This window comes from Spirillospora sp. NPDC127506 (genome assembly GCF_040302145.1).
In the GTDB taxonomy this organism is placed as follows: Bacteria; Actinomycetota; Actinomycetes; order Streptosporangiales; family Streptosporangiaceae; genus Spirillospora.
Genome location: NZ_JBEORG010000015.1, coordinates 109,304 through 154,397, shown reverse-complemented (window position 1 = coordinate 154,397; position 45,094 = coordinate 109,304). Strand labels below are relative to the sequence as shown.

Annotated in this window: 26 protein-coding genes (1 of these 26 only partly in view); 17 read left to right on the top strand and 9 right to left on the bottom strand. The window is 74.9% G+C overall.

What is annotated here, in order from left to right; all coding sequences use genetic code 11:
- From ABTW95_RS17050 to ABTW95_RS17035, 4 genes are all read right to left on the bottom strand, one after another.
- The coding region (locus ABTW95_RS17050) for a type I polyketide synthase (RefSeq protein WP_500226729.1) at positions 1-1,913 on the bottom strand (1,913 nt) is incomplete at its 3' end.
- Positions 1,910-14,218: an SDR family NAD(P)-dependent oxidoreductase gene (locus tag ABTW95_RS17045; RefSeq protein WP_500226728.1), complete on the bottom strand. Its 12,309-nt coding sequence runs from the start codon at positions 14,216-14,218 to the stop codon at positions 1,910-1,912. The genes ABTW95_RS17050 and ABTW95_RS17045, both read right to left, overlap by 4 nt.
- A 243-nt stretch (positions 14,219-14,461) precedes the next feature.
- Positions 14,462-15,316, bottom strand: coding sequence for a metallophosphoesterase family protein (locus ABTW95_RS17040; RefSeq protein WP_396448208.1), 855 nt, complete (start codon positions 15,314-15,316; stop codon positions 14,462-14,464).
- Positions 15,316-18,132 carry an ATP-binding protein gene (locus ABTW95_RS17035; protein ID WP_396448207.1) on the bottom strand — a complete coding sequence of 939 codons (2,817 nt, stop codon included), beginning with the start codon at positions 18,130-18,132 and terminating at the stop codon, positions 15,316-15,318. Before ABTW95_RS17035 ends, ABTW95_RS17040 begins: the two co-directional genes overlap by 1 nt.
- Positions 18,133-19,202: 1,070 nt before the next feature.
- Between ABTW95_RS17035 and ABTW95_RS17030 the strand changes: the two genes are divergently transcribed.
- The 10 genes from ABTW95_RS17030 (at position 19,203) to dpgD (ending at position 31,168) form a co-directional block, all read left to right on the top strand.
- Complete coding sequence (locus tag ABTW95_RS17030) at positions 19,203-19,985, top strand: thioesterase II family protein (RefSeq protein WP_396448206.1); 783 nt, start codon at positions 19,203-19,205, stop codon at positions 19,983-19,985.
- Positions 19,986-20,233: 248 nt separating this feature from the next.
- A complete protein-coding gene (dpgA, locus tag ABTW95_RS17025) occupies positions 20,234-21,445 on the top strand; it encodes a 3,5-dihydroxyphenylacetyl-CoA synthase DpgA (protein ID WP_396453988.1) in 1,212 nt (403 codons plus the stop codon).
- Positions 21,446-21,519: 74 nt separating this feature from the next.
- Positions 21,520-22,212: an enoyl-CoA-hydratase DpgB gene (gene dpgB / locus ABTW95_RS17020; protein WP_396448204.1), complete on the top strand. Its 693-nt coding sequence runs from the start codon at positions 21,520-21,522 to the stop codon at positions 22,210-22,212.
- Positions 22,209-23,531 (top strand): (3,5-dihydroxyphenyl)acetyl-CoA 1,2-dioxygenase DpgC, encoded by a 1,323-nt coding sequence (dpgC, locus tag ABTW95_RS17015; protein WP_396448203.1) that lies wholly within the window; start codon positions 22,209-22,211, stop codon positions 23,529-23,531. Before dpgB ends, dpgC begins: the two co-directional genes overlap by 4 nt.
- Positions 23,528-25,189 carry a thiamine pyrophosphate-binding protein gene (locus ABTW95_RS17010; protein ID WP_396448202.1) on the top strand — a complete coding sequence of 554 codons (1,662 nt, stop codon included), beginning with the start codon at positions 23,528-23,530 and terminating at the stop codon, positions 25,187-25,189. The genes dpgC and ABTW95_RS17010 overlap by 4 nt, the downstream gene beginning before the upstream one ends.
- 2 nt (positions 25,190-25,191) lie before the next feature.
- On the top strand, positions 25,192-26,652 hold the full coding sequence (locus ABTW95_RS17005) for an aldehyde dehydrogenase family protein (RefSeq protein WP_500226727.1): 1,461 nt from the start codon (positions 25,192-25,194) through the stop codon (positions 26,650-26,652).
- A gap of 30 nt (positions 26,653-26,682) precedes the next feature.
- Positions 26,683-28,308: an acyl-CoA carboxylase subunit beta gene (locus ABTW95_RS17000; protein ID WP_396453989.1), complete on the top strand. Its 1,626-nt coding sequence runs from the start codon at positions 26,683-26,685 to the stop codon at positions 28,306-28,308.
- Positions 28,305-28,523: an acyl-CoA carboxylase epsilon subunit gene (locus tag ABTW95_RS16995; RefSeq protein ID WP_396448199.1), complete on the top strand. Its 219-nt coding sequence runs from the start codon at positions 28,305-28,307 to the stop codon at positions 28,521-28,523. The genes ABTW95_RS17000 and ABTW95_RS16995 overlap by 4 nt, the downstream gene beginning before the upstream one ends.
- Positions 28,524-28,590: 67 nt before the next feature.
- Positions 28,591-30,393, top strand: a complete 1,803-nt coding sequence (locus tag ABTW95_RS16990) for an acetyl-CoA carboxylase biotin carboxylase subunit (RefSeq protein ID WP_500226733.1) — start codon at positions 28,591-28,593, stop codon at positions 30,391-30,393.
- Positions 30,383-31,168, top strand: coding sequence for an enoyl-CoA-hydratase DpgD (gene dpgD / locus ABTW95_RS16985; protein WP_396454009.1), 786 nt, complete (start codon positions 30,383-30,385; stop codon positions 31,166-31,168). Before ABTW95_RS16990 ends, dpgD begins: the two co-directional genes overlap by 11 nt.
- Before the next feature lie 9 nt (positions 31,169-31,177).
- Here dpgD and ABTW95_RS16980 read toward each other — a convergent pair whose 3' ends face one another.
- Positions 31,178-32,767 carry an MFS transporter gene (locus ABTW95_RS16980; protein WP_396448198.1) on the bottom strand — a complete coding sequence of 530 codons (1,590 nt, stop codon included), beginning with the start codon at positions 32,765-32,767 and terminating at the stop codon, positions 31,178-31,180.
- Between the two features lie 191 nt (positions 32,768-32,958).
- Here ABTW95_RS16980 and ABTW95_RS16975 point away from each other — a divergent pair, with 191 nt between their 5' ends.
- The gene (locus tag ABTW95_RS16975; RefSeq protein ID WP_396448197.1) at positions 32,959-33,927 is read left to right on the top strand and encodes a quinone oxidoreductase family protein; all 969 of its coding nucleotides are present in this window, start codon (positions 32,959-32,961) and stop codon (positions 33,925-33,927) included.
- Positions 33,928-34,020: 93 nt separating this feature from the next.
- On the opposite strand, the gene ABTW95_RS16970 is transcribed toward ABTW95_RS16975, so the two are convergent.
- Together ABTW95_RS16970 and ABTW95_RS16965 are read right to left on the bottom strand one after the other, a co-directional pair.
- Positions 34,021-35,223, bottom strand: coding sequence for an FAD-dependent oxidoreductase (locus tag ABTW95_RS16970; RefSeq protein ID WP_396448196.1), 1,203 nt, complete (start codon positions 35,221-35,223; stop codon positions 34,021-34,023).
- Between the two features lie 43 nt (positions 35,224-35,266).
- Positions 35,267-36,853 carry a class I SAM-dependent methyltransferase gene (locus tag ABTW95_RS16965; protein WP_500226726.1) on the bottom strand — a complete coding sequence of 529 codons (1,587 nt, stop codon included), beginning with the start codon at positions 36,851-36,853 and terminating at the stop codon, positions 35,267-35,269.
- 378 nt (positions 36,854-37,231) lie between these two features.
- Here ABTW95_RS16965 and ABTW95_RS16960 point away from each other — a divergent pair, with 378 nt between their 5' ends.
- Together ABTW95_RS16960 and ABTW95_RS16955 are read left to right on the top strand one after the other, a co-directional pair.
- Positions 37,232-37,681 (top strand): SRPBCC family protein, encoded by a 450-nt coding sequence (locus tag ABTW95_RS16960; protein ID WP_500226725.1) that lies wholly within the window; start codon positions 37,232-37,234, stop codon positions 37,679-37,681.
- A 28-nt stretch (positions 37,682-37,709) separates the two neighbouring features.
- Entirely contained in the window at positions 37,710-38,210 is a 501-nt protein-coding gene (locus ABTW95_RS16955; protein ID WP_500226724.1) for an SRPBCC family protein, read from the top strand.
- 49 nt (positions 38,211-38,259) lie between these two features.
- On the opposite strand, the gene ABTW95_RS16950 is transcribed toward ABTW95_RS16955, so the two are convergent.
- Positions 38,260-39,729 carry an aldehyde dehydrogenase family protein gene (locus tag ABTW95_RS16950; RefSeq protein WP_500226723.1) on the bottom strand — a complete coding sequence of 490 codons (1,470 nt, stop codon included), beginning with the start codon at positions 39,727-39,729 and terminating at the stop codon, positions 38,260-38,262.
- Between the two features lie 115 nt (positions 39,730-39,844).
- Between ABTW95_RS16950 and ABTW95_RS16945 the strand changes: the two genes are divergently transcribed.
- The 3 genes from ABTW95_RS16945 to ABTW95_RS16935 all read left to right on the top strand — a co-directional run bounded on the left by ABTW95_RS16945 (position 39,845) and on the right by ABTW95_RS16935 (position 42,940).
- On the top strand, positions 39,845-40,693 hold the full coding sequence (locus ABTW95_RS16945) for an IclR family transcriptional regulator (protein ID WP_396448191.1): 849 nt from the start codon (positions 39,845-39,847) through the stop codon (positions 40,691-40,693).
- Between the two features lie 104 nt (positions 40,694-40,797).
- Positions 40,798-41,010 carry a hypothetical protein gene (locus ABTW95_RS16940; RefSeq protein ID WP_500226722.1) on the top strand — a complete coding sequence of 71 codons (213 nt, stop codon included), beginning with the start codon at positions 40,798-40,800 and terminating at the stop codon, positions 41,008-41,010.
- A gap of 466 nt (positions 41,011-41,476) precedes the next feature.
- Positions 41,477-42,940 (top strand): benzaldehyde dehydrogenase, encoded by a 1,464-nt coding sequence (locus ABTW95_RS16935; RefSeq protein WP_500226721.1) that lies wholly within the window; start codon positions 41,477-41,479, stop codon positions 42,938-42,940.
- Between the two features lie 51 nt (positions 42,941-42,991).
- Here ABTW95_RS16935 and ABTW95_RS16930 read toward each other — a convergent pair whose 3' ends face one another.
- On the bottom strand, positions 42,992-44,080 hold the full coding sequence (locus ABTW95_RS16930; RefSeq protein WP_500226720.1) for a winged helix DNA-binding domain-containing protein: 1,089 nt from the start codon (positions 44,078-44,080) through the stop codon (positions 42,992-42,994).
- A 169-nt stretch (positions 44,081-44,249) separates the two neighbouring features.
- Here ABTW95_RS16930 and ABTW95_RS16925 point away from each other — a divergent pair, with 169 nt between their 5' ends.
- Positions 44,250-45,094, top strand: the 5' portion of a protein-coding gene (locus ABTW95_RS16925; RefSeq protein WP_500226719.1) for a helix-turn-helix domain-containing protein. Its footprint extends 145 nt past the window's final position; the window shows 845 of its 990 coding nt (coding positions 1-845); the start codon lies at positions 44,250-44,252; its stop codon lies beyond the right edge, outside the window.

Sequence of the window (45,094 nt, the reverse complement as noted above, 5' to 3'; positions counted from 1 at the left end):
GCCACCAACCCCACCGAATGCCCGGCCACCGCATCCGGCCGCACACCCAGCCACTCCACCAACCGCCACAACGCCACCTCGACCGCGAAAATCGCGACCTGGGCGACACCGGTCTGATCCAGCGAGCCGTCCGGGGTGTCGGTGAACACCAGCTCCCGCAGCGGCAGACCCGTCAGCTCCTCCACCTCATCGAACGCCGCGGCGAACACCGGGAAGGTCTCATACAGCTCCCGGCCCATCCCCACACGCTGACTGCCCTGACCCGTGAACAGCAGTCCGAGCCGCCCGGACGACACGCTGCCGCGCACGACGGTGTCCCCAAGGAGCACCGCGCGGTGGTCGAGGGCGGCGCGCGTCGCCAGCGTCATCGCGACGTCGGCGGCCGGGGCGCCGCGGTAGTCCCGCACCGCCTCGATCAGCGCGTCCACGGCGGCGGCGGACCGGCCGGAGAAGACCAGGGGCGGCGCCGGACGGTCGTCGTCCGCGGCGGGCGCGGCGGGCGCGTCCTCGCGGGGGGCCTCCTCCAGGATCACGTGCGCGTTGGTGCCGCTGAACCCGAACGAGGACACCGCCGCCCGGCGCGGCCGGTCCACCCGCGGCCACGGCCGGGTCTCGGTCACCGGCTCGACCGCGCCCGCCGACCAGTCCACGTGCGGCGACGGCTCGTCCACGTGCAGGGTCGCCGGGACGACGCCGCGGCGCAGCGACTCCACCATCTTGATCACGCCGGCGAGGCCGGCCGCCGCCTGCGTGTGGCCGATGTTCGACTTGACCGACCCGAGGAGCACGGGCTCGGCGCCCCCGCGGTCGCGGCCGTAGGTGGCGAGCAGCGCCTGCGCCTCGATCGGGTCGCCGAGCCTGGTGCCCGTCCCGTGCGCCTCCACCACGTCGACGTCGCGGCCGGTCAGCCCCGCCGAGGCGAGCGCCGCCCGGATCACCCGCTGCTGCGACGGGCCGTTCGGCGCGGTCAGCCCGCTGCTCGCGCCGTCCTGGTTGACGGCGCAGCCGCGGACGACGGCGAGCACCCGGTGGCCGAGCCGCTGAGCGTCCGACAGCCGCTCGACCAGCAGCACCCCCGCGCCCTCGGCCCAGTTCGTGCCGTCGGCGGACGCCGCGAACGCCTTGCACCGCCCGTCCGCCGCCAGGCCCCGCTGCCTGCTGAAGTCGACGAAGGCGCGCGGGGTGGCCATCACGGTCGCGCCGCCGACCAGCGCCAGCTCGCACTCGCGGTCGCGCAGCGCCCGGGACGCCAGGTGCAGGGCGACCAGCGACGACGAGCACGCCGTGTCCACCGTCACCGAGGGGCCCTCGAACCCGTACACGTAGGACAGCCGGCCGGACAGCACGCTGCCCGCGCTGCCGGTGCCCGAGTATCCGGCGGTCCGGTGCTCGGCGCCGTGGATCAGGTCGCCGTAGTCCTGGCCGTTCGTCCCCATGAAGACGCCGACCGGGCGGCCGCGCAGGCCGGTCGGCGGCACGCCGGCGTGCTCGAACGCCTCCCACGCCGTCTCCAGCAGCAGCCGCTGCTGCGGGTCCATCGCCAGCGCCTCGCGCCGGGAGATGCCGAAGAAGTCGGAGTCGAAGTCGGCGGCGTCCTCGATGAACCCGCCGACCGCCACCGACGACGAGCCGAGGTCGCCCGGATCGCCGGAGAGCCTGCGCAGGTCCCATCCCCGGTCGGCCGGGAAGTCGCCGATCGCGTCGCCGCCGCCGGCCGCCAGCCGCCACAGGTCCGCGCCGGACCGCACCCCGCCGGGGAACCGGCAGCCGATGCCGATGACGGCGATGGGCTCGCTGGACGACCCCGACAGCTCGGCGACGCGCCGGCGGAGGCGCTGGATCTCCTTGAGCGAGTCCCGCAGGGCGCCGACGACCTGGCCGCCGGCCTCGCCCGTCGTCTCGTTCGGCGTCATCGAGCGAGTCCTTCCGTGTTGCGCGCGAGTTCCAGCAGGCCCTGGAGGTCCAGGGCGTCGATCTCGTCGTCCGCGACGTCCCGGGCGCCGTCCGCGGGAGCCGCCGCGGAATCCGTGTCGGGGTCCTCGCCGGAGAGCTCGCGCATGACGTGCTCGGCCAGGGCCTCCGGTGTCGGGTGGTCGAAGAGCACGGTGGCCGGGAGCCGCAGGCCGGTGAGGACGATGAGGCGGTTCCGCAGGTTCACGGCGGCCAGCGAGTCGAAGCCCAGCTCCTGGAACCCACGGTCGCCGATGACGCGGTCGGTGGACGCGTGGCCGAGCACCGCCGCCGCCTCCGCCCACACGGTCTCCCGGACGAGGTCGAGCCGGTCCTGCGCGCCCGCCGCCTCCGCGAAGCGCTTCGCCAGGGACGGGCCGTCCGGCCGTCCGTCCGGTGCCGCGACCGGCCCGTCGGCGAGCCCGCTCAGCAGCGGGCTCGGGCGGATCGCGGTGAAGTGGGGGGCGAAGGCCGGCCAGTCCACGTCGGCCACGGCCACGGTGCCGCGGCGGCCGTCGCCGAGCAGCCCGCCGAGCGCGTCGAGCGCGCCGTCCGGGTCCAGCGCGGTCAGGCCGCCGGCCGGCCGGTGACCGTCCCCGGCCCCGGCCAGGCCCGCCCCGGACCACGGCCCCCACGCGACCGACAGGCCGGGGAGGCCGTCGGCGCGGCGGCGCTCGGCGAGCGCGTCCAGGTAGGCGTTGGCGGCGGCGTAGCCGGCCTGCCCGGCATTGCCGAGGAAACCCGCGAGGGAGGAGAACAGGACGAAGTCCGCGAGTTCGCCGCAGCGCTCCCTGGTCAGCTCGTCGAGGTGGCGGGCGCCGTCCGCCTTGGCGGCGAGCACCCGCGCGAGGCGCTCCGGGGTCAGCTTGTCCAGCACCCCGTCGTCGGTGATCCCCGCGAGGTGGACGACCGTGCGGAGCGGTCGGCCGGCGGGGATCTCGTCGATGACGCGCGCCAGCGCCTCCCGGTCGGCGACGTCGCAGGCGACCAAGCTCACCTCGGCGCCGAGATCGCGGAGTTCCCCCGCCAGCCCGGCAGCGCCGGGGGCGTCGGCACCGCGGCGCGACAGCAGCAGCAGATGCTCCGCGCCCTCGGCGGCCAGCGCGCGGGCGACCCGTGCGCCGAGCCCGCCCGTGCCGCCGGTGATCAGGACGGTGCCCGGGGCCGGGCGCCAGGGCCGCGGCGCGGGCGCGGCGGCCCGCGCCATCCGCCTGGCGAACAGGCCCGCGGCGCGGACAGCCACCTGGTCCTCGGCACCGGCCAGCGCCGCGCACAGGCGGGTCGAGGACCGGTCGTCCGGCTCGGCGGGGAGGTCGACGAGGCCGCCCCACCGGCTCCCCAGTTCCAGTGCGGCGACCCGGCCCAGCCCCCACGTCTGCGCGGCGAGCGGCGAGCCGATCCGATCGGCCGCCGTGACGGCGACGGCCTCAGACGTGGCGCACCACAGCGGTGCGTCCGTGTTCTGGAGTGCCTGCGCGAGGCGCAGATTGGCGGCGAGCCCGGCCGGGACTCCGCCTCCGGGCGGCTGCTCCCGGTCGCGCAGCGCGGCGAGGGACAGCACGCCCGCCAACCGGCCCGTGTCCGGCAGGGCGACTGGCCCATCGTCGTCCGGGACCACCAGTTCGTGGACGGTCGCCCCGTTCTCGGTCATGGCCCGGACGATCCGCTCCGTCCATGCGCGCTCGCGGTCGTCACCGCCATCGGCGACCGCCACCAGCCAGGTGCCGGAGAGCGCCGCGGCAGTGTCGGGGACGCTGCGCCAGCTCGCGGTGTAGCAGCCGGCCCGGTCGGCGGGCGCGGCCTCGGCTTCCGCGGGCCAGAACCGTTCGCGCTGGAAGGGGTAAGTGGGGACGTCGGGGTCGGGCTGGGCGTTCCAGGCGGTGAACAGGGTGGGCCAGTGGACGTCGGTGCCGTTGGTCCAGAGCGTGGCGAGCGCGGTCAGGAAGGTTTCGGTCTGGGGGCGGCCTCGGCGCATGGCGGGGGCGAAGACCTGGCCGTCCTCGTCGGTGATCTGCTGGGCGAGGGCGGTCAGGACGGCGTCGGGTCCCAGTTCCAGCCAGCGGGTGGCGCCCTGGGCGTGCAGGCCGGTGACCATGTCGGCGAACCGGACGGGTTCGCGGACGTGCGCGACCCAGTAGGCGGGGTCGGTGACCTGGGCGGGCAGCCCGGCGATGGCGGGCTCGTGGAAGGTCAGGCCGGCCACGACCTGGCCGAACTCCTCCAGCATCGGGTCCATCAGCGGCGAATGGAACGCGTGACTGACGGTCAGGGCCTTCACGCGCACGCCGTCGCCGCGCCACTGCTCGGCCAGTTGCTCCACGGCCTCGGCGTCGCCGGAGACCACGACCGAGGTCGGGCCGTTCACTGCCGCGATCGCCACCCCCTTAGGCAGCGACCCAGTGACCTCTTCTTCGGGAAGCTCGACCGCCAGCATCGCCCCACCCTCCGGGAGCGCCTGCATCAGCCGCGCCCGCGCGGTGATCAGCGTGCAAGCGTCCTCCAGGGACAGGACTCCGGCGGCGTGGGCTGCGGCGATCTGCCCGACCGAGTGGCCGTTGACGTAGGCGGGACGCACGCCCAGCCACTCGACCAGCCGGTAGAGGGCGACCTCGATGGCGAAGATCGCGACCTGGGCGACGCCGGTCTGGTCCAGCGAGCCGTCGGGGGTGTCGGTGAACACCGTGTCCCGCAGCGGCAGGCCGGTCAGCTCCTCCACCTCGTCGAAGGCTTCGGCGAACACCGGGAAGGTCTCATGCAGTTCCCGGCCCATGCCCGCCCACTGGCTGCCCTGGCCGGTGAACAGCACCGCCAGCTCACCTTGGCTGGCGCTCCCTTCCACGACCTGGTCGGCGAGCAGGACCGCGCGGTGGGGGAACACCGCCCGGCGGGCAAGCGTCGCCCCGACGTCGGCCACCGCCACGTCCTTCGCCGCAGACAGGAAGGCCCGCACGCCCGCGATCGCCTCGGTGACCGCGCCGGGGGTCTTGCCGGACACCACCAGCGGCACCACGTCCGCTGTATCCGCCGGGCGGGGTGGCGCCTGCTCCTGCGGCTGTTCCAGGACGACGTGGGCGTTGGTGCCGCTGATCCCGAACGACGACACACCCGCCCGCCGCGGCCGATCCGCATCCGGCCAGGCGACCGGCTCGGTCACCAGCTCCACCGCACCCGCCGACCAGTCCACATGCGGGGACGGCTCGTCCACGTGCAGCGTCGCCGGAACCACGCCATGCCGCATGGCCTGCACCATCTTGATCACACCCGCGACACCCGACGCCGCCTGAGCATGACCGATATTCGACTTCAACGACCCCAACAACAGCGGCCTGTCCCGATCACGCCCCCGCCCATACGTCGCGAGCAGCGCCTGCGCCTCGATCGGGTCGCCCAGCGGCGTCCCCGTCCCATGCGCCTCCACCACATCGACGTCCCGCTCGGTCAGCCCCGCCGACGCCAGCGCCGCCCGGATCACCCGCTGCTGCGACGGACCGTTCGGCGCCGTCAACCCGTTGCTGGCACCGTCCTGGTTGACCGCCGAACCGGCCACCACCGCCAGCACCCGGTGGCCGTGCCGGCGGGCGTCCGACAGCCGCTCCACCAGCAGCATCCCGACACCCTCGGACCAGCCCGTCCCATCCGCCGACGCCGCAAACGCCTTACACCGCCCATCCGGCGCCAGACCACGCTGACGGCTGAACTCGATGAACGTGCCCGGCGTGGCCATCACCGTCACCCCACCGGCCAACGCCAGATCACACTCACCCGACCGCAGCGCCTGAGCCGCCAGATGCAACGCCACCAACGACGACGAACACGCCGTGTCCATCGTCACCGCCGGACCCTCCAGACCCAGCGCGTACGCCACCCGACCCGACGCCACACTGCCCGCGGTCCCGACCAGCTGGTAGCCCTCCGTCAGCTGCGAGCCGCGCAGCAGGTCGTGGTAGTCGTGGCTGATCACGCCGGTGAACACGCCGGTCCGGGAGCCGCCGAGCGCGGTCGGGTCGATGCCCGCCCGCTCGATCGCCTCCCACGACACCTCCAGCAGCAGCCGCTGCTGCGGGTCCATCGCCAGCGCCTCACGCGGCGAGATCCCGAAGAACTCCGCGTCGAAGTCGGCGGCGTCGTGGAGGAACCCGCCCTCGCGGGCGTAGCTGTGTCCCAGCCGGTCCGGATCGGGGTCGTACAGCCCCTCGTCCCAGCCCCGGTCGAGCGGCAGCCCGGCGACGGCGTCGCCGCCGGCGGCGACCAGCTCCCACAGGTCCCGCGGCGACCGGACGCCGCCCGGGTACCGGCAGGCCATCCCGACGATCGCGATGGGGTCGCCGTCGGAGGCCGGCCGCGGCCGCGCGTGCGGCGCACCGGGGGCGTGCGCCGCGCGCGGCGGGTCGCCGGCGGCCTCCGACAGCAGTTCCCGCAGGCGGGGGGCGAGGCCCGCGGGGGTGGGATAGTCGAACACCAGGGTCGCGGGCAGCCGCAGGCCGGTCGCGGCGGCGAGCGCGTTGCGGAAGTCGATCGCGGTGAGCGAGTCGAAGCCGAGTTCCTTGAACGTGCTGCTCCGCAGGCGCGCGGGGTCCAGTTCGGTGAACCCGAGGACGTCCATGACCCGCCGCCGGATCAGGTCCAGCAGCAGCTCGTCGCGTTCCGGGTCGCCGAGGCCCGCGAGCGTCCGGGCGAGGCCCCCGGCCGGGTGGGCGGCCGCGCTCCGCCGCACGGTCCTCCCGCGGTGGAGCGCGGCCAGCATCGGCGGGGGCGCGGCGGCGGACGGCGCGGCGGTGTCGAAGCGGGCCGCGACGGGCGCCGGGCGCGCCGGGTCGGCGACGGCGGCGTCCATGAGCGGGAGCGCCGCCGCCGGGTCCAGCGCGACCATGGCGTCCCGTTCGGTGCGGCGCGCGTGGGCGGCGCCCAGGTCCCGGGTCATGGCGCTGTCGGCCGCCCACAGGCCCCAGGCGATCGACGTGGCGGGCAGGCCGGCCGCGCGGCGCCGCCGGGCCAGCGCGTCGAGGAACGCGTTCGCGGCGGCGTAGTTGCCCTGCCCCGGGTTGCCGAGCACGCCGGCGGCGGAGGAGAACAGCACGAACGCCGCCAGGTCCGTCCCGGCCGTCAGCTCGTGCAGGTGCCAGGCGGCGTCGGCCTTCGAGCGCGCGACGGCGTCGAAGCGGTCCGGCGTCTGCGCGGTGATCACGCCGTCGTCGACCGCGCCGGCGACGTGCACGACGGCCGACAGCGCGCGGCCGGCCAGCAGCCGCGCGAGGGCCGCGCGGTCCCCGGCGTCGCACGCCGCGAACTCGGCGCGCGCTCCCCGCCCGGCCAGTTCGGCGGCCAGTTCGGCCGCGCCCGGCGCGTCCGGGCCGCGCCGGGACACCAGCAGGAAGTCCCGGACGCCGTGGGCGTCCGCGAGATGCCGGACGACCAGCGAGCCGAGCGCCCCGGTCGCCCCGGTGACCAGGACGGCGCCGGCGCCGTACGGGCGGTCCGCGGGGACGGTGAGCACGACCTTCCCGACGTGCCGGCCGGCGGACACGAACCGGAACGCCTCCGGCGCGCTCCGCACGTCCCAGGCGCGGACGGGCGGCGGCGCGAGGACGCCGTCGCGGAACAGCCGGAGCAGCTCGCCGAGCATCGCGCCGATCCGCTCGGGGCCGGCCTCGGCGAGGTCGAACGCCCGGTACCGCACGCCGGGGTGCCTCGCCGCGACCGCGGCCGGGTCCCGGACGTCGGTCTTCCCCAGTTCGACGAAGCGGCCGCCGCGCGGCAGCAGCCGCAGCGAGGCGTCCGTGTGCTCGTGCGCCAGCGCGTTGAGCACCACGTCGACGCCCTCGCCGCCGGTCGCGTCGAGGAACCGGTCCGCGAACCCGAGCGTGCGGGAGTCCGCGACGCGGCCGGGCGGCACGCCGAGCGCGGCGACCGCGCCGTGCTTGCCGGTGGACGCGGTCGCGTACACCTCCGCGCCGAGGTGCCGGGCGAGCTGCACGGCGGCCGTCCCGACGCCGCCGGCGGCCGCGTGGACGAGCAGCCGCTCGCCGGCGCGCAGCCCGGCCAGGTCGGTGAGGGCGTAGTAGGCGGTGAGGAAGACGACCGGCACGGACGCGCCCTGCGCGAACGTCCAGCCGTCCGGGAGCGGGGCGAGCATCCGGGCGTCCGCCACGGCCACCGGCCCGAACCCGCCTTCGACGAGGCCCATCACCCGGTCGCCCGGCGCGAAGCCGGTGACCCCCGGACCGGTTTCGAGGACGACCCCGGCCCCCTCGCCGCCCAGGGTGATCTCGCCCGGGTACATGCCGAGCGCGTGCAGCGCGTCGCGGAAGTTCACGCCCGCCGCCCGGATCCCGATCCTGACCTGGCCCGGCTCCAGGTCGGCCTGCGGCGCGGGGACGAGCGCGAGCCTGTCCTCCAGCGCCCCGTCGCCCGTCACCTCCAGGCGCCACGGGCCGCCGTCCGCGGGCGGGACGAGGGCCGGGCCGCCGGCGGCCGTGCGGGTCAGGCGCGGCACGAGGGCCTCGCCGCCGCGGATCGCCAGCTGCGGCTCACCCGCCCGCAGCGCCGCCGCGACGGCGGCGCCGACCGCGGCGTCGGAGGCCGGGTCGCCGTCCACGTCGACCAGGACGAACCGGCCGGGGTTCTCCGACTGCGCGGACCGGGCCAGGCCGAGGACGGCGGCCATGGCGGGGTCGGCGTCGTCGCCGGGCGCGGCGGCCGCGGCCCCGCGGGTGACGATCGCGAGCGGCCGGTCGGCGTCCCCGGCGAGTTCGCGCTGGATCTCGGCGAGCGCCCAGGCGACGGCGGTGCGCGCGGCGGCGGCCGGGTCGGCCGCCGCCGCGTCCGGGCAGCGGACGACCTCGGCGCCTCCCCCTTCCGGGGCGGGGCTCCCGTCCGGGACGAGCGGGAGCGGCTCCCAGGAAACGTCGAACAGGTCGCCGTCGCCGGGGCCGCGGAGCCGGCCTGGCTCCAGCGGCCGGAGGGTCAGGCCGCCGATGGCCGCGACCGGCTGCCCGGTGTCGTCCGCGACGGTGAGCCGGACCGGGCCGTCGCCGGTCAGCCGCACCCGCAAGGCGGTGGCGCCGGAGGCGAGCAGCCGGACCCCGGTCCAGGCGTAGGGCAGCGCGAGGCCGCCGGCGCCGTCGGCGTCCAGGAACCGCAGCGGGTGCAGGGCGGCGTCCAGCAGCGCCGGGTGCAGCCCGTACCGCCGCGCCTCGGCCTCATCACCGGGGAAGGCGATCTCGGCGTACACGGCGTCGCCCGCCCGCCATGCCGCGCGCAGCCCCTGGAAGAGCGGCCCGTAGGCGAGGCCGGCGGCGGCCCGCTCCTCGGCGAACCCGCCGATGTCGATGGGTTCGGCCGAGGGCGGCGGCCACTGCGTCAGCGGCTCGGCGTCCGGCCCGTCCGCGTCGCCCACCGCGTTTCCCATCGCATCGCCCACCGTGCCGGTCGCGTGCCGGGTCCAGGGCGCGGCGTCATCGGCGGCAGGCCGGGAGTGCACGGTCACCGACCGGCGGCCCGCGTCGTCCGGAGCGGTCACGCCGACCTGGACGCTGACCGCGCCGGACTCCGGGATCACCAGCGGGGTGTGCACGGTCAGCTCCTCGACCGCGGAGCATCCGGCGGCGTCGGCGGCCCGGACGGCCAGCTCCACGAAGGCGGTGCCGGGGAGGAGCAAGTGCCCGTCGACGACGTGGTCGGCGAGCCACGGGTGGGTCGCGAGCGACAGCCGGCCGGTCAGCAGGTGCCCGCCGGTCCCGGCCAGGTCCGCCGCCGTGTCCAGCAGCGGGTGGCCGGCGGAGCCGTCCGGCGCCGCGCCGCCCGCCGGCAGCCAGTACCGGCGCCGCTGGAACGGGTACGTGGGCAGCGCGGGGGTGACGCGGCCGCCCCAGGCGGCGAGGAGCGTGCGCCAGTCCACTGTGGTGCCGGCGGTCCACAGCGTCGCCAGCGCGGTGAGCAGGGCCTCCGTCTCGGCGCGCCCGGCGCGCATCGCGGCGGCGAACACGTGGCCGTCCTCGTCGACGATCCGCTGGGCCAGCGCGGTGAGCACGCCGTCGGGGCCGAGCTCCAGCCACCGGTTCGCGCCCCGGGACCGGAGGTCCCGGACGGTGTCGAGGAACCGCACGGGTTCGCGGACGTGCGCCACCCAGTACGCCGGGTCCGCCACCTCGGCGGGCAGGCCCTCGATCGTGGGCGCGTGGAAGGACAGGCCGGCCACGACCCGGCCGAACTCCTCCAGCATCGGGTCCATCAGCGGCGAGTGGAACGCGTGGCTCACCGCGAGCCGCTTCACCCGGACCCCCGCGGCGCGCCACCGGGCGGCCAGCGCGGAGATCTCGGCATCCGGTCCGGAGACCACGACGTCGGCGGGGCCGTTCACCGCCGCGACGCCGACGGTCCCGGGCAGGTCGTGGACGACCCGGTCCTCGGGCAGCTCCACCGCCAGCATCGCCCCGCCGTGCGGGAGCGCCTGCATCAGCCGCGCCCGCGCGGCGACCAGCGTGCAGGCGTCCTCCAGGGAGAGCACCCCGGCCGCGTGCGCCGCCGCGATCTGGCCGACCGAGTGGCCGCTGACGTAGGCGGGACGCACGCCCAGCCACTCCACCAGCCGCCACAACGCCACCTCGACCGCGAAGATCGCCACCTGCGCGACACCGGTCTGATCCAACAAGCCGTCGGGGCTGTCGGAGAACACCGACTCCCGCAGCGGCAGACCGGTCAGGTCTTCGACCTCGTCGAAGGCTCGGGCGAACACCGGGAAGGTCTCGTACAGCTCGCGGCCCATCCCCGGGCGCTGGCTGCCCTGCCCGGTGAACAGGACCGCCGGCTCGCCGGGTCCGGCCGTCCCGCCGATCCGCCGCTCCCCGAGCAGGACGGCGCGGTGCCCGAACACCGTCCGCGACGCCAGGGTCATCCCGATGTCCACGCCCGGCACGTCCGGCGCCCCCGCCGCGAACTCGCGGACCCGCTCGGCCATCGCGTCCACGGCGGACGCCGACTTCCCGGACACCGGCCACGGCACGAGCGGCGCGGCGGCGTCCGGGCGGGCCTCGTCCTCGGCCGGAACGCCCTCCAGGATCACGTGCGCGTTCGTCCCGCTGACCCCGAACGACGACACGGCGGCCCGCCGCGGGCGGTCCACCGGCGGCCACGGCCGCGCCGCGGTGAGCAGTTCGACCGCGCCCGCCGACCAGTCCACGTGCGGCGACGGCTCGTCGATGTGCAGCGTCGCGGGCAGCACGCCGCGGCGCATCGCCTCCACCATCTTGATCACGCCGCCGACCCCGGCCGCGGCCTGCGCGTGGCCGATGTTCGACTTCAGCGACCCCAGGTAGAGCGGGCGGGCGGGGTCGCGGCCCTGCCCGTACGCGGCGATGACCGCCTGCGCCTCGATCGGGTCGCCCAGCGCGGTGCCCGTCCCGTGCGCCTCGACGGCGTCGACGTCCCGCCCGGTCAGCCCCGCCTGCTCCAGCGCCTGCCCGATGACGCGGCGCTGCGCCGGGCCGCTCGGCGCGGTGAGGCCGTTGCTCGCGCCGTCCTGGTTCACCGCGGTGCCGCGGACCACCGCGAGCACCCGGTGGCCGAGCCGCCGGGCGTCGCCGAGCCGTTCCAGCAGCAGCACGCCGGCGCCCTCGGACCAGCCCGTCCCGTCCGCCGCCGCCGCGAACGCCCGGCACCGCCCGTCACGCGACAGCCCGCGCTGCCTGCTGAACTCCACGAACGCCGAGGGGGTGGCCATGACCGCCACCCCGCCCGCGAGGGCCAGGTCGCACTCGCCGGACCGCAGCGCCTGGGCCGCGAGGTGCAGCGCCACCAGCGACGACGAGCACGCCGTGTCCACCGTCACGGCCGGCCCCTCGAACCCGAACACGTAGGAGATCCGGCCGGACGCCACGCTCCCCGCGCTCCCGGTGCCGAGGTAGCCCTCCAGCTCCGCGGGCGGACGCCCGGCGCCGGCGGCGTAGTCGTGGAACATGACCCCGGCGAACACTCCGGTCCGCGAACCGCGCAGCGCGGCCGGGTCGACGCCGGCGCGTTCGATCGCCTCCCACGAGGTCTCCAGCAGCAGCCGCTGCTGCGGGTCCATCGCCAGCGCCTCGCGCGGGGAGACGCCGAAGAACTCCGCGTCGAAGTCGCCCGCGTCGTGCAGGAACCCGCCCTCGCGCACGTAGGAGGTGCCCGGCGTCTCCGGGTCGTCGTCGTACAGGGCGTCGAGATCCCAGCCCCGGTCGGCGGGGAACGGCCCCACCGCGTCGGCCGAGCTCTCCACCAGGCGCCACAGGTCTTCCGGCGACCGGACATCGCCGGGATACCGGCACGCCATCCCGACGATCGCCACCGGCTCGGCGGACCAGGTCCGCGGGCGGCGCCGCCCGCGCGCCTTCGCCTCGTCGCGCTCGCCGGTGAGCCGGTACAGCAGCTCCGCGGCGAGCTCGGCCGGCGTGGGATGGTCGAAGGCGATGGTGACCGGGAGGTCCAGGCCGGTGCCGGCGGCCAGCCGGCCGCGCAGCCGGACCGCCGCCTTGGAGCCGAGGCCGAGCGACCTGAAGTCGCGCCCCGGGTCGACCGCCTCGGGACCGGCCAGGCCCTTGACCTCCGCGGTGGCGGTCCGCACGAGATCCGACAGGGCGGCCAGCCGGTCGCCGTAGGCGGGCAGCCGCACCAGGCCGGCGAGCAGCTCCGCGCGCGCCTCGGGCAGGTCCTCCGCGTCCCGCGCGTCGCCGGGGACGGCCGGCGCCTCCGCGTCGGAGATCAGCGGCGTGGACGCCAGCCCGGCCGCGGCGCGCCGCATCGGCTTGCCGGAGCCGGTCCGGGGGACCGCGTCGACGGCGCGGATCTCGGCGGGCACCTTGTGCGGGGCGAGCCGCTCGCGGCACAGGTCGAGCAGCGCCCGGGGGTCCGGGCCGCCGCCGGGCGCGGGCACGACGTAGGCGACGGGGACCTCGCCCAGCCGGTCGTCCGGCCGCCCGGCGACGATCGCGTCGGCCACCCCCGGCGCGCCGAGCAGCACCCGCTCGATCTCGCCGGGATGGACGTTCTCGCCGCCGCGGATGATCAGTTCCTTGAGCCGGCCGGTGATGGTGAGGAAGCCGAGCTCGTCCCGGCGGGCCAGGTCGCCGGTCCGGTACCAGCCGTCCTGGAGCGCCTCGGCGGTCGCGTCCGGGCGGCCGTGGTAGCCGGCCATGACGTTGGGCCCGCTGACCCAGACCTCCCCCTCGGCGCCCGGCGCGACGACGTCCCGCCGCGTCTCGGGGTCGACCAGGCGGACCGCGAGCCCCGGCACCGGCAGGCCGCAGCTGCCGGGCGGCGCCCCGCCGGGCGAGGTCATCGTGATCGCGCCGGAGGTCTCGGTGCTGCCGTAGCTGTCGAGGAGGGCGATGCCGAAGGTCTCTTCGAACGCGCGCCGCAGCTCGGGGGTGGTCACCGCGCCGGTGACGAGGCAGGAGCGGAGCGCCGGGGCGTCCAGCCCGCCCGCCGCGGCCTCCAGCAGCTCGTGGTACATGGCGGGCACGCCCGCGAGCATGGTGAACGGCTCGTCCCGGATCGCGTTGAGCACGTCGTCCGCCGAGTACCCGGGGAGGATGCGGGCCGTGGCGCCGGTGGCGGTCACCCCGACCACGCACAGGACGTGCGCGAGGCTGTGGTACAGCGGCAGGGGCCACAGCAGCAGCTCGTCCGCGGAGAGGCCGAGCTGCGGCGCGTAGCACGCCGCGACCGACCAGAGGGCGTTGCGCTGGGTCGCCAGCACCCCCTTGGGCTCGCCGGTGGTGCCCGAGGTGTAGAGCGACCAGGCGATGTCGTCCAGCCCGAGGTCGTCGCGGGCCGGGACCGGCGGCTCGGCGGCGGCGAGGGCGGCGTAGTCGAGCTCCGCGGCGGGGTCGCCGGCGACGATCAGCGGGGTCCCCGCCGCGCCGCGGCGCTCCAGCACCTCCGCGAGCCGGCCGGCCCGGGGGCGGTCCGTGATGACCGCGGTGGCGCCGCTGTCCCGCAGGATGTGCGCCAGCTCGTCCGGCGAGCCGTGCGGGTCGACGGGGATCGCGACCGCGGCGGCCCGCAGCACGGCCAGGTAGCTCTCCGGGACCTCCACGCTGTTGCCGAGGCAGATGACCACCCGGTCGGCGCGCTCCACCCCGAGGCTCGCCAGGTGCCCGGCCAGCCGCGCGGTGGTCCGTTCGAGCTCGGCGTAGGTGACCGAGCGCCGGTGGTCGCGGTAGGCGACCTTGCCGCCGCGGCTCCGCGCGTGGGAGCACAGGAGCTCAGCCAGCGGCCGTACCAGTTCACCGCGCACGTGCGTCACCACTCCCGCCGGGTCCGGGTCCACCGATCCGAGAAACGGTCAGAGCTGTCTTGGGAAGCGACCGTGAATCGCAGTCTCAGGGACGGCGGCGCACGCACGAAACCCCTAATCAGAGGGCTGCGCCGACCCCCAGAACCGCACCCCTTAGCTCCCCTATGCCCGGCCCCGGAACCGCGTCCGGACCCCCGAGGGCGGCGCCGCGCGGGGCGCCGGACCCGGTGCGGGGACCCCCGTTCACGCGATCCTCGCCCCGGCGGCGGGCAGCACCTGCCGCAGCAGCCCGAGGGGGTGCCCGCGGCGCCGCCACTCGCGCGGGTAGCCGATCGACACCTCCTCGAACCGCACGCCGTCGTACCAGCTCGTGCGCGGGATGTGGAGGTGGCCGTACACCACGGCCTCCGGGCGGAAGCGGACGTGCCAGCGGGCGGTCAGCTCCGTGCCGCACCACTGGGCGAACCGCGGCCGCCACAGCGCCTCGGTGGGGCCGGGCAGCAGCGGCCAGTGCCCGGCGATCACCAGCGGGACGGCGGGGTCCCGCGCCGCGAGCCGCCGTTCGGTCTCGGCGACCCGCGCCGCGCACCAGTCCTCGATCGACGGGTAGGGGTCGGGGTGCAGGAGGAACTCGTCGGTGCAGACGACCCCGTCCTCGTAGGCCAGCCGCAGCGACTCCTTCTTGCCGATCGACCGCGGCCGCCGGAACGAGTAGTCGTACAGCGTCAGGACGGGCGCGATCTGGACCGGCCCGCCGGGCCCCGTCCAGACCGGGAACGGGTCCTCGGGCGTCGTGACGCCCAGGTCCCGGCACAGGTCGACCAGGAACCGGTAGCGGGCCTCGCCGCGCAGCCGGACCGGGTCCTCGCGCGGGGTCCACAGCTCGTGGTTCCCGGGCGTCCAGATCACCCGCGCGAACCGGCCCGCCAGCAGCCGCAGCGCCCAGCCCACGTCGTCGCTCAGCTCCGCCACGTCGCCCGCCACGATGAGCCAGTCCGCGTCGGACTCCGGCCGGAGGGACTCCACGATGGGCCGGTTGTCGGCCATCCCGGCGTGCAGGTCGCTGACCGCGAGGAGCCGGCCGGGCGCCGCGCCCATCAGGCGGTGTTCCTGTCCGGTTCGGCGAAGGCCAGGCTGGAGGGCAGGTCCTGGCGGTGGCGGACGTCCAGCTTCCGGTAGACCCGGGTCAGGTGCTGCTCGACGGTGCTCACCGTGATGAACAGCTGCTCGGCGATGTCGCGGTTGGAGTGGCCCTGCGCCGCGAGCGTGCCGACCCGCCGCTCCGCCTCGGTCAGCGTGCCGATCACCGCGGCCAGGTCCTGGTCGCCGCCGCCGGACGAGGCGATCATGCGGTCGTTGGCCGAGGGGAACAGCGACCGGCACAGCGCCGCGGCGCCGCAGTCCTTGGCGATCCGCCAGGCGCGGCGGGCGTAGATCCTGGCCCGCGCGGGGTCGCCGAGGCCGCGGTGCAGGGTGCTCAGGTCGGCGAGGACCAGCGCCATCTCGTACCGGTTGCCGCTCGCCTGCAGCAGTTCCAGCGCCTCCGCGAGCAGTTCCTGCCGCCGCCCGGCCGGTTCGGTCATCGCCTGGATCCGCAGCGCCGCGCCGCGCACGCCGGAGTGGCCGGGACCGGTCGCCGCGAGCTGCTCCTCGATGAGCTCGACCGCCCGCTCCGGATGGTTCATCCGCAGCCAGGTCTCCGCCGCCGCGACCCGCCACGTCACCAGCCCCGGGGCGTCGGTCCCCCAGGACCGGGTCCGCTCACCGCAGCTGAGGAAGTCGGCGAGGGCCGCGTGCAGATGCCCCTGCGCCAGGTAGTACCGGCCCCGGCCGATCAGGTAGTGCAGGCCGAACCGGGTCTCGAACAGATGCTCCGGGACGGGCTGCAGGACGAGCTTCTCCGCCCCCCGGTGGTCGCCCATGCTGACGGCCGCGTCGATCCCGGTGGCGAGCGGCAGCCCGATGCCGACGCCCCAGCCGAGCGGCGAGGTCAGCTGCAGCGCCTCCTCGGACAGCCGGGACGCGGCGGGCAGGTCGCCGCGGCGGAGCGTCACCAGGCCGCGCAGCGCGCACAGCATCGCCCGCCAGGTCGGCGCCTCGCGCTCGGCCGCCTCGGCCTCCAGGCGCTCGCACCAGGAGTCCGCGAGATCGAGCCGGTCCGCGTACAGCAGCGCGGAGATGGCGGCGGTCAGCATGTCGAGCGTCTCGTCGCCGATGCGCACCCGCTGGAGCACCTGCTCGGCCGTGGCGACGGCCGCCTCCTCCTCGTCCCCGCGGACGACGGCGGCCAGCGCCCACAGCGCGCCGTACCCCGAACGGTCGGCGGCGGACGGTGCGGCCGGGGGCGGCGCCGGACCGCGTTCGGGCAGCCCGCCGATCCGGTCCGCCGCGCCCGGGTAGGTGCCCCGGATCCACAGCAGCGCCGCGTCGTGGGCCGAGCGCAGCGCGGGGTCGGCGAGGTCGGAGCCCCCGATGGACTCCAGCGCGGCGACGGCCTCCTGCTCCAGGCCGTGCCAGAGCATCCGGGGCACCAGGGTCAGCAGCCGGCCGGCGGGCAGCCTGCCCTGGCCGATGGGCTCGGCGAGCGCGCTGAGCTTGCGCGCCGCGACCTCCGGCTTGACGCGCCACGCGGAGGTCGCCAGCTCGGTGTTGATGACCAGCCGCTCCTGCTCGTCCGCCGTGTGCTCCTCGGCGGCCCGCAGGCACTTCAGGGCCATCGAGACCTGGTCGGTCCGCAGCGCCTCGTGGCCCGCCTCGATGAGCACCTGGGTGGTCCAGGGCTCGCTGAGCCCGCCCGCGGCGAGCACGTGCTGGGCCAGGACCAGGTTGGGGGCGCCCTCCTCGTGCAGCAGCACGGCCGCCCGGTGGTGGAGCCGCGCGGCCTCGTCGGAGGGCAGGTCGTCGAGGACGGCGGCGCGGACCTGCGGGTGGTGGAAGCCGCGGGCGGACACGATGCCGGTGTCGGTGAGCGCCTGGATGAGCCGGCTCGTGACACGCGGCTCCAGGCCGGTGAGGCCGCTGAGCAGCTCGACCGACACGTTGCCGCCGAGCACCGCCATGGCCCGCGCGGTGCGCAGCCCCGCGGTGCCGCTGCGATGGATGCAGGCGACCGCCGCGAACAGGAACGAGTCGCCGACCGACTTGGCGCCCTTGACCGGGCACGGGTCCTGGAGCAGCGCCTTGGCCAGCAGCGGGTTGCCGCCGGTGAGCGCGAGGACCTCGGCGACGTCGCGGCGCTCACCGGCCCGGTGCGACCGGATCAGCTCGCCGACGCCCGCCCGGCCGAGCGACCCCACGGTGACGCGGTGGATGCGCGGCTCGAAGACCAGCTCGCCGAGCGGGGTGTTGTCGTTGATGCCGAACTGGGAGCCGTGGGTGACGATCACCGTGACGGGTGAGCCCCGGAAGCGCCGGTAGAGATAGAGGAGGCAGTGCAGCGACGCCTCGTCGGCGTGGTGGATGTCGTCGACGGCCAGCAGCACCGGCCCGTCGGCCTCGATCGCGGCCAGCACCTCGTGGTAGAAGCGCAGCAGGTCGGGAGCGGGCACCGTGTCGTCGCGGGCCGGGCGCAGCGACGCCGGCATCAGCGGTAACTCGCCGGCCAGCGCCAGATCGCGGAACAGCTGGTCGATCATGGCGTACGGCAGCGACTGCTCCACCGCGGAGCACGTCGCGCTGATCACCCGCACGCCCGCGTCCCGGGCGCGCCGGGCGACCTCCTCCAGCAGCTCGGTCTTGCCGCACCCGATCCCCCCGGTGATCAACCCCAGGAATCCGAGCGGCGGATCGTCGCTCCGGAACGCCGCACAGAGCTCAGCTACCTGGGCTTCTCGTTCGATCAGCAACGTCTCGACCGTCCTTCCCCGTGACCAGGCCTGCGCGCACCCCGAGACGCGGACACCGACGATGGCCATCCCCCTTGCACCGGACGGTTGGTCCCGCCGTGGACGGACCCCCGATTAGGGTTGCGCGGAAGCGGAGAACAAAGCGAACTCTGATCTCCGCCAAGTGGCAAAGTAAGCGGTCCTTGGACAGAAATCAAGAGAATATCCATCGCGAGTGAGCGAACAAGCCGGGAGTAAAGAGTGCGACCGCCGCGCCGCCGCCGAACGCGCACGACCGCCGCTTTCGCGCCGCAGAACCCGCGCAACGCCTTTCTGATTCTCAATCGGCTCTAATGACTGACGGGAACCTCTTGCAGCGGATACACAATCCGAGCACAACGTGCTACGGTCCGCATCGCGACCGGGGGGCCTCGATTGAATATTAAATAGATATCCGGCGCCGGGCGCGGCGGTGTTCAGGGCCGTACGCGGCACCGGTGTTCACACGGCGCGCCCACCCCCGCCGCGGGGCCGCGGCGGTGAGCGCGCCATGCCTCGGGAGCCAAAGCCGACTCTCGGTTCATCGACCATGGATTCAGCGAATCAGCGTTCAAAATGTATCCAGGGCACCTGATCGTGTCAAGAGACCGAGTTGTGCGAACGGAATGCAAGCAGTAATGCACGGAAAGTAGCGAATCCATTGATCGGGCTCTTCCCTACTGATCATCCGGTCGGCGGCCCCGGTCCGGGCGGGCGCCGGGCGAAGGATCCGCAGGCGGCGGCGCCGACGGTTCCGCGAGGCGCCCCGGCGGGCTGTTGGAGCGTTCCAGGCCGGACGCCCGAGCCGGCGCCTGAGCGCGCGGCTCCGGGCCGGTCCGGCCGTACCCCGATTCGGTGAGAATTGCACCGAGTCCAAATTGCACCGGGTCCAAATTGCACCGAGTCCGCACCGCGGGCTGGTCTGCACGATCACCTGCGGTCGTCGGCGACGCACTCTCGGAGACGGCCCCGGCAAGCCGCCCGGAAGCCGTCGAATAGGGTTCGGAGCCGGGGTTGCAAGTTTCACCAAGGGGTCGACGCGTCACTTCACAGGGGGTTCTGTCTTCAGGTCAAGTCAAGTACCGTTCTCCACATAAAACCTGTTCAGAGGGGGTCGCCTTGTGACCGGATCATCGAGTGGCTTCGAGAAATGGTTCAAGTCCTTCCACGACCGCACCCGCAGCGACGTCCGCCTGGTGTGCTTCCCGCACGCGGGGGGATCGGCGAGCGGATACTTCCGGCTCTCCGCCGCGCTGCCGGACTGGGTGGAGGTCTGGGCCGCGCAGTACCCGGGGCGCCAGGAGCGCAGGCGGGAGCCCGCCTGCACCGACGTGCGCGCCCTCGCGGGCTCGCTGGCCGGGGTGCTGGCCGGCCGGCTCGACCGGCCGTACGTCCTCTTCGGGCACAGCATGGGCGCCCTCGTCGCGTTCGAGGTCGCGCTGGACCTGCGGAGGCGCGGCTTCCGCTGCCCCGAGATGCTCGTCGCGTCCGGCCGCCGGGCGCCCTCCACCTCGCGGGCGGAGGCCGTCCACCGGATGCCGGACTCGGGGGTGGCGGCCGAGATGCGCCTCCTCAGCGGGACCGATCCGGTGTTCCTGCAGGACCCCGAGCTGTTCGAGATGATCCTGCCCGCCCTGCGGGCGGACTACCGGGCGGTGGAGACCTACCGGCCCGAGCCGAACGCGACGGTCGTGTGCCCGATCACCGCCCTCGTCGGTGACCACGACCCGCGCACCACCATCGACGAGGCGCGCGCCTGGCAGGGGCACACGGCCGCCGGGTTCGACCTCCGCATCTTCGCGGGCGGCCACTTCTTCCTCGACGAGTGCATGCCCGAGGTGCTCAACGTGCTGACCGACATCATGCTCCCCTACTCGATGGCGGCGCACGACGGGCAGTCCTGAGCCCCCGATTCCCGCGTCCCCCGCGCGGCTCGGCCCGCACGAAAGTCTTCGGCAATTTCTCCACGGTTCCCAGGTCGCGGCGGGCTGGTGCGCAAACATCCGCGCGGATCCGCATTGAGACACCGGGACGCAACCCCCTAAGCACCCCTACGGGCGCGACCCCGGCGACCTGTGAATCCCGGATACCCATTTCCCGCAAGGGGTCGTTATGGTGCCGCTCAGAGATCAGGGGTGGTCATCGTACTCCCGTGACATGGCTCACATCCACACCGGGAGAACATGATCCTTCGGGAAATCGGAGAAGTCAGATGGCGCGTCTAACGGCGGCCGGGCGCCATACGGCCGAGAGCACATCCCATCATCCCGCGGGGGCGGCGGCGCACACCATCGGGCCGGCCGCCCCCCGGCCGCGGATCCTGGGCGTCGGCACGGCCGTTCCGGACAACTCGTATACGCAGGAAGAACTGCTCGAAGAATTCCGGATAACGGATCCGAAGATCCGCTCGGTCTTTCTGAACAGCGCCATCGAGCGGCGCTATCTGACGCTTCCGCCCGAGGGGCCGGAGGGCGTCCGGCGCCCGGAGACCCAGGGGCAGCTGCTGGCCAAGCACCGCGCGCAGGGGCTGGACATGGGCGGCCGCGCGCTCAGCGAGTGCCTGAAGGACGCCGGCGCCGAGCCCGCCGCCATCCGCTACCTGGTGTGCGTCTCCTCCACCGGGTTCCTGACGCCCGGGTTCAGCGCGCTGCTGATCCGCGAGCTGGGCATCGACCCCGACTGCGCCCGGCTGGACGTGGTCGGGATGGGCTGCAACGCGGGGCTCAACGGGCTCACCGCCGTCGCCGGATGGGCCGCCGCGCACCCCGGCGAGCTCGCCGTGCTGCTGTGCACCGAGGCGTGCTCGGCCGCCTACGTCTTCGACGGCACGATGCGCACGTCCGTGGTCAACAGCCTCTTCGGCGACGGGGCGGCGGCGCTGGCGGTCCGCGCCGGGGAGGGGCCGGACGGCACCGGGGCCGGCCTGCCGGAACTGCTGGACTTCTCCAGCCACCTGATTCCCGACGCCATCGACGCGATGCGCTTCGACTGGGACGACGACGCGGGCAGGTTCAGTTTCTTCCTGGACCGGGAAGTACCCTATGTCATCGGCGCGCACGCCGAGGAGGCGGTCGGAAGACTGCTGAACAAGAATGGCATCGCCCGTTCCCGCATAGCGCATTGGATCGTTCATTCGGGCGGTAAGAAGGTCATCGACTCCGTCCGGGTCAATCTGGGTCTCACCGCGCACGACGTGCGCCATACAAACGAAGTTCTCCGCGATTTCGGAAACCTGTCGAGCGGCTCCTTCCTCTTCTCTTACCAACGGCTGCGGAACGAGGGCGTGGTGCGTCCCGGCGACCATGCCGTGTTCATGACCATGGGCCCGGGATCGACGATCGAGACCGCGCTGGTCCGCTGCTGAACGACCGCGGGCCGGCCAGCCGATAAGCCGAAGAAATGAGGAACGAAATGGCAACCGACGATTGTCCGAGTCCGGTGGACGATGTGATCTGCCTGCGTCTTCAACTGGACGTTCCGTACCATTCGGCCGCCGACGTCGTCGCCGAGATCGGCGAGCTGTGCGACCGGGCGGAGGAGGCCGCGCCGCCGCGCCCGGTCATGCTCGAACTGGTCGGCCCGGGACCCGGCTCCGCGCCGCTCGGCGGGTGGGCGGAGGAGGTGGACGTCGGCCTCGTCAACAAGTGGGAGCGCGCGGTGCGCCGCCTGGAGCGGCTCGGCGTCCCCACCATCACGGTGGTGTCCGGCGAGTGCTCGGGCGAGTCGCTGGACCTGCTGCTGGCCACCGATTACCGGATCGGCGCGCCGGACGTCCGGCTGAGCCTGGCCCGCACCGAGGGGCTGCTCTGGCCCGGCATGGCGCTGCACCGGCTGGTGCAGCAGGTCGGCCTGGCGACCGCCCGGCGGATGGCGCTGTTCGGCCGCCGCCTGGACGCGCCGGAGGCCCTGGCGCTCGGGCTGCTCGACGAGGTGACCGACGACCCGGCCGTCTCGGTCGCCGCCGCGGCGGCGCGGGCCGCCGAGCTCACCGGCACCGAGGTGGCCGTGCGGCGCAGGCTGCTGCTCGAAGCCGCCGTCAGCAGCCACGAGGAGGCGCTCGGCGTCCACCTGTCCGCCGTCGACCGGACGCTGCGGCAGAGCCGGGCCGATGAGGACGAGGAGGACCGATGACCGGCACCGAGGAGATCACCGCACCCGCCTGGACGGGTGAGCTCGCCGCCGACGCGGAGCGGCTGGCCGGCCTCGCCGCGGCCGCCGAGAAGGCACTCGCCGAGCTGCCCCCGAAGCCGCTGCGGGACCCGGACCAGGAGGCGCGGGCCGAGGACGCCAAAGTCGCCGCCAGGCGGGCGCGCTCCGCGTTCCTCGCCGAACACGTCGAGGCCGTGTACGCGGAGCTCACCGACCACGGGCGCCGCCGCCCGCGGGTCACCGAGCTGGCGCTGGCCGCCGCGGAGCGGTTCCCCGGCCTGGTGCCGACCCGCGAGCAGCTGGCCGCGGAGGCCGAGCTGACGCAGGGCGCGAAGGAGGGCCACGAGATCGATCAGGGCGTGTTCCTGTCCGCCGTGCTCGGCTCCCCCGCCGCGGGCACGCACCTCATGGAGAGCATGCTCATGCCGACGCCGCGCGCGCTGGAGCTGGCCGACGGCTTCACCGCGAGCGGGCTCGTCGAACTCGGGGCGGTGCGGGTGGAGCGCGACAACGGCGCGACGCAGCTCACGGTCCTCAACGAGCACTGCCTCAACGCCGAGGACAACGAGCTCATCGCGGACATGGAGACCGCGGTCGACCTGGTCCTGCTCGACCCGCGCACCCGGGTGGCGGCGCTGCGCGGCGGGGTGATGACGCACCCGCGGTACGCGGGGCGCCGGGTGTTCAGCGCCGGGATCAACCTCAAGCACCTGCACGAGGGCCGGCTCTCCTTCACCGGCTTCCTGATGGGCCGGGAGCTCGGCTACATCCACAAGATCTACCGCGGGCTGCTGCCGCCGGGGCCGGCCCGCTGGCCGCACCGGTTCACGAACAAGCCCTGGGCGGCCGCCGTCGACGCGTTCGCCATCGGGGGCGGCGCGCAGCTGGTGCTCGTCTTCGACCACGTCCTCGCCGCGTCCGACGCCTACTTCAGCCTGCCCGCCGCGCAGGAGGGCATCGTCCCCGGCGCGGGCAACTTCCGGCTGGGGCGGCACACCGGCGCCCGGCTCACCCGGCAGGTGCTGCTCTCCGGCAGCAAGATCTGGGCCTCCAGCCCGGAGGGGCGGCTGGTGTTCGACGAGGTCGTTCCCGCCGAGGACATGGACGCGGCCCTGGCCGCGGCGCTGCGCCGCCTCGACTCCCCCGCCGTCCTGGCGAACCGCCGCATCCTGCACGCCACCGAGGAGTCGTTCGACGCGTTCCGCAGGTACATGGCGGAGTTCGCGCTCGAGCAGTCGCTGCGCCTGTACGGCGAGGACGTGATCTCCAAGGTCGGACGGCGGGCGGGCCGCTCGTCATGATGCGCACGCCGGTCGAGGCACTGCTCCACATCCTCCGCGAGGAGGGTGTGGACCGGGTGTTCGGCAACCCGGGGACGACCGAGCTGCCGCTGCTGGAGGCGCTGGCCGGCGACCCCGGGATCGAGTACGTGCTCGGCGTGCAGGAGGCGTCGGTCGTCGCGATGGCCGACGGGTACGCCCGGGCCACCGGCCGCACGGCGGTCGCCAGCCTGCACGCCGGGGGCGGGACCGCCAACGGCCTCGTCGGGCTGCTGAACGCCCGCCGGTCGCGCACGCCGCTGGTCGTCCTCGCCGGCCAGCAGGACCGGCGGCACCTGGTCCAGGACCCGATGCTCTCCGCCGACCTGGCCGCGCTCGCCCGGCCGGCCGTGAAGGAGTCGCACGACGTCCAGCACGGCCACGATCTGCCCGTCCTGCTCCGCAGGGCGTTCGCCGCGGCGCGCCGCGCGCCCGCCGGGCCGGTCTTCCTGTCCGTCCCGATGGACCTGCTCGCCGAGCGGACCCCGGTCCCCGTGCCGGAGCGCGGCGACGTCGGGACGCCCGGCCCGGCCGACCCCCGCAGCCTGCGCCGGGCGGCGGAGGCGCTGTCCGCGGCCGCCGCGCCCGCGATCGTGGCGGGCGACGGGGTCGGCCGGGAGGGCGCGGTGGCCGAGCTGGTCATCGTCGCCGAGGCGCTCGGCGCCACCGTCTACCACCAGCCCCTCCACGACGGGCTGGACTTCCCCTTCGGCCACCCGCTGCACGCCGGGATGCTCGGCCCCAGCAACGAGGCCGTGCGGCGGGCGCTGTCCGGGCACGACGCGGTGCTGATCGCCGGGTGCCACGCCTTCACGCCGCACCACTACACGCCGGCCGCGCCCATCCCGGACGGCACCGCCGTCGTCCAGCTCGACAGCGACCCGGCGGAGATCGGCCGGAACTTCCCGGCCGACGTCGGCGTGGCCGGCGCGATCCGGCCCAGCCTCGCCGCGCTCGCCGCGGGGCTGCGCCCCGACCGGGCCGCGGCCCGGCGGCGGCGCGAGGAGGCGGCCGAGCGGGCCGCGCTCCGGGACGCGCCGGCCGCCGAGCCCCCGGCGGGCGGCCGGCTGGACCCGGCCGCGGCCGTCCGCGCGATCGCCGGCGCGCTGCCCGGCGACGCCGTCGTCGTGGAGGAGGCGATCACCTCCGGCATCCTGCTGCGCGAGGCGCTGCGGCTCAGGGCGCCCGGGTCGTACGTCCACACGGTCGGCGGCGGCCTCGGCCACGGGATCGGCGCGGCCGTCGGCTCGGCGCTCGGGGCGCCGGGGCGCCCGGTCGTCGCGGTCCTCGGCGACGGCTGCGCGCTGTTCGGCCTGCAGGGCCTGTGGAGCGCCGCCAGGCTGGACGTCCCCGTGACGTTCGTGGTGATGAACAACGGCGAGTACCGCACGCTCAAGGACACCCTCGACTCCCGGGGCGGGCCGGAGCCGGGGCGGACCGCCGCCCAGGCGTGCCTGGACCTCGCGCCGCCGCGGGTCGACTTCCTGGCGGCCGCGCGGACGTTCGGGATCGCGGCCCAGCGGGCCGGCTCGCTCACCGAGCTCGCGGAGGCGGTCGCGAAGGCCGCCGCCGCCCAGGGGCCCCGGCTGGTGGAGGTCCCGATCACCGGCCATGACGACCGGACCGACCCGGAGGAGTGACCATGACGAGACTGCTGCGCTCCGGCGCCCCCGACGGGACGGTCAGCTCCGGCGGCTGGCGGCGGCCCGGCGGAGGCGCCGCCGAGGCCGTCGAACCGGCCACCGGCCGGGTCCTCGGCACGGTCGGGCTCGCCGGCCCCGCCGACGTCCGCCGCGCCGCGGACCTCGCCGCGGCCGCGCAGCCGGCGTGGGCGGCGGCCGGGCACCGGGACCGGATCCGGGTCATGCGCACCGCCGCGGCCCTGCTGCAGGCCCACCGGGACGAGTTCGCCGAGTGGCTGGTCCGGGAGAGCGGCTCCACCCGCGGCAAGGCCGAGTTCGAGATCGAGTCCGTGACCGACGAGCTGCACGTGGCGGCGGGGCTGCCCGGCCAGCCGCCGGGCCACCTGCTGCCGCCGTCGCCGGGCCGGCGGAGCGTCGCGCACCGGGCGCCGGTCGGCGTGGTCGGCGTGATCAGCCCGTGGAACGTGCCGCTGGTGCTGGCGATGCGCGCGGTCGCGCCCGCCCTGGCGCTCGGCAACGCGGTCGTGCTCAAGCCCGACCCGCGCACCGCCGTCTGCGGCGGGCTCCTCATCGCCCGCCTGTTCGAGGAGGCGGGGCTGCCGGAGGGCGTGCTGCACGTCCTGCCGGGCGCGGCCGACGCCGGCGCCGCGCTCGTCGACGACCCGGCCGTCGCGATGATCGCGTTCACCGGGTCCACCGCCGTCGGCCGGGAGATCGGCGAGCGGGCCGGGCGCGCGCTCAAGCGCGTCTCGCTGGAGCTCGGCGGGAACAACGCGCTGCTGGTGCTGGCCGACGCCGACCTTCCGGCGGCGGCGGGGATCGGCGCGTTCGGCTCGTTCTTCCACCAGGGCCAGGTGTGCATGTCCGCGGGCCGGCACATCGTGCTCGACGAGGTGGCCGACTCCTACGCCGGGCTCCTGGCGCTGCGCGCGGCCGAGCTCACCGTCGGCGACCCGTGGCGGGAGGACGTGCGGCTCGGCCCGCTCATCGACGCCGGCCAGCTCAAGCGGGTCGACCGCATCGTCACCGAGTCGGTGGCGCGCGGGGCGCGGGTGCTGGCCGGCGGGACCTACCGGGACCTGTGCTACCTGCCGACCGTCCTGGACGGGGTGACGCCCGAGATGCCGGCGTTCCGGGAGGAGATCTTCGGCCCGGTCGCGCCGATCGTCCGGGCCCGGGACGCCGCGGAGGCCGTCGACCTCGCGAACGAGGGCGAGCACGGGCTGGTCGCCGCGATCGTCACCGGCGCGCCCGAGCGGGCCGAGGCGCTGGCCGGGCGGCTCCGCGCGGGGATGGTGCACATCAACGACCCGATCATCGAGGACGACGCGTACGTCCCCTTCGGCGGGCTCGGCGCGTCCGGCAACGGAAGCAGGCACGGCGCGCTGCACCACTGGGACGAGTTCACCGAATGGCGCTGGGTCACGACCCGAGACGAGCCGGCGCCCCCCGCGATCTGACCCGATCCGAGAGCTTTCGAAGGTGATGAGATGACGACCGTCCAGGAGGATCCCTCGTTCGCCGCCGAACTGGCCGCCGGGGAGTGGGTCCCGGCGGGGCCGGAGCCGGACGCGCGGGCCGCCGTCGAGGCGCTGCGGGAGCGGCGGCGGCAGGCGCGCCGCGGCCCGAGCGAGAAGGCCACCGAGCAGCAGCGCGCGCGGGGCAAGCTGACCGTCCGGGAGCGCATCGCGCTGCTGTTCGACGACGGCGAGTTCACCGAGATCGACGGGCTGCGCCGGCACCGGGCGAGCGGCTTCGGCCTGGAGGACCGGCGGCCCTACACCGACGGCGTCGTGACGGGCTGGGGGCCGGTGCACGGGCGCAGGGTCTTCGTCTACGCGCACGACTTCCGGATCTTCGGCGGGGCGCTCGGCGAGGCCCACGCCGAGAAGATCCACAAGCTGATGGACCTGGCGGCCGCCGCGGGCGCGCCCGTCGTCGGGCTGTGCGACGGCGCCGGCGCCCGGATCCAGGAGGGCGTCTCCGCGCTCGCCGGATACGGCGGGATCTTCCAGCGCAACGTCCGCAACTCCGGGGTCATCCCGCAGATCAGCGTCATGCTCGGACCCTGCGCCGGGGGCGCGGCCTACTCGCCCGCGCTCACCGACTTCGTCTTCATGGTCCGCGACACCTCGCAGATGTTCATCACCGGCCCCGACGTGATCCAGAGCGTCACCGGCGAGACCATCACCCACGACGCCCTCGGCGGCGCCGACGTGCACGCCACGACCTCCGGGGTCGCGGCCTTCGTCCACGACGACGAGGCCGAGTGCCTGGAGGAGGTCCGCTACCTGCTGTCGCTGCTGCCCGCGAACAACCGCGAGCAGCCTCCCGCGCTGCCCCCGGCCGACCCCGCCGACCGGCCCACCGACCGGCTCCTCGACCTGGTCCCCGCCGACTCGCGGCAGTCCTACGACATGCGGGAGGTCATCGAGGAGATCGTGGACGACGGGGACTTCACCGAGGTGCACGAGCGGTGGGCGGAGAACCTGATCTGCGGGCTGGCGCGGCTCGGCGGCCAGGTGACCGGGATCGTCGCCAACCAGCCCGCCCGGCTCGCCGGGGTGCTGGACATCGAGGCGTCCGAGAAGGGCGCCCGGTTCGTCGCGATGTGCGACGCGTTCAACATCCCGCTGGTCACCCTCGTGGACGTGCCGGGCTTCTTGCCCGGGGTCGACCAGGAGCACGGCGGGATCATCCGGCACGGCGCGAAGCTGCTGTACGCGTACTGCAACGCGACCGTGCCGCGCATCCAGGTGATCCTGCGCAAGGCGTACGGCGGCGCCTACATCGTCATGGACTCCCGGTCGATCGGCGCGGACCTGTCGTTCGCGTGGCCGGCCAACGAGATCGCCGTGATGGGCGCGGAGGGCGCCGCCAACGTCATCTTCCGGCGGGAGATCGCCGCCGCGGACGACCCCGACCGGGTGCGGCGGCTCCGCGTCGCGCAGTACCGGGAGCAGCTCATGCACCCCTACTACGCCGCCGAGCGCGGGCTCGTGGACGACGTCATCGAGCCGGGCGAGACCCGGGCCAGGCTCGTCGAGGCGCTCGCCATGCTCGGCGCCAAGAGCGCCGCGCTGCCGAGCCGCAAGCACGGGAACCAGCCGCAGTGAACCCGCCCGACGCACCGGCGATCCGCATCGTCCGGGGAGATCCCGATCCGTACGAGGTGGCCGCGCTCACCGTCGTGCTCGCCGCGGCGCTCGCGGCCCCGGAGCCCGCGGCCCGGCCCGCCGCCGCGCGCAGCCGGTGGGCCGCGGCGCGGATCCCGGTCCCCGCCTGCTCGTGGGCGGCCCGCCCGCACCCCGCGTGGCGGCCGCCGTTCTGAACCGGCCGTCCGGCCGGCGGCACAGGAGATTCGACGCAAGCACCGAAGAGAGGAGGCTGCGGTGGCGCTGCAGAGGGTCCTCGTCGCCAACCGCGGCGAGATAGCGGTCCGGGTGATCCGGGCCTGCCGTGACGCCGGGATCGCGAGCATCGCCGTGTACGCCGACGCGGACCGGGACGCCGTCCACGTCCGGGCGGCCGACGAGGCGTTCGCGCTCGGCGGGGACACGCCCGCGGCGAGCTATCTGGACACCGCCAAGGTCCTGCGGGCCGCCGCCGACTCCGGGGCCGACGCGGTCCACCCGGGCTACGGCTTCCTCTCCGAGGACGCCGGGTTCGCCCAGGCCGTCCTGGACGCGGGCCTGGTCTGGATCGGGCCGCCGCCGCGGGCGATCCGCGACCTGGGCGACAAGGTCGCCGCCCGGCGCATCGCCGAGCGGGTCGGCGCCCCGCTGGTCGAGGGCACCCCGGGCCCGGTGGGCGACGCCGCCGAGGTGCTGGCGTTCGCCGAGCGGCACGGGCCGCCCATCGCGATCAAGGCCGCGTTCGGCGGCGGCGGGCGCGGCCTGAAGGTGGCGCGGACGATGGACGAGGTGCCCGAGCTGTTCGAGTCCGCGGTCCGGGAGGCCGTCGCCGCCTTCGGCCGGGGCGAGTGCTTCGTGGAGCGCTACCTCGACCGGCCCCGGCATGTGGAGACCCAGTGCCTGGCCGACGCACACGGGAACGTGGTCGTCGTCTCCACCCGCGACTGCTCCCTCCAGCGACGCCACCAGAAGCTGGTCGAGGAGGCGCCGGCCCCGTTCCTGACGGCGGAGCAGGACCGGCGGCTGCGGGACGCGTCGAAGGCGATCCTGCGCGAGGCGGGGTACGTCGGCGCGGGCACGGTGGAGTTCCTGGTGGGCACGGACGGGACGATCTCGTTCCTGGAGGTCAACACCCGGCTCCAGGTGGAGCATCCGGTCACCGAGGAGGTGACCGGGATCGACCTCGTCCTGGAGCAGCTGCGCATCGCCGCCGGCGAGGAGATCGGGTACGGCGACCCGGCGGTGCGCGGGCACTCCCTGGAGTTCCGGATCAACGCGGAGGACCCCGGGCGCAACTTCCTGCCCGCGCCCGGCACCGTGGCGTCCTTCGCCCCGCCGTCGGGTCCGGGCGTTCGGCTGGACTCCGGGGTGGAGAGCGGCAGCGTGATCGGGCCCGCGTGGGACTCCCTGCTCGCCAAGCTGATCGTCACCGGCGCCACCCGCGAGCAGGCGCTGCGGCGCGCGGCCCGCGCGCTGGCCGAGTTCGAGGTCGGCGGCCTGCCCACCGTGCTGCCCTTCCACCGGGCCGTGGTCGCCGACCCGGCGTTCGCCCCCGAGCTGACCGGCTCGGCGGGCCCCTTCACCGTCCACACCCGCTGGATCGAGACCGAGTTCGCCGGCGCCGTCCCCCCGTACACCGGGGAGCCGCACGCCGGGGAGCCGGGCGCCGATGCGGCCGCCCCGCCGCGGGAGACGGTCGTGGTGGAGGTGGGCGGGCGGCGCCTGGAGGTCCGCGTGCCGTCCGGGCTCGGGCTGCGCGCGGCGACTCCGCCCGGCCCGCCCGCCGCCAGGCCGAAACGGCGGGACGCCGCGAAGGCCGCCGGGTCCGGCGAGACGCTCGTCGCGCCGATGCAGGGCACGGTCGTGAAGGTCGCCGTCCGCGACGGCGACCTCGTCCAGGAGGGCGACCTGGTGCTGGTCCTGGAGGCGATGAAGATGGAGCAGCCCGTCACCGCGCACCGGACCGGCACGGTCAGCGGCCTGGCCGTCGAGGTCGGGGCGTCCATCGGGACGGGTTTCGCCGTCTGCGCCATCAGGGAGGGAGCCGGCGTTGCCAGTGCGGTATGAGAAGCGCGGGCACGCCGCCTACGTGACCCTCGACCGGCCGGAGGTCCTCAACGCCATGGACCTCGCCATGCACGAGGAGCTGGCCGGGATCTGGGACGACTTCGAGGCCGACGACGAGATGTGGGTCGCCGTGCTCACCGGCGCGGGCGACCGGGCGTTCAGCGTCGGGCAGGACCTCAAGGAGGTCGCGGCCCGGGACGCCGAGGGCACCGCGCGGCCGTCGACCTTCGGCAGCCGCGGCAAGCCGGGCTGGCCGCGGCTCACCGAGCGGTTCTCTCTCGCCAAGCCGGTCATCGCGCGGGTCAACGGCTACGCGCTCGGCGGCGGCTTCGAGCTCGCGCTGGCCTGCGACCTCGTCATCGCCGCCGAGCACGCGGAGTTCGGGCTGCCCGAGGCGCGGCTCGGCCTCATCCCCGGCGCCGGCGGCGTCTTCCGGCTCACCCGGCAGCTCCCGTACCGGACGGCGATGGGCCTGCTCATCACCGGCCGCCGGCTGCCCGCCCGGCAGGCACTGGAGTACGGCCTGGTGAACGACGTCGTGCCGGCCGGCCGGCTGGACGAGTGCGTGGACGCCTGGGTCACCGACGTGCTGAGCTGCGCGCCGCTGTCGGTGCGCGCGATCAAGGAGGCGGCGCAGACGTCCGCCACGCTGCCGCTGGAGCGGGCCTTCGCCACCCGGTACGTCTGGGAGGAGCGGCGGATGCACAGCGCGGACGCGGTCGAGGGCCCGCGCGCGTTCGCGGAGAAGCGCCCGCCGCGCTGGCTGGGGCGCTGACCGCCGCCGTCACACCGCGTCGGTGACGGCGCTCCCCGGCTCGATCCCCTCCGCGTCCGGCCCTTCCGCGTCCGGCGCCCCGGGCTCGTCCGGGATGACCTTGGGCACCGAGCCGAGGGTCGCCACCGCGATGACCGCGCCGGCGAGGGCGAGCGCGACGCTGCAGTACAGCTCGGCGTGCATGGCGGTCACGAACGCCGAGCGGGCCGCGGCGAGCGCCTCCCCGGCCAGGTCGGCGGGCAGCGCGGCGGCCGCCTCGACCGCTCCCGGCAGCGAGTCGCGGACCTGCGCGGCCGGGTGCCCGGTGATGCCGGACGGAACCGAGATCCGGGCCCGGTACACCGCGTTGACCACGGAGCCGAGCAGCGCCAGCCCGAGCGCGCCGCCGAGCTCGGAGGCCGTCTCGGAGACCGCGGACGCCGAGCCGGCCCGGGTCTTGGGCACCGTCGCGAGGAGCGTGTCGGAGGTGATGGCGAGCGCGACCGACATGCCGAGCCCGGTGCCCAGGATCACCGGGAGGACCGGCAGGTAGTCGAGGTCCTCGTGCAGCACGACGGCCGCGGCCGCGAACGCGGCGGCGCCGATGCCCAGCCCGGCCGCCATCGCCCGGGCGCGGCCCGCCGCGTTGAGCAGCGCCGGCGCGAGCGCCGCGCCGCCGATCATCCCGCCGACGGCGCCCGGCAGCCCGGCGAGGCCCGCCTGCCACGGCGACCAGCCGAGCACCAGCTGCCAGAACTGGGCGAACACCAGGGCCTGGCCGACCAGCGAGAACATCGCGATCATGTTGACCACGATGGAGCCGGAGTACGCCCGGATCCGGAACAGCCGGATGTCGATCAGCGGGTCGGCCAGCCTGGTCTGCCGGCGGAGGAACACCAGGAGCAGCGCCAGCCCGGCGAGCCCGATCGCCGCGCGCGTCCCGTCCGGCCCGTGGGCGGCGATCTCCTTGATCGCGTAGATGCAGCCGACCACTCCGGCGGCGGACAGCACGACGCTGGGGAAGTCGAGCGTCCCGGAGTCCGGGTTGCGCGACTCCGGCAGCAGCACCAGGCCCGCGACCAGCATCACCAGCATGATCGGCACGTTGCAGAGGAAGACCGAGCCCCACCAGAAGTGGTCCAGCAGCGCACCGCCGACGAGCGGGCCGAGGCCCGCGCCGAGCGCGCTGACGCCGGAGAACGCGCCGATCGCCATCGTGCGCTCCTGCGGGCTCCGGAAGACGTTGCGGATGAGCCCGAGCGCGGGCGGCATGAAGCACGCGCCCGCGACGCCGAGCAGCACCCGGGCCGTGATCAGCAGCTCGGTGCTCGGCGCGTACGCGGTCAGCAGCGAGGTGCCGGCGAACGCGGCGACCCCGATGAGGAGCAGCCGCCTGCGGCCGATCCGGTCGCCGATCCAGCCCATGGTGATCAGCAGCGCGGCGAGCGCGAACCCGTAGCCGTCGCCGATCCACAGGACCTCGGTGGCGGACGGGCGCAGGTCGGTGACCAGCCGGGGGATCGCGAGGTTCAGCGCGGTCATGTCGATGGCGAGGATGAGGCCGCCGATCAGGGCGATCGCCAGCGTCCCCCACTTCTGCGCGGTCGAGATCGAGTCCATGGTGCCGGGATCCGCCTTTCACTGGCCGGCCGCGGGCGCGGCCCGGCGGCTCGGTGGGGCTGGTGGGGCTGGTGGGGGCCGAGTGGCTTGACACCGCGGGTCCTCACCTCCACACTGAATACGGTATCAGCGAATCCCAATTCGGTGAATATGGATTCGCACTCCAGGACGAAAGGTTGAGGTGGTGCAGCATGCACGCCGCCGTGCTCAGTGCCTTCGGGGAGACGCCCCGCTACGCCGAGTTCCCCGATCCCGTGGCGCGGGAGGGCGAGTCCCTCCTGGAGGTCAGGGCGGCCTCCCTCAACCGGGTGGACCGCGCCCGCGCGTCCGGCGGCCACTACACGAGCGGGGCCGAGGGCGACCTGCCGATCGTGTGCGGCCTCGACGGCGTCGGCATCAGCATGAGCGGCGCCCGGGTCTACTTCGGGCTGCCGCGGGCCCCCTACGGCTCGATGGCGGAGCGCACCGTCGTGCCGGACTGGATGCTCGCCCCCATCCCGAGCGGGCTCTCCGACGCCGAGGCCGCCGCGCTGATCAACCCCGGCATGGCGGCGTACCTGCCGCTCGCCTGGCGCGGCCGGCTGGCCGCGGGCGAGACCGTGCTGGTGCTCGGCGCCACCGGGGTGACCGGGCGGCTCGCGGTCCAGATGGCCCGCCTGCTGGGCGCCGGGCGCGTGGTCGCCGCCGGGCGCGACCCGAAGGCGCTGGAGTCGCTGACGGGCCTCGGCGCGGACGCGCTGATCTCGCTGGACCGGCCCGAGGACGAGCTGGCGGCCGCGTTCAGCGCCGAGGCGGGCGACGAGGGCTTCCACGTCGTCGTCGACTACCTGTGGGGGCCGCCGATGAACGCCCTGCTCGCCGCGCTCACCCGCAACGAGTTCAAGGCCGCCGAGCACGAGACCCGGATCGTCCAGGTCGGGGACATGGCCGGGCCCGCAGTCGAGCTGCCCGCCGAGGTGCTGCGCAGCGCCCCGGTGACGCTCACCGGCTCGGGCGGCTTCGCCCCGCCGGAGGTGCGGATGGAGGCGTTCGGGAAGCTGTGCGAGTTCGCCGGCTCCGGGGCGCTCAAGGTCGCCGTGGAGGAGGTCCCGCTCGCCGAGGTCGAGGAGGCCTGGCGGCGCGGTGATCGGGACGGCAGGCGCCAGGTCCTCGTCCCCTAGCGCTCCGCCGGAGGAGGTCGTGCTGCCCGCGCTGGTCATGGTCGCGACGGCAGTTCACCTCCTCCGCCGGGCGCCGGGGGGACGGGGTTTCTCTCAGGCGAGGAAGTTGCTGTAGGTCTTGACGGTCCAGCCGGTCATGCGGGTGTGCGGCACCAGCCAGGGCACGAACCGCAGCAGCGGCGACGGCGTCGGCCGCCGCTCCGAGAACTTCGCCATCCCGTGGAGCCGCTGCAGCTTCCTGACCCGCATCGCCTCGTAGGAGCGCAGGCACGACTCGACGGCCCGCACGCCGGAGGGCGCCGTCCCGGACCCGGTCAGCACCTGGTTGAGGCACCACGCGTCCTCCAGCGTCTGGTTGACGCCCTGCGCGAGCGTCGGCGGGACGGCGTGCAGCGCGTCGCCGATGAGCGTGATCCGCCCCCGGCCCGGCCGGTCGGGAACCTGGTGCAGGATGTGCGGGAACAGGCCGATCTCGTCGTCGACGAGCCGCTCCAGCAGCTCGGGGACGGGCGAGACGACCCCGCCGAACCGCTCCCTGAGGTTCTGCGTCGCGGACGCGCCCTCGCCGCTGCCGCGGTCGCCGGTCCGCTCGTCCCGCACGCCGCGCGGCACCGTGTCGCCCTCGGCCCACGGCGTGACGAACACCCACTGGATCTGGCCGTCGCCCGCGGAGAACATCGTCGAGAAGCCCGACTTGCCGTGGAAGACGATGCCGGTGGTCTCGTGCGGCAGGCCCACCGGCAGCCGGGTGAGGCCGTGCCAGGTCGCGAAGCCGGTGTAGGCGGCGGGCGTCTCGCCGTGCAGGTAGCGGCGGACGGCGGAGCGGTGCCCGTCGGCGCCGATGACGACGTCGCCCTCGGCCTTGGTGCCGTCGTCGAACTCCGCGATGAGCGGGCCCGCGGCGCCGTCCGGCGGCTCACTGATCCCGACGCACCGCTTGCCGTAGTTGAGCACGCCGTCGGGCAGGCCCTTGGCGAGCTCCTGGACGAGGTCGCCGCGCGGCACGACCACGGTCGGGTGGCCGAACCGCCGCTCCAGCCGGGTGAGGTCGAGCCGCAGCAGCGTGTCGCCGCGCTCCGACAGGGTGTTCATGGCGTCCATGCGGCTGCCCATGGCCTCCGGCTCCACGCCGAGGTCGCGCAGGATCCCGGTGCCGTTGGACCACAGGATGAGGGACGCGCCCTCGGTGCGCAGCCGGTCCGCCTGCTCGTAGATCTCGACCTCGTGGCCGGCGTCCAGCAGATATCGGGCGGTGGCGAGACCGCCCACGCCGATTCCGATAATGACGAATTTCATCATTGGTTCCTTGCTCGGAGTTCCTTTTCGCGCGGCGGTCCGCTCAACGCGGGTCGCGAATGGCCGCAAGCAGCACGCAGCAGCCGGGCCGGTGCACCTCTCGAACGGTGAACTTCGCCTCCACGAGCCAGCGGATGAGCGTTTCCCGCGGCTGGAGTTCGACCAGCAGGTCCTTCTCGTGGCGCGCCTGGAATTCCCGGTAGAGCGGGTCGGCGGACTGCTCGAAGGTGAACAGCGCGAATGTGCCGCCGTCCGCCAGGCAGCGGCTCACCTCGTGGATCACCTGCTCCTGACCGGGCAGGGTCTGCAGCGCGTTCCAGCAGGTCACCGCGCCCAGCGAGGCGTCCGCGACGGGGAGGCTCAGCGCGCTGCCGCGCACGGCGGGCAGCTTCGGCGGGGTCGCCTGGAGCGCGGCCAGCATCGAGGTCGCGAGGTCCAGCGCGATGACGGGGCCGGGGACCGTCTCGGCGACGACCCTGGTGAAGCGGCCCGTCCCGGCGGCGAGGTCGAGGACCGGACCGGTCACCCGGCCGAGGTGCCGCTCCAGGAAGTCGATCTCCTGCTCGACGGTGAGCAGGCCCTCGAAGTCCCGGCCCATCGCGCGCAGGAACGCGGGCCGGAGCCCGCGCTCGTAGCGGGCCACCTTCCCCGGATCGTTGATGATCATCGCTTCCAGCGTGTTCCCGGCCTCGGACGACAGGTCGAGCCAGTCCCCGGTCGCCGGGTGCTGCTTCCCGCACGAGCCGCACCGCGCGCCCTCGGCGGCGAGCGCGAGCGGGCCGCGGCAGTCGGGGCAGGCGAGCAGCGCCGCGGCCGGGGCGAGCAGCTCGACGGCCGAGGGGGCGTCCGCGGCCCGGCCTGCGGGCGCGGGCGGCTCGGGTTCGGCGTAGTCGGGCTCGGCGCGGTACGGCCGGACCGGCGTGTCCAGCAGGGCGAGGGCCTTGAGCGCCGAGTAGTCGCGGATCTTGCGGGTGTCGCCCGCCCAGAGCGCGTCCAGGTCGCTCTCCGGCATGGCGGAGATCCAGTTCCTCCGGTCGGCCTCCAGCTCCGCCTCGGTGACCGCCCACATCGCGGGCGAGGGCCACTCGCGGCCGAGGGCGTGGCCCTCGGTGCGCTCCTCGTCGAGCGAGCGGAGCAGCCGGCTCCGGTCGTCGGCGCTCAGCCGGAGCGCGTCCGACGCCTTCAGCACCCGCTCCCGGTCCTCGGGGAAGAACCCGGCGAAGTGCAGCAGGGCGGCGGTGAGCCGGCGGTCGGCCGCCGCCCCGTCGAACAGGGACAGCACGGCCGCGGACTCGACCCGCACGGCGTCGTGCGCGTCGGTGTCGGCGAGCAGCGCCAGGAGCATGACGAGATGCGGGGCCCGGTCCGCGGGCGCGCCCTCGCGCAGCGCGGACGCGAGCACGGGCACGGCCGCGCGCCCCTCGTCGGTCGCCCTGGCCGGCTCGACGTGCACGGCGAAGGCGGAAGCGGTGTCGGATGCCTCCTCGGAGGCCACCCCGGCGGGACTGCGGAAGGCGGCGTCAAGCTGACGGAACAAGGCGGGAACCGATGCGGCGGGCGCGTCGAGGAAGTCGCGCACCGCATTTTCGACCTTATTGCTCGCAGGTGCGCCGCTGACGGAGACGTCCATATTCGGATGCTAGTCCGGACGCCATTCAGAACATAGGCTGAGAGAAACGATAGGGGTCGATTGAAGGGCCGCCGAACATAGGGGCCGGAACAGGGGTTTCCCATTCCACCCCCGCATGTTACACATTAACGATCGCCCGGGCGGCCCGCAATCAATTCCGCACCCGCCATTTCACCGTGCCGGGGCCGCGCCGCCGGGCGGCATCGCGGGCGGCACGCGCCGCCGGCGCCGCGGGTCTCCGCACCGTCCGCCGGGCTTTCGCACAGCTGTCGTGGCCACCTTCCGCACCGCTGCCGCGGGATCTTTTCGCGGGGTGTCCGTCTGGTGGGGCGGCCGTTCGTCTTCGCTGCGGATCTGCCTGAGTGAACGGAGACCGCAATGCCCGACATCCTGCACCGCGTCAGCATCGACGCGCCGCCCAAGCGGGTGCACCACCTCATCACCGACACCGGCGGCATCGCCAGCTGGTGGACGGGACGGCCGCTCACCGGAGAGCACGCCGTCGGCTCCGGCTTCGCCGTGTACTTCGGCGACGCCGAGCAGCCCGCCGCCGCGATGGAGGTGCTCACCGACGAGCCGGACCGGGTGGTCTGGCGGGTCACCGGCGGGCCCGGCAGCTGGATCGGCACCCTGATCACGTTCACCCTGCGCTCCGCCGGACGCGGCGGCACGACGCTGCTGTTCTCCCACGCCGGCTGGCGGGAGGCCGACGAGTTCATGAGCGGATGCAGCACCAACTGGGGCTCCTACCTGACCAGCCTCAAGACCGGCGCCGAAAGCGGCGCGTTCGCCGCCTACCCCGCCGGTGAGATCAGCCGCTGGGGCTGAACGCCGCCGCCTTCCGACAGGAGGAACGATGACCTCATCGCACACGCCGAGCCCGACGGCCGCGCGGCTCGAACGCGTCTACGACGCTCCGGTCCGGCTCGTCTGGGAACTGCTGACGACCGCCGGCGGGCTCGGGGAGTGGTTCGCCCCGGACGGCTTCGAGAGCCGGGTGGACGCACTCGACCTCAGGCCCGGCGGCCTGCTGCGGTACACCATGACCGCGACGGCGCCGGAGCAGGTCGCGTTCATGCGGGACACCGGCAACCCGCTCGCCGCGGAGGTGCGCAAGACGTTCACCGAGGTGGCGCCGCCGCACCGGCTCGCCTACCTGTCGCTGATCGACTTCGTGCCCGGCCGCGAGCCGTACGAGCACCTGACGACCGTCGTCCTGGAGCCGGCCGGCGCCCGCACGCGCCTGGTCATGACGCTCGACCCGCTCCACGACGAGTCCTGGACGGAGCAGCACCGCGCCCACCGCGGCGAGGAACTCGACCACCTCGCCGCGGCGATCGAGCGGCGCGCCGGCTGACCGCGAGGCCGCCCGGCCGGCCGCCCGCGGTCGGCCCCGCCGCCCCGGGTCAGAAGGGGAAGCCGCGGTCCTGGTCGCGGACGGTGATCCACTGGAGTTCGCAGAACTCCTCGGCGGCGAAGCCCAGCCCGAAGCGGCCCCAGCCGGTGTCCTTGACGCCGCCGAACGGCATCTGCGGCTCGTCGTTGACCGGCTGGTCGTTGACGTGGACGATGCCGGCGTCGAGGGCCTCGGCCAGGCGGAGGCCGCGCGGGCGGTCGCCGGTGATGACCGAGGCGACGAGGCCGAAGTCGGAGGCGTTGGCGCGGGCGACGGCGGCCTCGGCGGAGTCGACCGCTTCGAGGACGACCACGGGGCCGAACGTCTCGCCCTGCGCGATCTCCGCCTCGTCCGGTACGTCGGCGAGGACGGTGGCCGGGTAGCACGGCGGGGCGGGGTCGCCGCCGGCCAGCACGCGGGCGCCGAGGCCGACGGCCTCCTTGACGCGGCGGTCGATGAGGGCGAGGGCCCACTCGTTGATCACCGGGCCGATGACCGTGTCCGGGTCGGCCGGGTCGCCCACCGGCAGCGCCGCGGCGCGGGCGGCGAAGCGCTCGGCGAACTCCTCGGCCAGCGGGCGTTCGACGTAGACGCGCCTGGCGCACATGCACACCTGCCCCTGGTGGACGAAGGCGCCGTAGGTCGCGGCGTTCACGGCGTAGTCGAGATCGGCGTCGCCCGCGACGATGAGCGGGTTCTGCCCGCTGAGCTGCAGCACGACCCGCTTGAGGTGCCGTCCGGCCTTCTCGGCGAGGCGGCGGCCGGTGGGGGTGGAGCCGGTGAAGTTGATCCGCTTGACGAGCGGGTCGGCGAGCAGCGCGTCGCCGATGCCGCCGGCCTCGCCGGGGGCGTGGGTGACGACGTTGAGCGCGCCCGCGGGCAGGCCGGCCTCTTGGAGGATCTCCGCCCAGAGCGCACCGCCCGTGTACGGGGATTCCTCGGACGGCTTCAGCACGACGGTGTCGCCGAGCGCGAGCGGCCCGACGATCGCCCGGCCGCCGAGGGTGAGCGAGGCGTTCCACGGCGCGATCGCCGCGACCACGCCGACCGGCCGGCGGACCGCCATCGCCGTGGTTCCCGCGGCGTCCGACGGCAGCAGCTCCCCCGCGGGCCGGTAGGGCAACTGCGCGGCCTGGCGGAGCAGCTTGGCGGCGAAGTCGAGCTGGACGGCGCCGAAGGTGCGCCCGCAGCCGGTCTCGTCGGCGAGGGCGGCGAGCACCTCACCGCCGCGCCGCTCCAGGACCTCGGCCGCGCGCAGGAAGACGAGCTGGCGCTCGTGCGGCGGCGTCCGCGCCCAGCCCTCGAACGCCGCGTGCGCGGCGGCGACGGCCCGTTCGGCGTCCTCGATGTCGCCGGCGGCGACCTCGCCGAGCGTCTCCCCCGACCACGGGGAGCGGTTCGGGTAGGAGCGGCCGGACGCGGAGTCCACCCACTCGCCGCCGATGAAGTGCCCGACGCGAGGTGTGCGCCAGTCCGCCATGGGGCCGTTCTCCTCGCTCACGTCGGTCGGTTGCGGCCCTAGAACATTGCCACCACGCGCCCGACGGTCAAAAACGTTCGAATAACTGGAACAGTCAGATCGTATTCTGACCGCTGTGACCGATGACGACTCCGCGCGCCGGCGTGCCCGCAGGGCCGCCGACCCGTCCTTCTCCGCCTCGCTGGAGCGGGGGCTGCGCGTCCTGTCCGCCTTCACCGGGGACCGCTCGGTGCTGGGCGTCGCCGAGCTGGCGCGGGCCGCGGGGCTCACCAAGAGCACGGCGCACCGCTACGTCGCCACGCTGACCAGGCTGGAGTACCTGCAGCAGGACCCGGAGACCAAGAAGTACTCCCTCGGCCCCCGCGCGGTGGACCTCGGGTTCGCGGCGATCGACTCGATGGAGCTGACGAGCATCGCCGGCCCGCCGCTCCAGGCCCTGGCGGACGAGACCGGCTACACCGCCAGCATCGGGCTCAGCGACGGCCTCGACGTCGTCTACGTCGACCGGAGGCGCAGCGGCCGGCGCAGCGCGCTGGCCATGGACCTCAACCTCCACGTCGGGTCGCGGCTCCCCGCCTACTGCACGTCGATGGGGAAGGTGCTGCTGGCCCACAAGGACGCGGCGGAGCTGCGGCAGCTCCTCGACCGCACCGACCTGGCCCGCCGCGGGCCGAAGACGATCACCAACCGGGAGCAGCTCACGGCGGCGCTGGCGCGGGTGCGCCAGACCGGCGTGGCGGTCAACGACGAGGAGCTCGCGCCCGGCCTGCGGTCGTTCGCGGCGCCGGTGCGCGACCGCTCGGGCGCGGTCATCGCGGCGGTCAACGTCGCCGTCCACCTGACGGTCGCGCCCGCGTCGGTGGACGCCCTGGCGGGACGCGTCGAACCGCCGCTGCGGCGCACCGCCGCCGAGATCTCCAGGCGGCTCGGGTATCGCCCCACGTCAGACCAAGGTTCCAGATAGCAAAATCGCGTTCGAATTCTCGGAACGACCCGTTGCTCCTGCCGACGGCGGGTGCGTACGGTCGCACCACTTCCGGCTTCCCGGCCGTGACCAAGGAGTTCAGCGTGAGCGAGATCCCGGCGCGCGGTTTGCTCCTCAAGACGGCCGCCGTCCTCGGCGACTACGGCTCGGGGTACCTCGTCCTGCTGGGCGCGGGCGGCATCGCGGTGGCATTGTGGCTACTACCAGGCGGGTTGTGGGGCCTGATCCGCGGAAGGACGGAGCTGAGCCTCTTCCCCGCCGGCTACCACGTGCGGAGGCCCGATGTCGCCCAGTGAACCGGTCGCCGCCGTCACGACGGGCCGGCTCAGACCCGCCGGCCCGACCGAGAGGATGCCGGCCGCGATCGCCGCCAGCGGACCGCACGTGCACGCCTACACCGCGGTCACGGCGGACATGCCCCGCGCGCGGGCCGCCGAGCCGGAACGCGCCGGCCGGCGCGGCCCGCTGCACGGCGTCCCGGTCGGGGTCGAGGACCTGATCGACACGGCCGGCGTCCGCGCCGCCGATCGGCGCGACGACCGTCGCGGCCGGCGGGCGCGAATGGCCGGTCGAGCCGCTGCCGGCCCCGCCCGCCTCCCTGTTCGACGCCGCCGGGCTCCCCGCCGCCCCGGTGCCGGCGGCCCTGCCGGACCTGGGGCGAGCGCGTGGCCGGAACGCTCGGCGGCAGCCGCCGCGGCGAGGTGCTCAAGCCGGTGCTCCGCATGAAGCACTGAGAACACGACAGGAGAAGGAGGAACCGCCGTGGGACTGCTGGACAGCGTCGACTGGCAGGGGAACATCTTCAAGAACGGTGCGTGGACGGCGGCGCACGGCGGTGACTACGCCGTGGTCGAGCCGGCCACGGGCGCCGAGCTCGGCCGGATGGGGCAGGCGAACGCGCAGGACGTCGCCGAGGCCGCCGCGAGCGCCGCCAAGGCGCAGCGGGAGTGGGCCGCGCTGCCGCACACCGCCCGCGCCGCCGTCCTGCGCAAGGCCGGCGACCTGTGGCAGGAGCACGCCGAGGAGATCAGCGGCTGGAACGTCCGCGAGGTCGGCACGGTCCCCGGCATGGCCGGGTTCGCCCTGCACGTCGCGGCGGAGGAGTGCTACAACGCGGCCGGCCTGCCGGCCATGGCGACCGGCGAGATCCTGCCGTCGGAGGAGCCGCGGCTGTCCATGGCGCGCCGCATGCCGGCGGGCGTGGTCGGGGTGATCTCGCCGTTCAACGTGCCGATCATCCTCGGCATCCGCTCGGTGGCGCCGGCGCTCGCGCTGGGCAACGCCGTCCTCCTCAAGCCCGACCCGCGCACCGCGGTCACGGGCGGCACGCTGATGGCGCGGGTGTTCGAGGAGGCCGGGCTGCCGCCGGGCGTCCTGCAGATGCTGCCGGGCGGCGCGGACGTCGGCGAGGCCATGATCACCGACCCGCACGTCCGGGTCATCTCGTTCACCGGCTCCACCCAGGTCGGCCGCCGCATCGGCGAGCTGGCCGGGCGGCACCTCAAGCGCGCCCACCTCGAACTCGGCGGGAACTCCGCGATGCTCGTCCTGGACGACGCCGACGTGGACGCGGCGGTGAACCTGGCCACCTGGGGCTCGTTCTTCCACCAGGGCCAGATCTGCATGACCACCGGCCGCCACCTGATCGCCGACCGCCTCTACGACGACTTCGTGGAGCGCCTCGCCGCCAAGGCGGGCGGGCTCCCGGTCGGCGACCCGGCGGCCGGCGAGGTCGCGCTCGGCCCCGTCATCGACGCCGGCCAGCGCGACAAGATCCACGGGATGGTCACCGCGAGCGTCGACCAGGGCGCGAAGCTGGCGGCCGGCGGCACTTACGAGCAGCTCTTCTACCGCCCCACGGTGCTCGCGGACATCCCGCTGACCGCGCCCGCGTTCGCCGAGGAGGTGTTCGGCCCGGTCGCCCCGATCACCCGCGTGTCGTCCGCCTCGGAGGCGGTGGAGCTGGCCGCCGCGGGCGACTACGGGCTCTCGCTCGGCATCGTGACCCGGGACGTGATGCGCGGCCTGGCCGTCGCCGAGCAGATCCCGACGGGCATCGTCCACATCAACGACCAGACGGTGAACGACGAGGCCAACGCCCCGTTCGGCGGCGTCGGGGCGTCCGGCACCGGTTCCCGCTTCGGCGGCGCCTCGGCGAACATCGAGGCGTTCACCGAGATCCGCTGGATCACCATGCGCGGCGAGCCGCCGCAGTACCCGCTCTGATCCCGCACCGGAGGCGGGCGCGGCCGGCCCGGCCGCGCCCGCCTCCGGGTTTCAGCCCGTGAGCTTCACCCGAGGGCGCTCGTCGCCGATGAGGAAGGACGCCAGGCGTTCCCCCTCATCGGCGACGGCGGTCCGGTCGGGTTTGGAGAGCGGGCGCAGCGGGGCGATGACGACCGCGTCCGCCTCGGTGGTCCAGGTGGCGGCGACGCGGCCGTCGACCAGGACCACGCGCTCACCGGCGACGGAGAGGCCGCGGTGGGCGTCGTCGATGATGCGGCGGCGGTCCTGGTAGCCGAGGATCGCGTTGTCGAACGCCGGCAGGAAGCGCACCGGGGCGGGCGTGCCGGGGTCCGGGCGCGGGGCGCCGGGGAGGTCGAGCAGCTCGCGGCCGCGCTCGTCCCGGAACGCGACCAGCTCCGGGCGCAGCGCCGCGACCGCGGCGGGCAGGCCGGCGAGACCGCACCAGGCGCGCAGGTCGGACGAGGACGCCGGGCCGAACGCGGCGAGGTAGCGCCGCAGCAGCTCCCGGCCGACCGGGTCGGAGCCGTCCGCGGGCAGCGGGTCGACGTCCCGGCCGAGCCAGGAGGAGAGCAGGGCGTGGCGCACCCCCGCCTTGGTGCGCCATAGGCCGCGCGGCGGCGCCTGCACCATCGGGACCAGGGAGCCGAGCATCTCCCCCAGCGCCCGCGGCCCCGCCTGCGGCCAGCGCTCGGGCAGCGCGCGGACCAGCTCCGCCGACGTGCGGGGGCGGCCGTCCTCCATCACCGCGCGGCCCGCCGCGGCGAGTTCCCCGAAATCCACCCGCTCCAGCTCGCGGCGGTAGGCCCCGAGCACCCTCTGGCACATCATGGCCTGGTGGCGGGCGTGCCACGCGAGCGCGTCGGCGGCGGTGACGAGGTGGACGGTGCGGCGCATCAGGTGGGTGCGCACCGCATGCCGCCCGGTCAGGAGATCCGAGAGCGCCGCCGGGTCGAACCCGCGGAGCCGCGACCAGAGCCCGACGAACGGTTCCTGCGGTTCCTGCGCCTGCAGGCCGCCGAGGTGGGCGACGGCGTCGAGCACGGGCAGGTCGGCGCGGTCGAGCAGAAGCTGGCGGGCGAGCGTGGCCCGGTTGAGCGCCCGGTCGTCCAGAACGGTCATGACCCCAGCGTCGCAAGGAAAGCGGTCAGTTCTTGACCGCATCTCTCGCGGCGGCGAACCGGTTTGGTCTGGCCGGGTGCGGCCAGCATGGTTCCGCTCATGGCATCCGCGCGTGACCGTAGTCGCCGGGGGGCGCGCGCAAGCGCCCGCCGTTCCGCGGGGGTTTGCGATGAGCGCGCTCATCACGGTCGACGATGTGCCCGTCGCCGACCGCACCGAGTTCTTCCGGCAGATGACGGCGAACACATGGGTGCCGATGGAGTGCCGTCCGATCGGCCGCTGGGACGGCTACCGGGGGAAGTTCCGCACCAGCGGGCTCGGCCCGATGCAGGTGGTCGTGATGGACATCATGCCCATCACGGTGCACCGCACGCCGAGCATGATCTCCATGGCCGACCCCGACCTGCTGAAGCTCTTCCTGGTGTGCGGCGGCGGTCGCTGCGGCGTCGGCCAGGGCGGGCGGCAGGCCCTCCTCTCGCCCGCCGAGTTCGCCTTCTACGACACCCGCCGTCCCTATGAGGTGGTGTGCGGCCTCGACGACCGGCCGACCCGGGTGATGACGTTCATGTTCCCGCCGTCGCTGCTGCCGCTGCCGCCGGGCCGGGTGCGCGGGCTGACCGCGATGCGCATCCCGGCGACGAGCGGCCTCGGCGACCTCACGTCGCAGTTCCTGCTCCGGCTCGCCCGCAACGTCGACCATCTCAGCCCCGCCGAGGCGGCCCGGGTGTCGTCCGCCGCGCTGGAGGTGCTGGCCACGCGCCTGGCCGGCGAACTGGACGTGCGGGACTGGGACACGCCGCAGGCCAGGCGGCACGCCCTGCTCACCACGATCCAGGGCTTCATCCGGCAGCACCTCGGCGACCCCGGGCTGACCCCGGCGAGCATCGCGGCCGCGCACCACATCTCGGTCCGCACCCTCCACCAGCTCTTCCACGACGAGGGCCTGACGGTCGCCGGCTGGATCAGGCGGCGCCGGCTGGAGCGGTGCCGCGGCGACCTCGCCGACCCGGCGCT

Coding starts and splice junctions, on each gene's coding strand:
- ABTW95_RS17000 (WP_396453989.1), top strand. CDS start 26,683: ATGACGACCGTCCAGGAGGATCCCTCGTTCGCCGCCGAACTGGCCGCC.
- ABTW95_RS16975 (WP_396448197.1), top strand. CDS start 32,959: ATGCACGCCGCCGTGCTCAGTGCCTTCGGGGAGACGCCCCGCTACGCC.
- ABTW95_RS17005 (WP_500226727.1), top strand. CDS start 25,192: ATGACGAGACTGCTGCGCTCCGGCGCCCCCGACGGGACGGTCAGCTCC.
- ABTW95_RS16970 (WP_396448196.1), bottom strand. CDS start 35,223: ATGAAATTCGTCATTATCGGAATCGGCGTGGGCGGTCTCGCCACCGCC.
- ABTW95_RS17040 (WP_396448208.1), bottom strand. CDS start 15,316: ATGGGCGCGGCGCCCGGCCGGCTCCTCGCGGTCAGCGACCTGCACGCC.
- dpgC (WP_396448203.1), top strand. CDS start 22,209: ATGACCGGCACCGAGGAGATCACCGCACCCGCCTGGACGGGTGAGCTC.
- ABTW95_RS16930 (WP_500226720.1), bottom strand. CDS start 44,080: ATGACCGTTCTGGACGACCGGGCGCTCAACCGGGCCACGCTCGCCCGC.
- ABTW95_RS16955 (WP_500226724.1), top strand. CDS start 37,710: ATGACCTCATCGCACACGCCGAGCCCGACGGCCGCGCGGCTCGAACGC.
- ABTW95_RS16960 (WP_500226725.1), top strand. CDS start 37,232: ATGCCCGACATCCTGCACCGCGTCAGCATCGACGCGCCGCCCAAGCGG.
- ABTW95_RS16950 (WP_500226723.1), bottom strand. CDS start 39,729: ATGGCGGACTGGCGCACACCTCGCGTCGGGCACTTCATCGGCGGCGAG.
- ABTW95_RS17010 (WP_396448202.1), top strand. CDS start 23,528: ATGATGCGCACGCCGGTCGAGGCACTGCTCCACATCCTCCGCGAGGAG.
- ABTW95_RS16965 (WP_500226726.1), bottom strand. CDS start 36,853: ATGGACGTCTCCGTCAGCGGCGCACCTGCGAGCAATAAGGTCGAAAAT.
- ABTW95_RS16980 (WP_396448198.1), bottom strand. CDS start 32,767: ATGGACTCGATCTCGACCGCGCAGAAGTGGGGGACGCTGGCGATCGCC.
- ABTW95_RS17035 (WP_396448207.1), bottom strand. CDS start 18,132: ATGGCCATCGTCGGTGTCCGCGTCTCGGGGTGCGCGCAGGCCTGGTCA.